Annotated in this window: 40 protein-coding genes, 2 tRNA genes and 1 pseudogene; 21 read left to right on the top strand and 22 right to left on the bottom strand. The window is 54.1% G+C overall.

What is annotated here, in order from left to right; genetic code table 11:
* The first annotated feature begins 14 nt into the window (after positions 1–14).
* A tRNA-Met gene (locus ACRZ96_RS20655) sits at positions 15–91 on the top strand.
* On the opposite strand, the gene ACRZ96_RS20650 is transcribed toward ACRZ96_RS20655, so the two are convergent.
* From ACRZ96_RS20650 to ACRZ96_RS20625, 6 genes are all read right to left on the bottom strand, one after another.
* Positions 48–1,688, bottom strand: a complete 1,641-nt coding sequence (locus tag ACRZ96_RS20650) for a recombinase family protein (RefSeq protein ID WP_480815051.1) — start codon at positions 1,686–1,688, stop codon at positions 48–50. The two genes, ACRZ96_RS20655 and ACRZ96_RS20650, sit on opposite strands and share 44 nt — an antisense overlap.
* 157 nt (positions 1,689–1,845) lie before the next feature.
* Complete coding sequence (locus ACRZ96_RS20645; protein WP_480815050.1) at positions 1,846–2,904, bottom strand: tyrosine-type recombinase/integrase; 1,059 nt, start codon at positions 2,902–2,904, stop codon at positions 1,846–1,848.
* Positions 2,897–4,576 (bottom strand): site-specific integrase, encoded by a 1,680-nt coding sequence (locus ACRZ96_RS20640; RefSeq protein ID WP_480815049.1) that lies wholly within the window; start codon positions 4,574–4,576, stop codon positions 2,897–2,899. The genes ACRZ96_RS20645 and ACRZ96_RS20640 overlap by 8 nt, the downstream gene beginning before the upstream one ends.
* Positions 4,577–4,744: 168 nt before the next feature.
* On the bottom strand, positions 4,745–4,957 hold the full coding sequence (locus ACRZ96_RS20635; protein ID WP_480815048.1) for a helix-turn-helix domain-containing protein: 213 nt from the start codon (positions 4,955–4,957) through the stop codon (positions 4,745–4,747).
* Positions 4,950–5,105 (bottom strand): hypothetical protein, encoded by a 156-nt coding sequence (locus ACRZ96_RS20630; protein WP_480815047.1) that lies wholly within the window; start codon positions 5,103–5,105, stop codon positions 4,950–4,952. Before ACRZ96_RS20630 ends, ACRZ96_RS20635 begins: the two co-directional genes overlap by 8 nt.
* A gap of 486 nt (positions 5,106–5,591) precedes the next feature.
* Positions 5,592–6,320, bottom strand: a complete 729-nt coding sequence (locus ACRZ96_RS20625) for a hypothetical protein (protein ID WP_480815052.1) — start codon at positions 6,318–6,320, stop codon at positions 5,592–5,594.
* Here ACRZ96_RS20625 and ACRZ96_RS20620 point away from each other — a divergent pair.
* Both ACRZ96_RS20620 and ACRZ96_RS20615 read left to right on the top strand, forming a co-directional pair.
* A complete protein-coding gene (locus ACRZ96_RS20620; RefSeq protein WP_480815046.1) occupies positions 6,262–6,498 on the top strand; it encodes a helix-turn-helix domain-containing protein in 237 nt (78 codons plus the stop codon). The genes ACRZ96_RS20625 and ACRZ96_RS20620 overlap by 59 nt on opposite strands.
* 157 nt (positions 6,499–6,655) lie before the next feature.
* On the top strand, positions 6,656–8,302 hold the full coding sequence (locus tag ACRZ96_RS20615) for a DNA cytosine methyltransferase (protein WP_480815045.1): 1,647 nt from the start codon (positions 6,656–6,658) through the stop codon (positions 8,300–8,302).
* Here ACRZ96_RS20615 and ACRZ96_RS20610 read toward each other — a convergent pair.
* The 3 genes from ACRZ96_RS20610 to ACRZ96_RS20600 are packed head-to-tail and all read right to left on the bottom strand — an operon-like array spanning position 8,299 to position 10,753.
* Positions 8,299–10,149, bottom strand: coding sequence for a DEAD/DEAH box helicase family protein (locus ACRZ96_RS20610; protein ID WP_480815044.1), 1,851 nt, complete (start codon positions 10,147–10,149; stop codon positions 8,299–8,301). The genes ACRZ96_RS20615 and ACRZ96_RS20610 overlap by 4 nt on opposite strands.
* Positions 10,146–10,421, bottom strand: coding sequence for a helix-turn-helix domain-containing protein (locus ACRZ96_RS20605; protein ID WP_480815043.1), 276 nt, complete (start codon positions 10,419–10,421; stop codon positions 10,146–10,148). Before ACRZ96_RS20605 ends, ACRZ96_RS20610 begins: the two co-directional genes overlap by 4 nt.
* Positions 10,394–10,753, bottom strand: coding sequence for a hypothetical protein (locus ACRZ96_RS20600; RefSeq protein ID WP_480815042.1), 360 nt, complete (start codon positions 10,751–10,753; stop codon positions 10,394–10,396). Before ACRZ96_RS20600 ends, ACRZ96_RS20605 begins: the two co-directional genes overlap by 28 nt.
* A gap of 1,321 nt (positions 10,754–12,074) precedes the next feature.
* On the opposite strand from ACRZ96_RS20600, the gene ACRZ96_RS20595 reads away from it, so the two are divergent.
* The 3 genes and pseudogenes from ACRZ96_RS20595 to ACRZ96_RS20585 form a co-directional block, all read left to right on the top strand.
* Entirely contained in the window at positions 12,075–15,203 is a 3,129-nt protein-coding gene (locus tag ACRZ96_RS20595) for an adenylate/guanylate cyclase domain-containing protein (protein WP_480815041.1), read from the top strand.
* Between the two features lie 154 nt (positions 15,204–15,357).
* Complete coding sequence (locus ACRZ96_RS20590) at positions 15,358–16,308, top strand: hypothetical protein (RefSeq protein WP_480815040.1); 951 nt, start codon at positions 15,358–15,360, stop codon at positions 16,306–16,308.
* A gap of 384 nt (positions 16,309–16,692) precedes the next feature.
* Positions 16,693–17,082 (top strand): annotated as a pseudogene (locus ACRZ96_RS20585) (transposase); the annotation flags it as partial.
* 143 nt (positions 17,083–17,225) lie between these two features.
* On the opposite strand, the gene ACRZ96_RS20580 reads toward ACRZ96_RS20585, so the two are convergent.
* Both ACRZ96_RS20580 and ACRZ96_RS20575 read right to left on the bottom strand, forming a co-directional pair.
* Positions 17,226–18,239: a hypothetical protein gene (locus tag ACRZ96_RS20580; RefSeq protein ID WP_170515268.1), complete on the bottom strand. Its 1,014-nt coding sequence runs from the start codon at positions 18,237–18,239 to the stop codon at positions 17,226–17,228.
* A 445-nt stretch (positions 18,240–18,684) separates the two neighbouring features.
* A complete protein-coding gene (locus ACRZ96_RS20575; RefSeq protein WP_480572382.1) occupies positions 18,685–18,825 on the bottom strand; it encodes a hypothetical protein in 141 nt (46 codons plus the stop codon).
* A gap of 1,077 nt (positions 18,826–19,902) precedes the next feature.
* Here ACRZ96_RS20575 and pcaF point away from each other — a divergent pair.
* From pcaF to ACRZ96_RS20540, 7 genes are read left to right on the top strand one after another with little or no spacing between them, the layout of a single operon-like run.
* A complete protein-coding gene (gene pcaF / locus ACRZ96_RS20570; RefSeq protein WP_480815039.1) occupies positions 19,903–21,105 on the top strand; it encodes a 3-oxoadipyl-CoA thiolase in 1,203 nt (400 codons plus the stop codon).
* Between the two features lie 15 nt (positions 21,106–21,120).
* Positions 21,121–22,113 (top strand): 1,2-phenylacetyl-CoA epoxidase subunit PaaA, encoded by a 993-nt coding sequence (gene paaA / locus ACRZ96_RS20565; RefSeq protein ID WP_170397736.1) that lies wholly within the window; start codon positions 21,121–21,123, stop codon positions 22,111–22,113.
* Positions 22,114–22,136: 23 nt separating this feature from the next.
* Positions 22,137–22,421 carry a 1,2-phenylacetyl-CoA epoxidase subunit PaaB gene (gene paaB / locus ACRZ96_RS20560; RefSeq protein WP_170404692.1) on the top strand — a complete coding sequence of 95 codons (285 nt, stop codon included), beginning with the start codon at positions 22,137–22,139 and terminating at the stop codon, positions 22,419–22,421.
* Positions 22,421–23,188 (top strand): 1,2-phenylacetyl-CoA epoxidase subunit PaaC, encoded by a 768-nt coding sequence (gene paaC, locus ACRZ96_RS20555; RefSeq protein WP_170734231.1) that lies wholly within the window; start codon positions 22,421–22,423, stop codon positions 23,186–23,188. The genes paaB and paaC overlap by 1 nt, the downstream gene beginning before the upstream one ends.
* A 6-nt stretch (positions 23,189–23,194) precedes the next feature.
* The gene (paaD, locus tag ACRZ96_RS20550) at positions 23,195–23,653 is read left to right on the top strand and encodes a 1,2-phenylacetyl-CoA epoxidase subunit PaaD (RefSeq protein WP_170511230.1); all 459 of its coding nucleotides are present in this window, start codon (positions 23,195–23,197) and stop codon (positions 23,651–23,653) included.
* A gap of 14 nt (positions 23,654–23,667) precedes the next feature.
* Positions 23,668–24,741: a 1,2-phenylacetyl-CoA epoxidase subunit PaaE gene (gene paaE / locus ACRZ96_RS20545; protein ID WP_170424496.1), complete on the top strand. Its 1,074-nt coding sequence runs from the start codon at positions 23,668–23,670 to the stop codon at positions 24,739–24,741.
* 12 nt (positions 24,742–24,753) lie between these two features.
* Positions 24,754–25,512: a Phenylacetic acid catabolic protein gene (locus ACRZ96_RS20540; protein WP_170397722.1), complete on the top strand. Its 759-nt coding sequence runs from the start codon at positions 24,754–24,756 to the stop codon at positions 25,510–25,512.
* Between the two features lie 3 nt (positions 25,513–25,515).
* Here the strand turns inward: ACRZ96_RS20540 and ACRZ96_RS20535 are convergent, their stop codons facing one another.
* From ACRZ96_RS20535 to paaG, 5 genes are all read right to left on the bottom strand, one after another.
* Positions 25,516–25,731, bottom strand: coding sequence for a hypothetical protein (locus ACRZ96_RS20535; protein ID WP_170397719.1), 216 nt, complete (start codon positions 25,729–25,731; stop codon positions 25,516–25,518).
* A 69-nt stretch (positions 25,732–25,800) separates the two neighbouring features.
* Entirely contained in the window at positions 25,801–26,397 is a 597-nt protein-coding gene (locus tag ACRZ96_RS20530) for a TetR/AcrR family transcriptional regulator (RefSeq protein WP_170397716.1), read from the bottom strand.
* Between the two features lie 22 nt (positions 26,398–26,419).
* Positions 26,420–27,727 carry a phenylacetate--CoA ligase PaaK gene (paaK, locus tag ACRZ96_RS20525; RefSeq protein ID WP_480815038.1) on the bottom strand — a complete coding sequence of 436 codons (1,308 nt, stop codon included), beginning with the start codon at positions 27,725–27,727 and terminating at the stop codon, positions 26,420–26,422.
* A gap of 15 nt (positions 27,728–27,742) precedes the next feature.
* A complete protein-coding gene (paaI, locus tag ACRZ96_RS20520) occupies positions 27,743–28,171 on the bottom strand; it encodes a hydroxyphenylacetyl-CoA thioesterase PaaI (RefSeq protein ID WP_170397710.1) in 429 nt (142 codons plus the stop codon).
* A 1-nt stretch (position 28,172) separates the two neighbouring features.
* The gene (gene paaG / locus ACRZ96_RS20515) at positions 28,173–28,958 is read right to left on the bottom strand and encodes a 2-(1,2-epoxy-1,2-dihydrophenyl)acetyl-CoA isomerase PaaG (RefSeq protein ID WP_170424494.1); all 786 of its coding nucleotides are present in this window, start codon (positions 28,956–28,958) and stop codon (positions 28,173–28,175) included.
* A 200-nt stretch (positions 28,959–29,158) separates the two neighbouring features.
* Here paaG and ACRZ96_RS20510 point away from each other — a divergent pair, with 200 nt between their 5' ends.
* The 7 genes from ACRZ96_RS20510 (at position 29,159) to ACRZ96_RS20480 (ending at position 36,329) form a co-directional block, all read left to right on the top strand.
* Positions 29,159–30,178 (top strand): TRAP transporter substrate-binding protein, encoded by a 1,020-nt coding sequence (locus tag ACRZ96_RS20510; protein WP_170397704.1) that lies wholly within the window; start codon positions 29,159–29,161, stop codon positions 30,176–30,178.
* A 54-nt stretch (positions 30,179–30,232) separates the two neighbouring features.
* Positions 30,233–30,736: a TRAP transporter small permease gene (locus tag ACRZ96_RS20505; protein ID WP_170397701.1), complete on the top strand. Its 504-nt coding sequence runs from the start codon at positions 30,233–30,235 to the stop codon at positions 30,734–30,736.
* Positions 30,736–32,088 carry a TRAP transporter large permease gene (locus ACRZ96_RS20500; protein WP_170397698.1) on the top strand — a complete coding sequence of 451 codons (1,353 nt, stop codon included), beginning with the start codon at positions 30,736–30,738 and terminating at the stop codon, positions 32,086–32,088. Before ACRZ96_RS20505 ends, ACRZ96_RS20500 begins: the two co-directional genes overlap by 1 nt.
* Before the next feature lie 27 nt (positions 32,089–32,115).
* On the top strand, positions 32,116–34,140 hold the full coding sequence (gene paaZ, locus ACRZ96_RS20495) for a phenylacetic acid degradation bifunctional protein PaaZ (RefSeq protein ID WP_480815037.1): 2,025 nt from the start codon (positions 32,116–32,118) through the stop codon (positions 34,138–34,140).
* 52 nt (positions 34,141–34,192) lie between these two features.
* Positions 34,193–34,996 (top strand): PaaX family transcriptional regulator C-terminal domain-containing protein, encoded by an 804-nt coding sequence (locus tag ACRZ96_RS20490; RefSeq protein WP_170511240.1) that lies wholly within the window; start codon positions 34,193–34,195, stop codon positions 34,994–34,996.
* Positions 34,997–35,198: 202 nt separating this feature from the next.
* Entirely contained in the window at positions 35,199–36,170 is a 972-nt protein-coding gene (locus ACRZ96_RS20485) for an alpha/beta fold hydrolase (RefSeq protein WP_480815036.1), read from the top strand.
* 82 nt (positions 36,171–36,252) lie between these two features.
* Positions 36,253–36,329: transfer RNA gene (locus tag ACRZ96_RS20480), tRNA-Met, on the top strand.
* Positions 36,330–36,609: 280 nt separating this feature from the next.
* Here ACRZ96_RS20480 and ACRZ96_RS20475 read toward each other — a convergent pair.
* From ACRZ96_RS20475 to ACRZ96_RS20450, 6 genes are all read right to left on the bottom strand, one after another.
* A complete protein-coding gene (locus ACRZ96_RS20475) occupies positions 36,610–37,242 on the bottom strand; it encodes a JAB domain-containing protein (RefSeq protein ID WP_480815035.1) in 633 nt (210 codons plus the stop codon).
* 996 nt (positions 37,243–38,238) lie between these two features.
* On the bottom strand, positions 38,239–38,430 hold the full coding sequence (locus tag ACRZ96_RS20470; protein ID WP_170799676.1) for a hypothetical protein: 192 nt from the start codon (positions 38,428–38,430) through the stop codon (positions 38,239–38,241).
* Positions 38,431–39,020: 590 nt separating this feature from the next.
* The gene (locus tag ACRZ96_RS20465; protein WP_480815034.1) at positions 39,021–39,272 is read right to left on the bottom strand and encodes an EF-hand domain-containing protein; all 252 of its coding nucleotides are present in this window, start codon (positions 39,270–39,272) and stop codon (positions 39,021–39,023) included.
* A gap of 603 nt (positions 39,273–39,875) precedes the next feature.
* The gene (locus ACRZ96_RS20460; RefSeq protein ID WP_480705695.1) at positions 39,876–41,147 is read right to left on the bottom strand and encodes a pyridoxal phosphate-dependent decarboxylase family protein; all 1,272 of its coding nucleotides are present in this window, start codon (positions 41,145–41,147) and stop codon (positions 39,876–39,878) included.
* A 588-nt stretch (positions 41,148–41,735) separates the two neighbouring features.
* Positions 41,736–42,275, bottom strand: a complete 540-nt coding sequence (locus tag ACRZ96_RS20455) for a GNAT family N-acetyltransferase (protein ID WP_170799680.1) — start codon at positions 42,273–42,275, stop codon at positions 41,736–41,738.
* Between the two features lie 199 nt (positions 42,276–42,474).
* Positions 42,475–43,263: a WD40 repeat domain-containing protein gene (locus ACRZ96_RS20450; RefSeq protein WP_480815033.1), complete on the bottom strand. Its 789-nt coding sequence runs from the start codon at positions 43,261–43,263 to the stop codon at positions 42,475–42,477.
* Positions 43,264–43,524: 261 nt separating this feature from the next.
* Here ACRZ96_RS20450 and ACRZ96_RS20445 point away from each other — a divergent pair, with 261 nt between their 5' ends.
* Entirely contained in the window at positions 43,525–43,845 is a 321-nt protein-coding gene (locus ACRZ96_RS20445; RefSeq protein ID WP_480815032.1) for a CAP domain-containing protein, read from the top strand.
* Positions 43,846–43,893: the final 48 nt, after the last annotated feature.

The raw sequence follows: 43,893 nt of genomic DNA, 5'->3' as shown, positions 1-43,893 counted from the left end.
GTCACTTAAAGTGTCGCGGGATGGAGCAGCCCGGTAGCTCGTCAGGCTCATAACCTGAAGGTCGCAGGTTCAAATCCTGCTCCCGCAACCAGCGTCGCAGAACCGCCCGTAGCACCAACGCTGCGGGCGTTCTGCTTTGTACCGAGCGCCAAAAGACCCGCCAACTCTCCAACAAGTTCTATGGTAAGCCGTCCGTCATTGGGTGAAAGCCGAATCTCCGATAGCAACCCACGAATGATTGACGTCGCTTCAGTCTTCGTAGCCGGGCTGTTCAACGCATCGCTCAAGTCGGCCACCTTTTCTTTGTAAAGATCAGCGAGACCGGGATGCAAAAGAACGGGTTGCTTCCGAAACGAAGCGGACAGTTCTGCTTCCAACTCTTTCTTGCGAACTTCGAGATTATCCATCTTCGCCTTCAAACTGGGATGGAACATACCTTCTGCAATAGCATCAACGATCTTTTCGATTTGCTTGGTGGTCTTGGCCAGTTCTTGTTCGGTATTAGTTTTGCTTTTTGAAATCTCGGCAGTCAGACGATTGAACTCCGTTTGGTACGCTGACACAAACTCAGAGATCAGGTCCGGATGCAGCAGTTGGTCCTTGAGACCCGTGAGCACACGGGTTTCCAAATCTTCCCGCTTTATAGTCAGCCGGTTGTTGCAAGTGCCTTTGTTGCGAGAGTTGGCGCAGCCAAAATGGGACTTGCCAACAATGGTGTATCCCCCGCCACATGCGCCACACTTCAAGAGACCTGAAAACAGATGTTTGGCGCGGTGCGCGCGTTCTGGGCGGTTGACGCCATTGCTGATGACAGCACTGCGGGTAGCTGTCTGACGGTCTTTGACTTGGGACCACAGGTTGTCTGAGATAATGCGAAGATCAGGTACTTCTTCAATGACCCATTCTTCGGGAGGGTTCGGTCGCGCTTGTCGCTTGCCGGTGTCGGGGTCTTTCACAAAGCGTTGGCGGTTCCAGACGAGACGACCAATGTAGAGTTCGTTATTGAGAATGCCGGTGCCCCGCCGCCAGTTCCCGTAGATTGTGGACGCGCCCCAGCCTGCACTCCGAGGGCCAGAAACACCCTCGTTGTTCAACGCTCCTGCTATGGCGCGAGGACTGCGTCCATTCGCGTACTCCGCAAATACGCGGCGAACAATGGTAGCTTCCTCTTCATTGATGGCTCGCTCGCCAGTGGACATCTGTCCGTCTGGGTTGAAATTACGTACGACATCGTAGCCGTAGGTGATCCCACCGGCTGATTTGCCTTTGCGCACACGCCCCTCAAGTCCGCGATGGGTCTTCTGAGCCAGGTCTTTCAAGAACAGGCTGCTCATGGTGCCTTTGAGACCGATATGGAGTTCGGAAATCTCTCCTTCAGCCACAGTAACAATCGGGATGCCCTGAAACCGCATCTGCTTGAAGAAGGCGGCGATATGTTCCTGATCCCGGCTAATGCGGTCGAGACCTTCAGCCACAACGACGTCGAACACATTGGACCGCGCGTCTTCCAGCAATCGCTGGTAGCCGGGGCGGAGATGCGACGCTCCGCTCAGCCCCCGGTCGGAATAGGTCTTCGCCTCCTGCCAGTCATTGCCATTGATCAAGCGTAGACACAGCCGATGTTGGTCCTCAATGGAGGCGTCACTTTGAAGATCGGTGGAGTAGCGGGCGTAGATTGCGGCGCGCATGGATCGGGCCTTTCGGACTTAGAAACTGGTTGGCCCATCCCATTATAGGCATGGATTGGGCGGTGTCTTCCACTTTCGATTGCAACCCGTTGCAATGAAAAATGCCTTGATCATAGGTATTTGACCGAACCTAAGATCGACGGGTGGGCGCGAAAGCCTACCGTTTGCGACCCAAGGACTTCATCTTTGCCTGCAAGAGAGATTGGTAGTCGTCACAGGCAGACAGTCCGGTGGCACGGTTGTAGTGCTTCTGGGACATGTCCAACGTGGCATGCCCGAGGATGTCCCGGATGATGTTGACATATTCCGGGTCCGTCTCGGCGATGCTGGTCGCTGCAATGTGCCGAAACTTGTGTGTGCGCAATTCTATCCCAAGCAGACGTTTGACGACCTTGGGCAACTCACGCGACAGGCCATCGGGCGTGATCGGGTCGCCATACTGATTGATCCAGAGCGCATTGGATGACTTAGGTCCGAGAAGGACCGGACGATGAATATCCAGATAGGATACCATCGGTTGCACCAGAACTTTGGGCAGAGGAAACCACCGCGCTTTTTTGTCCTTAGTGTTTTCCGCCGAAAGATGAACTTCGAACCCTTCGGAGGTTTTGCGCAGATGCTGATCCGATGTCAGCGCCAGCAACGTGCGGCGACGCACAGGACGCGAGATCAGAAAGGCGATCATCAAACCTGCGCGAAAGTGAATTGCTCGCTTCAGATCACTAAGGGACGGATCATCGTCCACATCTTCAAGCCGCTGCAAACTTTTGTTCAGAACGTCACCTGCAATTACCGGAACCGGCTTCGGCAGGCTTTTGCGGTCCGCCAGATGTACCAGGCGATTGGACAGTTTGTTCAACCAGTCCCAATCTCCCGACGGGTCCATGGACTTTGCAAGAACATAGAGATCGCAGATCATGTTCTTGAGAGTCATTGCGTTCACACGCGCCTTTGCTTCTTCCAGAAATCCACGCACGGCATCTTTGGCAATGCGATCCGTCGGGGATTGATCAAAATGGGCAGGCTGATGACGTGTGACCCACGACAGCCAGTATCCATAGCTTTGGCGTCGTTTGATGCGGCTGCCTTCGGACCAGCTCGCACAGGGGCCTGTACCGTCAAAGATGTCACCTTCCGCGAACAGTGCCTCCCAGGCGGTTTTGTCCGCCTGGGGCCAGTCTTGATAAAGAAGAACAAGCGGAATGGGATTAGTCATTGGACGTCCCCCGGATCTTCGAAAGTACCACCTCGTCATAGTGATCATGCGCCCACTGGTTACTAAGCGAGGCATAAAAATCCATCGTCGTCTGAAGCCGTTTATGTTTGAGCAGGCGGCGGACGGTCTCGAAGTCACCGGGGCGTTCTTCGAGATAGAGCTTGGCCGCGATGTGCCGGAACAGATGCGGGTTAACCTTCAGGCCGGTCTCTCGTAAGACACGCTGGGTGAGTTCACCACCAAAGTTGCTGGGCGCACGAGGCTTTCCATCGCTGCTGCGTGGGAACAGGGCACGCCCACCCGCCTGCGACACCTGCGGACGGAATTGCATGATATAGCGGTGCAGAAGTTTGGAACTGCGAGTGTTCAGTTTGACCTCAATAGGCTCCCCATTCTTAACCTCGATCCCTTCGATACGGATGGAATAATAGGTGTGCGTCCCCGAGCGGGCAGGGATCAAATGTTTGTCCAAGTCAAGGTCCGCGAGGTTTTTGACACGCATGGGACAACTCAAGAGGATGGTCAGTGCCGCAGCGTGCATCGCCACCAATGCGCTGTCGCGCCGGGTCGGATTGTCATCCGCCCGTGCCATCAGCGTATCTGGAAGGCTCAACAACAAGGCCACGTTCTCCCAATCGTTGAACTGGGCGAGGCGTTCCGCGTTTTTGGGGCTCATACCGCGCGGGTTTACGGCGATCCGCTTGTGAATGTCTTTGAGCGCCTTAAGGACGTCTTCGGGTACGTTCAGGTGATGCCGTGCAATGGCGATACACGTTGCTGCAACATTGCTCAGCCCGGACGGCGGACCATCGGTCCCACGCCGGTCGATGATGGTTAGGAATGCCGTTTTGAGATTAGGCACCGTGACCAGTTCCGACAGGCTAACGAAGTGTTCCGGGCTCTGTCCGGCAGATACCAGCGCGTCGAGCATCTGCCGCAGATGGGCTTCGGTGTTGCGCAGGCTGGTCTGACGCAGCGGTTTGTCGGGCCCGTCATCGCTGAACAGATCACGTTGCGCCAAGCGGTCGATATAGGCTTTGATCTCTGCTTGCAGGCTTTCCGGGTAGTCCGTCAGCGGGCGGGCCACATAGCGGTCCGACGACAAGCGGTCCAGCCGGGGAAGATCGAGACCGTGTTTGTCAATCACGTGATTCCATGTATCGATCATGGACTGAATGTACTTGGCCGGTTCATTCTTCAGCAGCACTGTGTCGAGGGCCGTCAGAAACGCCTGAACCACTTCGCCACCAATGTCCTTGGGCGAGATCGACCGGGCACTGCAATAGCGTGCAAACCGCATCAAGCCCCAAACCTGATGGGTGGATTGCACAGTCGTCAAAAACGCGCCCCACTCGGGGGTCGGTTTAGATTTGGCTTCAAAATCCTGCAACACCCCGACCGCACGCAGGGCACTGGCCAGATCGCTTTTGGTGGTGCTGAGGGTGTTGGGCTTCACCCCGCAGGCGGCGGGATGCAACGATGCCAGCAGTTTGCGCAGTTGCGGGATATCTGTCGGGATGTCTGATGGAGGGCGGTTCATGTAAGTACTGATGCGCGAGATCGCGGACAGCTTGGAACGTTGACGTTTCTTGTCGGGGTCTGGATTGGACTTCAGAACGTCCAGAACCTCGGCCAGCGTTGCTGGTAGCTGGATCTCTCGGTGATGTGTCATGATAAACCTCTTCGGTTTTGAAATTGGGGACAAAAGGGGACATTTGAGGACAGGCAGACCCATGGCGGCCCTCTTGCGGACATTCGGGAAACCAAAGGCGTGAATTTAAACCCGAAATCCATGACCCCGTTTTCCCGACCACCGGAAAAGCCGATGAGTATGAGGGATTTAGAGAACATGGGCCGCAGCCTGATTGCCGCATTGCTTGGCAAGGGCGTACAGATCAATGCGGGCAACGCGCCAATCGCGACCCAATCGGGTGGCAGGCAGGTCACCAGATTTGATCCAACGGCGAACGGTCTTGGTGCTGACGCGGAACAGCGCCGCGACATCGCGCACGCTGAGATAGGCGGCATCCTCTGTGACCGGCAGATCAACCATGATCCACCTCTCGATCTTCGTCGTTGCAACGGGTTGCAAAATCCGACCGAGCCGCTTCGCGCGCCAGAAGGCGTACGAGCGCAATCAGAGGTTCGGGGATATCAAGAATGGGCGGTTTACCCGAGGGAGCAGAAGACGAACACGTCATCGATACGTTCCTTTTAAAGGAACCGCTCGAAGCAATGGTCGCGATGTTTTGGTTCAGGAGTGCATTCCAGACGACAAAACACTGACCTCAAACGAGATCAGGATCATTGCCATCGAGTGCGTCGAGGACGAAGTGCCGTCCTGTCCAATCCCAATATTGGCGGCCCAGCCATCACGGCTGGTAAGTTGAAAGTCCTTGAAGCGTAAGGGCAGTTGCTTGCCTGTCAAGGACGCACGGTGTGGTTACCTCACGGTTACCAATACTGAGATCAGGTCCGACTTCTACATGTGTAACACAATGAAATTGTTAAATTTTATCGGTTTTGACTTTGGATGGTTATCCGGACGTGATAGTCTCAAGCGCAAGGGTGCCGGGTGAGTGCCCGGATACCTCCTCTCTCTGACAAGCGACGAGGCCACTCCAGTCGGCAGACGCCGATATGTGTCATCCCGGCACCCGAACTCTTCAGTACAACTGACAACAAGTTCAGTCCCAGCCCCGCTTGACGGCTCCAGACAGCATCACGGTGATCTTCTCCCCTATCGTTTGATCGGGATTGCGTTTGAACATGAACACCTTGCTGAACCCGCGCCGTGTACCTTGGCCCCGACTGTGCTGGATACGATAGCCTTGGCTAACGCGTTCGCGGACCTCTTTTACCAATTCGTGGTCATTGATCTTCAAATCCCGGATCGCGTCTTCTTTCAACCGACGTTCACCTAGCCGACCATCCAAGCTGGTGGGGCGACGGAAATACTCCGAAACCTGAAGCAGTATTTGGTTCGCGCGTGGCCGCAAATGAGAAGGCAGGAGACCAACGCAGTGCAGGTACGCAGCCCGGTCCCGAATGTCATCGCGCAACTTTTGGCAATTGCCCAAATCGCTGACGAACCTCCCGTAGAGTTGAGGCTTGTCCACCGGTGGTGTCCGTTTCCGGGGAACAAAATCGAAGGGCGGTTTTGGGGCGCGCGGGTCAAATGTCATATCAGCCTCCGTTCGAGCGACATCGCAAAATAATTGCGAATAATCATGGGTGTAGTACACATCATGCACTTTGAATGTTTCGACATTACACGGGGTAAAGTCGCTGTCCACAGAAAAATGAGACTTATAAGTCGTGGTCGTATAGGACTCATTAGTCGATCCATCGAACCCGATGGATGTACGCAAACGCATAGGCTGGAACTTGAGAAGAATGCGGAAGGAAAAACGCATTACTCAAGAGGACTTTGCAACAGACAGCGGGTTTGATCGTGGGTACATCAGTGGTGTTGAAAGAGGTGTACGAAATCCTTCGGCGCTAGTTTTGGAACGACTCGCGCAAGCCCTTAATGTGGACGTGGCAGAGTTCTTCGATCTTCGAAAGGCGGAAGACTTCAAGCAATCGGTTTAGGCCCAATTGAGCCAAACCAATGTCTATTAGCGTCTGAAACGGGTCCCCATGGCCTCCTCGCAAAGCAATTTTATTCGGAGACTCTGGTTGCGCCACAAACCAGTAGATCTTTACTTCTCGGCGCTGTAGTGTCATGTCAATTTCGGAGGTGCAGCGCATGCGGGCAATAGACTTGTATAGTGGTATAGGCGGATGGTCTTGCGGTCTGCAGTTGTGTGGCATCCAAATTGTAAAGTCCTACGAACTTGACAAGTTTGCCATCAAAACTAATCGGCTGAATTCAAGACATGACTGCGTTCAGTGTGATATTCTGCAGTTGCAGTTGGGCGATCTACCAGAAAACATTGATTTAGTTGTCGGCAGCCCTCCGTGTACTCAATTTTCGTTTTCAAATCGTGGTGGGCAAGGAGATCTTCAGAAGGGTCTCGAGCATATCAGGAAATTCTTGGAAGTAGTCGACTACCTCAAACCGCGTTGGTGGGTGATGGAGAATGTGCCTCGAACCATCAAAATCGTGAAAGAATGTTTTGAGGAGGGCGGTGCATTTCATGATTACGCTCACTTGCAGCCTAAGTTCTTTGTGGCAAAAGCCGAACTTTTTGGCACACCTCAACGCCGTAGGCGAGCATTAATAGGAAATCTCGACTTCGCTTCCTTGGTGAATCTAGAGCGCCAAACGGTCACCACACTCGGTGACGTAATCGATGCGATTTCGGGAGGCCAAAAAACCATTCAGGATCCCGTCTATGGCATCAAGATTTGCCGATCAGATGTTTCCGATTTAAGGCTCGAAGAGTGTTTGGACGCCGAAGAAGAACGGATCAATCGGTCCCTTAAAACGTCGCACCATATTTACAACAAAATGAGCTTTCCGGACGACGAGACAGTACCTTCCCGTACTTTGACAGCGACTTGTACTCGCGTTTCTCGAGAAAGTATTATCGTACGTGATCGAAGCGACAGTAAGCGCTTTCGTCGACTATCAGTTAGAGAGCGAGCATGTTTGCAGGGCTTCCCAATAACCTATGAGTTTTGTGCGAACTCCTATGCTGGAAAAATAAAGCAAATCGGAAATGCTATTCCGCCAACTTTGAGTTTTTCCATTGGTTGTCTGGTAACTGACACGAATACAGACTTAGAAGGTCTGAGCCAAGACAGCAATTTCTTGGACTCAATTGCCAGCGAACAGCGCCCGAGTGAGTATGAATTTGATCGTAAGCGCATTTACCCACCCCATCGACATTATCGCTTTGCAATAGATGAATTTAATTTTGGCAGTGGGGTGCGCTTCGAGTTAACAAACAGAGGCACAGACACTCCGGGCGAACTATGGAAGTGCAATTTCTGGTTCGGTACCGCTAAGCGAATTCTTGAGCTTCCGCTTGATCAGAATCTGGTTTCCCATCTGGATGAAGCACTAGGTGAAGTCGACCGTTCCCCTGTATTGGCGTTAGAGAGAGATTTGAAGAACCTTGATGGAGCGTCCCTACAGCGCGTTTGGGCGCATCGCGGCCCCGCAGAGCTACATCCGTTTCAACTCTCTGACAACTTAATGAAGATTGGGATGCGAATGCAGCACGCGATAGAAAACTCAAGCGTGCGTAAACTGGACCTGCTTGAAGGAATCTTACAAGGATTCGGACCCGATCCAGATTACTCCATCAACACAGCGGGAAAGCTCGCAAAAAATGCGAGCAAACTGCTTGGTGCATTTTTTATTTTTGGTAAGTTTAACGTTTTGACCGTGCCATCTTCAAAACACCAAAACGAAAACCAAAGAATGAAAACGCTTTTGAGACCCTAATCGTCTTCTTGGAACATTTTCTTGAACAAACCAAAACTCTCTTCAGGAATCTGCTTCATAATTCGGACTAGCTTTGCATCGCCTGTATTCTTCACTCGCTCTCTGACTTTGCCAGCCATTTGTTCTCCTTCAATTACGTCTTCTTCATCGATGTCTAGGCCACGAACAATAGCGCCAGTCCGCAACGCGTCATCCAATGTCAGGACAAACGAAGTCTCAAAGGTCTCACCGCAATGCTGACATTCGCGGGCACTTAGGCGATTTAGTCCACCACAACTTGCACAGGGTTTGAATTTTGCGATCGCTTGAGGAAACTCATGGCCACAAACTTCACAAAACTTGTCCCCCAAAGCGCATTCTGTGGTGCAAGACGGGCATTTTTTCGTTTTGACCTTTCCCGTATCGACACGTTTGCCGGGCGACATTTCCTCTTCTATTCGCCGGGCATATTCTTCAAAAACGTTGAAAGAAGGCATAACGACATAGGCACGAGTATCATCGTCCGCTCCATTGCTACGAACCACTCGACCGATTGCTTGCCTAAATGACAGTTCCGTCATTGCCTTTGGTAGGTAGATCAATACCCTCAATCGGGTGATGTCGACTCCCTCTGCAATCATGCCGACCGACACGATCCAACGCTTATCAGTGTGACGGAATGCCTCGATCTTGTTTTCGGCATTGGGAACTTGAGAATGAACTAGGATCGGAGTCTCCCCCTCAACAAGTTCGATTAGCTTCATCATGTATTCCGCCATCGGGATGGACGGAGCAATGACCAAGCCACCGGCGTTAGGCATCCTATAGCGCAGGTCCGACAACTTTGAACTCGCCCAATCGAGCATAGTGCCTTGGTAACCATCCGCACGAGGTGTGACGTCGTCTTCATCATACTGCGGGGCGCACGCAAGGCGATAGAAGTCCAGAGCCCTTTGAAGGCCCGGAATACGTTTCATAGTCGGGGTCAGTTCTGCTGGCGTTTGGCTCGTAACGCTAACTTGCTCTCCATCTTCAAGGTCAACGGTGAAGATGCCTTCGTGCCGATGGAAGGTCGCAGGACGGCAATACTCCAAATCCACCGCTTCGCCATATGATAGCGTGTAAGAACCTTCTTCTGGATGATCTATTGCTCCCTGATCGTCATATGCCATCCAGACAGAACCTTTAGCATCAGAGCGGATAGGTGTGCCTGTTAGGACCAATACAAAACGAGCAGCAGCGAACGCTGAGTCTGCACTATCGCCCCAGGCTGCCGATACCGCTGCGTGATGGTGTTCGTCACAAATGACCAACACTCTGGAATTTTGACACACGGTTTGGAAGGCGTCTTGCAGACCTTGAATGGCCCCCCATGTCGCGCAAACATCCATCTCGATGTCGGAATCTGCGCCAGTGACTTTGGCCATGAACCGACCGGTGATCTGGCGAAAATCCTTGCCCCATTGATTTACGACTTCAACCCTCGGGGCGATCACTATTACTCGGTCGATTTCACCGAGTTCGAACAGTTTCTGAGCAATTGCGCAAGCGGCCTTGGTCTTGCCGGCTCCTGGTGCAGCATTTATCAAGAAATGCTTGTCTTCTCTCGTTTCGAGAAGCCACTTTAAGCACTTCTGCAACGCCTGCTCTTGCCAATCCCGTAGTCGAAGCAACTTATTCCCTTTCTTCAAATTACACTTGGGGCAAAGCGCTTGCCCATTAATTACAGTGGTTTTTCCCCCTTTAGAGTAGGGGATTACGTGATCCGCATGGAAGTCATTGCCTAACCTGACGCCACAATTTCTGCATCTCCCTCCAGCCAGAAGTTTCAGTATGAACCGTTGTCTTGCACTGAAGTGACGTCTCACTTGCTAACCCGGTACTCCGTTAGCTTTATTTCTCTAATGGGGAGATTTTTGGGGGGCTTGAAAACAGCGAATTCGTTTACCCTAACCATAGCGGTTGCATATGGTATCGGTTTTGAGTCCACGACCCAGCCTTGTTTTCTCATCTCGTAGACGAGTTCTGGCAGGTTCGAAACGCCAAATAGAATCAGTGCTTCTAGCCTAGTCAGCGGCTTGCCTTCAAGAAGGTGATCTTTAGCGGCTTGGTTTAAGCCCGAACTAGTTGATGCGGCCATTGCTCCCCCAAGTATTTCTTTACAGCACGTTCGACGCTCAACCTTTTCTCTTTGGTTTCGTTGGCAAATGCGTCGGCGAACTCCATTTCAAAAAACAAAACAGCCCATCCTCCATCTTTCATCGCTTTGTCGACGGGCATGCTTTCAATTGTCGGTCTAAACCTAGGGGTTCCGAACCGACCGTCTTTTTCCTCAGGTTCTTGATTGTAGGTTCTGAAGATGACATGCGCCAGGCGTATCAAATCTGCGGCCGGAACATCCGGACCAGCAGCCCTACGCAGTTCTTTAAAAATCACGCGGATTTTGTCGCTCTTACGAGCAGGAACGGACATCTACAACCTTCAAATCAAATCACTAAACCCATTCCTCTAACGTGTGCGCTACAACTGGAAATTGCAACAACCTCTTGTAAAAGTTTCGCAATAATCTCCATCCCGATTGATACGAAAACCTCTGATCAAGGCTGCCGCACTCGGCTTTTGCTACAACTGTCCTTCTCAGAAAGTACCGGCCATCTAGTACAAAGGCAAAGTTCTCGTCGACCTGATTGATGAAGGAGATAAATCGAGCCGGTCAGCGGGTTTTGAGGCAGAGAATGTCAAACTCACGCCTAAACCAAACACCTCAATTTCGTTCGGCAACGGTGGTTGCGTACTCCCGCAACCATTACAGTCGAACGCAGTGTCAGACGAGCCGCCTCAGGGCGGCTTTGTTCGTTCTGAGATGCTCCCAACGCAAGCAAACCTGCCAACTCTCCAACAAGTTCAATCGCATACTTTCCATCATCTGGGATCAACCTGATCTCCGATAGACAGCTGCGAATGATGGATGTCGTTTTCGCTTGAGATGACGGATCGCGCAAACGAGATCAGGATCATTGCCATCGAGTGTGTCAAGGACGATGAGTCGTCCTATTTCCTCCCAATGATTGCGGCCCAGCCATCACGGCTGGTGGGTTGATAGTACTCTTAACCTGTGAGCCGTTGCTTGCCTGTCAAGGGCAGCACGGCGTGGTTACCTCACGGTTACCACTACTGAGATCAGGCCCGACTTCTACACGTTTAACTCAATGAAGTTATTTAAATTTTGTCTGTTTTGACTTTGGGTGGTTATCCGGACGTGATAGTCTCAAGCGCAAGGGTGCCGGGTGAGTGCCTGGATACCTCCTCTCTCTGACAAGCGACGAGGCCACTCCGGTCGGTTAACGCCGATACGTGTCAACCCGGCCCCGATCTCTTCTGCGCAACTGACAACAGGTTCAGTCCCAGCCCCGCTTGACCGCACCGGACAGCATTACGGTGATCTTCTCTCTTATCGTTTGATCGGGATTGCGTTTGAACATGAAGATCTTGCTGAATCCGCACCGTGTTCAAAGACCGCGACTGTGCTGGATACGGTAGCCATGGCTCACGCGTTCGCGGACTTCTTTTACCATGTCGTGGTCGTTGATCTTCAAATCCCGGATCGCGTCTTCTTTCAACCGACGTCTAACCCGTTCGGCAACTGCGCCTTCAAGTAGTAGTTGTGCTTCCGGCACAAACAGCGCACATCCTTTGACATTTGGCGCGAGTTCTTGTTGGCTTCATTAATCCGGGATTGGCTTCGCGTTAACCGGCCTGCCAGAACCGTAGAGAATTGAAGGGCCCGTTGCCGATGCTTACATTAAAGTCATGGCTCGAATCTCTGAAGTTGGAAAAATACCTCGACGTGATGGAAGCCAATTCCATTGATTTAGACGTCATCGGAGAGCTTTCTGAGCAGGATTTCGCAAGCCTTGGCATCGCGCTTGGCGATAGCAAACGACTTCTCAAAGCGATGAGGGCGCTGCCGGAGGAGAGGGAAGACCCCGACGTTGCCGGTTTTCAGGAATCCGCCTCCGCCTTCGAAATCGCGACAGAACGGCCGCGAAGGTCCATCGGCGAGTTGCGTCAGATGACGATCATGTTCGTTGATTTGGTCAACTCGACAGGGCTCGTGCAGGAACTGGGGATCGAGCAGTATCGAGACTCGCTCAAGGCCTTTCAGAACCTCTGTGCCGAAGCGATCAAAGAGAATTTCGGCTATGTCGCTCAATTCGTCGGTGACGGGGTGGTTGCCTACTTCGGTCACCCGGTAGCCAACGAAGATGATGCAGAGCGCGCAGTGCTCACGGCACTTGCAATCATCGAAAAAGTGAGCGTGATCCCTGTTCCCCCGCTAGAAAAACTGTCCGTGCGCATTGGCATAGCGACCGGCGATGTTCTGCTCGAAGACATTATGCACGGCACACAACAGGTCGACAGTTTCGTGCTGGGGGATATCCCCAACCTCGCCGCCCGCCTTCAGGCGCTGGCCGATCCTGGGCAAATTGCCATATCTGGGCGGACGCGGCGGCTTTTGGGGTACAACTTCCGCTGCACTTCGATCGGCAAACACCAACTGAAAGGATTTTCGCGCCCTGTAAGTGTTTGGCTGGTCAAAGAATCTCGAAAGACAGAGCTACGCTTCGAGAAGCGGATGCACGGCGCGCTAACCCCCCTGATTGGACGTGAAGGCGAATTCAACTTGCTGCGCAGACGCTGGAACGCCGCCTGCCGTGGCGAAGGACAGGCAATATTTCTCTCTGGCGAGGCGGGGCTCGGAAAGTCGCGTCTAGCAGAGGAAATACAGCAAACGCTCGTTCTCCCCATGGGCCAGAGGCTCAGCTTCCAGTGCTCACCCTACCATGAAAACAGCTCGTTCTTTCCAATAAAGTCACATATCATCAATGCTGTCGGCCTTAAGGAAAACGACACTCTCAAAGAGCGTGAATCCAAACTGAAAACGTTTCTGGAAGAGCGCGGCAACGCCTCCGACGAAGTGACCTCACTGTTTTCCAACCTGCTTTCTTTCGGTGCGCCGGAGCAACGCCCGCCTGTGGCGCCCGAAGAGATTAAAACGCGCACTTTTGAGATCCTGCAAAACTACGTCGAACGCGCCTCGCTCAAAAAACCTGTCTTTATCCTCTTCGAAGACCTGCAATGGATCGATCCCTCTTCCGAAGAGTTGCTCAACAACCTGCTGGAGCGAATCGGCAATCTGCGGGTCATGGTACTGGGCACCTACCGCCCTGAATACACACCAAGGTGGTCGAACCTGCCCAAGGTCACCACATTGTCGTTGCCCAGTTTGGGCACGCGCGAAACAGCACAGCTACTCGAAGCACTGATGAGCGACGGAATGGCACTGAACGGGCTTATGGAAACCATCATCACCCGCTCGGAAGGCGTACCGCTCTTTGTTGAGGAAATGGTGAGTATGCTGGCCCGCTCCGCGGGTTCAATCCGGCCGGACGGCCATTTGAAACAAGAAACACTATTCCCGTCGAACTTGAAGGACCTGCTCCGGGTCCGGCTCGACCATCTGAGCGTCGCACCGGACACGATTTCAATTTGTGCCGCTCTGGGGCAGGGCTTTACGAGTGATCTCGTCGCCGCCGTTGCTGGGCGACCGGTCGATGAAATCCTGTCAGAGCTTCAAAACCTCGCACGCGCACAGACCATGGTGGAGAAATTTGAAGGAGGCGAAAGCAGTTTTTCTTTCCGCCATGCCCTGATCAGCGATGTCGCCTACGAGGCGATCTTACCACAACAGGCAAGGAGTCTTCACCTCCGCATTGCCGAAACCATGGTAGCGCGTTTTGCGAACCTTTGCGCACGTCAGCCCGAAATTCTGGCGCTACACTACAAAAAGGCGGAACAATTCGACGCTGCGCGGGATCGGTGGCACGAAGCTGCCAAGCTGAGCCTGCGCAACTATGCCAGCAACGAAGCAATTGCCCAGATGAGCGCCGCGATCGAGGCGCACGACAGGCTTGAGCACCACGAAACGTCCGACCAGATCGAGATCAAATTGCGCCAGTCTCTCGCCGTCGCCCTTGAAATGCGCAGCTGGGGCTCGCCCGACATCACAAGAAATCTGGAAAAGCTGATCGCGCTTAACGAGAAAAGTGGCGATCACGAAGTGGCTTTTACCAACCTCCACCAGCTCATAGGTGAACACTTGATCGGTGGCCGCCCCGATGCCGCCTGGCCGTATTGCGAACAAATGACTGACATGCTGGCCGATGACCCCAATGCCGCTTTGCACACTTTAAGCGAACACAATAGCGGCTTGGCTTCGCTGCTTAGGGGCGAATTCGACCAGGCGATTTCTCATCTGGACCGTGCAATTGAACATCGCGCCCAGTGCGACTTGAGCGAAATCAACCGATTCTATCCAGCGGATACGGAAATTGTCGATATGGTGATGCGCTGCTGGGCACGTACTCTGCAGGACCCTGAAGATGACAAGGTGCGCTCGGAACTGGAGCAGGCGATAGCCAAAACCCGCGCCGAACGCAGCGAATTCTCTCGCTGTTACGCGTTGAGCATTATCGCGTCCATTTACTGTACCTACGGTGAGCCCGCACCCTGTCTAGAATTTGCCAAGGAAGCGTACGAAACCAGCAAAAGAAAGAAATTCAAGTATTGGGAACACTGGTCCGCCGTACTTGTGGGATGGGCCGAGACCAGATGTGGCGAAGCAACGGGTGTCAAGACCCTACGGGACGGGCTTGAAAAATATGTGGAGACAGGATCGGGTCAGATCGTTGCCTTCTCGCACAGCCTGCTTGCGGATGCCTTGCTCCATCAGGGCGATCCGGAAGAAGCCACCGTGGAAATGTCCAAAGCCCGTGAGATTCTTGCGGTCTCCTCCATCAGGTTCCATGAACGGTTGACCGATACAATCGAAAAGAAGATTAAGGCCCATCCCGCCGTTTGACCACGCTGCACCCTGCACCCCGAAATCCCGTTCACAGTCCACATTTTCCCGCAAACCGGGGGAATTCTTAGATTTTTTAAACCGAACGTGCTACGGTTCCGGCATTACTCGAATTTTGTTGTCGGAGTAAATTATGAAAAGACCCAGTATAAGTATGTTGCTGTTAACTTGCATTGTCGCTCTTTTTGCCGGTTGTTCCTATGTAGTGGAAGACGAGAAGGGATCATCATTCAACACGATCAACCTGCCCGACCAGAAGGTGGTAGCGGGCGTAGTATCTCGCAGCAAGGATCAGGGAGCCCGGCCCAAGGAAGTGAAAGAGTTCACGGATGCGGAATTCACAGCGCTTTTGGAAGAGCTCAGCCAGCCTCCTTGCGAACCGCACGAGATTTGTCCAGCCCTAAACGAAGCGTCGCTTGTTCGTGATTACGGCGGGTTTTCCGGGGTCGCAACCGAACCGGTTGTCAGGGTTGCGAACAACAAAAACCTGTTCGGCACAAGGACACTATCGGTCAAGGGGCAGATATTGGACAAATGTCTGCATGATCCCACGTTAAGCGGGTATTATTATTCGGTCGGCGCAGATGGGCCGCCTTCGAAGCCAAGCGGTAACCTTCGTCTCTGTGTCTTGATGCGAACTGCAGTCTCGCGCACTGGAAGGCTAACGCCAGCAGTTCGTTACCAGTACTTCCACGTCGAGGCCAAGAACGCCAGATGGGAAGTAAAAAAACCTGAGGACAAGGAAAAAGGCGTATTTCATGAAGCTTTTGATGCGACAGAACTGAAGGTCAGCGCCGATATGGCGAAGCCGTTTGAATACAAGCTTTATGCCGCGAAAAAGGACATCAAAATCGTTACCTACTGGGAAGCGAACTGGGAGTTTGGCAAGGGCCGCGCGAAATGGGAGGACAAGGATCCAAGTAAGTTTGCGCCTGGCAATCAGAGACGTATTTCACTGATCTTCGCGAAAAACGAAACCGCCTGTATCGACATGATGTTCAAGAAAGAAACAGGCGTACCAATGACGCTAAAACCCGATGCCGCGGCTGGTGTCCACTATTGCCTCGGTCGTTGTTCAAAACCGCCCATCGTGAACACGCGCTGACAGAGCGGTGAGTTTGGCGACCCTGTCGCGCGTTGCGTGTTTCAGCCGGCGCCGTTTTTTCTACTTCGCGAACGTTGCATTTGCCCATTTAGGCGAGCCGGCATGAACTTCCATGTCGAAGGCTCCACCAGCGATGTCCCGTAGAAAGCTGGATATAACTACGCACGTGAAGGGTCCTGTGCGGGGCTTTTCTCGCTTGGTCGTCCTTCATCTGGCTTTGAAATGCACGCAACGCAGAGGCGTCTGTGAACCCATGCCGGACTTCAAGAAACTGGGAGCCGGTGTAGCAGATCCGCAGGCGATCATTCTGATCGAAGGAAAGAACGCGAGTAGGAAGGTCCAGACCTGCTCGCATGTTCTCTTTCAGAATGGGCGTGTGACCCACACCTGCTCGAAAACGCACACGGCCTGCATATGAGGACCGATATCACACCGGGTTGGACATCTGATTATCGTGGTTTCGATTTGGTAAAGGTAGACAATCTGCCTTAGCCGCGCGTGTTGATAGCTGATCGCGGCTATGATGCTGACAAAACACGTAGACAGATGAATAATCGAGATGTGATGACCCAGATACCGATGCTGAAAATCATATAGATGCGCGTTGGTGTCGACCGTTCACTCCACCGGCCGCGAAATCGGGTCTCGCGCTGCTTTTACAGGCTCAAAAACGCTCGACGTGTTGCGACCCGCTACCACAAGACCGCAGAGAGCTTCCTCGGATTCATAGACATTGAGTCCAACCGACTTTGGCGTCGCCATTTGTCAACATGAACTAGTCGCCAGTTCTCTTGATTTACGGCGTAAGTCGCGATCACTACCGCAGGTCACAAAGCCCAAAGCGCCATTCGCTGCGCTCACATAAGCGCATCTCGTTTTTATCGATGCCTCAATTTTGGCGTGCGAGAAGAATTGACCTATCGCGTCGCATCCAAACCCGGTGGAACGCCCTTGCAATAGCCGCCCGCACAAAACACACCTGCGTTTGGCAGCGACGCCGGCACGGAAATGTCAAAACCATTAACCTTATCCACGAACCAAATGTCGATACAGGCATTCCCTACAATCAGGTATGCAGGGTTGTTGGGCGGCAGCGCCGTGCCGTCAATTTGCATAAGTACAAGCTGAATTCCCGTTCCTCTTGCAATAAATCGCTGCTGATACGAACCACCATTGGGCGGCGGGTTTGAAAAGCCGCCTGATTCTTCGACTTTCAGGCTTTGGCCATTCACATTGAATACCCACCGCACATTGATTGGGATGCCCTCTATGTCGTTCGTAAGTAGATTACGACATAGGACAAACTTGGTGGTTCTTATGTCGAATTGGCCACGACCAAGGCCCTCGTTCGCGTCTTGATCAAAAGCGTACTGGACGGCAGTCATGGAACTGCGACCCAAAATAGCCGTTTTGTAGATTTCCCATTTGTTATTTGGATTGCCCAGATCTGGTGGGGCAGGCGGAAGCGCCTTACACTTTTCTGCGCCGATGTCAGAAACTGTTAGCATTTCTATCGCTGCCGCGGCTTGCACTCCACCACCGTTCAGTTCTTCATCTTCAAAATACCCGAGTGAGTCACCAAGTGCTTCCAACCCAGGGTTATCACTTTGTCTCAGAGCATTGATAAAAGCATCTTCGTTCAATGATCTATAACCATCCTCCTCCGAAGCATTTATCGCAAGTGCGGACTCGGAGCTTAGGCCCAACTCGCTTATTTGGTCGGAAAGCTCTTTTAGGTCAAAAAACTTCTTTATGTGGTTACCTTCAGAATCTTTTTCCTCGGACAGATAGCTGTAGAAAACACTTGGCACCGTCACGATTTCGTTGTCCTGACCGCGAACATCCGTCGCAATGGACAATGAAACCAATAAACACATCGGAGTTCCGTAACGAGCCTTGCTAAAAAAGGCTGCGCAAAGACTACTGATCATAAAACCCTCCCGGAAAAACTTAACGACAAAAAAGCAAAGACTTAAAAACAACAGCTATCAGCTGAGTGCGCTTGAACGGCAAAACGTTCACGCAATGAGCAAACCGCTATAGCGGTGTAAGGTTAGCACAATTCAGCATTCGCTGCACTGGATTTGTAGCAGTGCGACGTACAGTTGCCGCTTGGGCACTTTGTTTTCGCCGGAAGCTTCATTCTTAGCAACTAAACCAAGTAAACTGCCAAACACAGCATCAGATGTAAAAATTATGGTGATTTATTCGGCAATAACGCGAAGCTCAGCCTCGTCTCGTGCCGCTAGGCCGAGAACTATGATTTTGGGCTAGACCATGCGTGGTGTGTTGAGCTTTCCAAATTGCTTGGTCTCGTGTGCCAAACAAATGCGCAGAGCTAGGCCCATAGTGTGCTTCGTCAAGTGATAGAAGCGGTCACATCACCGACAAGAGCACGATCGCTTTGAAAGCATTTAAAAGCGTCCAGCCTCTTTGCTCTAAGAATTGATTGGGTTCAGCGGCATCATAGCCGCCACGCAAGATGCGCGCAAAATGCAGCGTCCGCTGCGGTTTCATTCGCCCCCGTGCCGTTATCGTATCTGACCTGAAAACCCCGAACAATTTCGCGTTTCAAATCGTTCCATCCTTTCGGTCTGGAGTTGGGAAGGCTGGCAATGGTGACCCTCCCGGGCCGCTCCTCTTGCAGGCTTTAATTCAGTACAGTCGCTCAGAATCTTCTCGAAGAGACTCCGGACTTTTTTGTATGCCTCTAACTTGACGTTTCCAGACACTTTTTTAACTGCCGGTAAAGCTCTACCGCTTCTACGAATAGGTTGTTAACTTCCGTGTCATTGTTTTGTGCTCGCACTTGGAATGCTGAAATGCAAAAAAGCAACCGCCAGCAAAACGGTTCAACGCACGTGTTGCGACGATCCGTTGTAATCACCGCCTATACCTGGCATTTCAGTTGCGTTCGGCATCGGTGGTTGCGCCCTCCCGCAAGCAATTGGGTCGAACAAAGCACCGAACAGACCGCCGCAGGGCGGCTTTGTTCGTTTTGAATCTCAACCAACGCAAATACACCGACAGTTCCTCGACAAGTTTAATCGCATACTTCCGTTCTAACGGGATCAACTTGATCTCCGATAGACAGCTGCGAATGATGGATGTCGTCTCGGCTTCTGTGCATTGAGCATTCAACGCTTCTTTTCAAAGTTAACTTGATGATTGTCGATGACTGAAGGCGGCTTTTGCGACGAAAGTTGTTAAGTGTCATTCATTAAACGCTATAGGTCGCAACCAGACAATCTGGTGCGATGTCTGCATCAGATACAAACGTTTACCGGAACTCCAATCTCAGAATGGCAACATTTCAAACTGCCTATTCGAAGCGGTCTAAGTACGTTTTCGATTTGTCAAATTTTGTGTTGAAGGAACCCTTATCAAAGGTCTGAGACGGCATCGGCGCAGATGGTAAGCCGGCAAAGACTACGTTTCACACGACCAAGTTACTCGCAGCGAGTCAATGCGTTACGGAAAAATCAAGAAAACGTAGTTGAAGTAACATAATGCTTGCTGCGAATCGATGAGAGGCTTATTAACCGACCTATCGGTCACTTAATGATGTGAATTCAAATTCGGAGTAATCGACCTATGGACGCCTTTATCTGCGACGCCCAGCGCACCCCGATCGGACGATATGGTGGTGGACTAAGCCAGGTGCGCACAGATGATCTTGCCGCCCTGCCAATCGCTTCGCTTGTCGCGCGTAACCCACAGGTGGATTGGTCCAGTCTGGACGACGTGATTTATGGCGATGCGAACCAAGCCGGTGAAAGCAACCGCAATGTGGCGCGGATGGCGGCATTGCTGGCAGGGCTGCCGGTGGATGTACCGGGAACGACAATCAATCGGCTCTGCGCGTCTGGCATGGATGCGGTGGGCATGGCTGCGCGCGCCATCAAGGCTGGGGATTATGACATGGCGATCGCGGGTGGGGTCGAAAGCATGTCGCGTGCGCCATTTGTGATGCCCAAGGCAACATCCGCCTTTGCTCGTGCCAATGCCGTTTACGACACCACGATCGGCTGGCGCTTTGTGAACCCGAAAATGGAAAAGGAATTTGGTATCGACTCGATGCCCGAAACAGCGGATAACGTAGCGGAAGCTTATGGTATCAGTCGCTCCGATCAGGACGCGTTTGCCGAACGCAGCCAGGCCCGCTGGGCCGCGGCGCACCAGACCGGGGTGTTTCAGGAGGAGATCACCCCGGTCACAATCCCACAGCGCAAAGGTGACCCGGTGGTGGTCGACACGGACGAGCATCCGCGACCGGGGACTACAGCAGAGAAACTGTCTGGCCTAAAGGGCATCAACGGGGTGGACAAGACTGTGACCGCTGGAAACGCCTCGGGTGTTAACGACGGCGCGGCGGCGATCCTGATGGCAAATGAAACTGCTGCGGCAAAGAACGACCTGACCCCGATTGCCCGTGTGGTTGGCATGTCCGTTGCCGGGGTGGAACCGCGCGTGATGGGCATCGGCCCGGTTCCAGCCAGCCGAAAGGTGCTTGCACGGGCTGGGCTCAGCATCGATCAGATGGATGTGATAGAGTTGAACGAGGCGTTTGCCTCGCAGGGCCTTGCCACGCTGCGCGAACTCGGGGTGCCCGATGATGCGCCGCATGTGAACCCAAATGGCGGGGCAATCGCCATTGGCCACCCGCTTGGAATGAGCGGTGCGCGGCTAGTGATGACTGCTGCCTATCAACTGCGCCGCACCGGAGGCCGCTACGCGCTCTGCACCATGTGTGTCGGGGTAGGGCAGGGTGCCGCACTTATTCTTGAACGTGTGTAAGGGAGGAGACCTCACATGTACGCTCAGATGATTAAAACAGCCGGATCCGGCGTGAAATCCCGCGAGGAGATGACCGAGCAGGAGCGCGCGTTTCAGGACAAGATCGACGCCGATATCAAGATCGAGCCCAAGGATTGGATGCCCGACGACTATCGCGCGACACTGATCCGTCAAATTGGCCAGCACGCACATTCTGAAATCGTAGGCCAGCTGCCCGAAGGAAACTGGATCACCCGAGCGCCAACGCTGGAGCGCAAGGCGATCCTGCTGGCCAAGGTGCAGGATGAGGCCGGGCATGGGCTGTATCTCTATTGCGCGGCAGAAACGCTGGGTGTCAGCCGGGATGAGATCACCGAGATGCTGCTGGACGGGCGCATGAAATACTCGTCGATCTTCAACTACCCGACCCTGAACTGGGCCGATATCGGCGCGGTCGGATGGTTGGTCGATGGTGCCGCGATCATGAACCAGGTTCCGCTGCAGCGGACGTCCTTCGGACCATACTCGCGCGCAATGATCCGCATCTGCAAAGAAGAGAGCTTTCACCAGCGCCAGGGCTATGATGCGATCCGCAAGATGGCAGAGGGTACGCCAGAACAGCGTAAGATGGCGCAGGATGCAATAAATCGACTGTGGTACCCGTCGCTGATGATGTTCGGGCCGTCGGACAAGGAAAGCGTGCATTCGGCGCAATCCATGGCGTGGAAGATCAAGATCAACACCAATGACGAGCTGCGCCAGAAATTCGTGGATCAGACCGTGCCTCAGGCCGAATATCTGGGTCTGAGTATCCCTGACCCGGACCTGAAATGGAACGAAGAACGGGGCCATTATGATTACACCGACCCGGACTGGTCCGAGTTTTTCGATGTGATCAAGGGCAACGGCCCCTGCAATGTCGACCGGCTGGCCGCGCGTAACAAGGCGTGGGACGACGGTAAATGGGTTCGCGACGGGCTGCTGGCTCATGCCCGCAAGAAACGCGCTGCAAATCTGGCTGCAGAATAAGACTGCCCTGAGGAGGATACCAAATGAACAATGAATGGCCCCTGTGGGAAATCTTCATCCGCGGACAACATGGCATGAGTCACCGCCATGTTGGATCGTTACACGCCCCGGACGCGGAAATGGCGATCAAGAACGCGCGCGATGTCTACACGCGCCGCAACGAAGGCGTTTCGATCTGGGTGGTTGAGGCCAACAACATCTCGGCCTCATCGCCCAGCGACAAAGGTCCGCTGTACGAGCCCAGCGAAAGCAAAGTGTACCGCCATCCAACCTTCTTCGATATTCCCGAAGAAGTGGGGGCGATGTAATGAGTGTTCCGGTTTCCAATGACGCTTTGCTGCAGTTTCTGCTTCGGATGGGGGACAATACCCTGATCCTCGGCCATCGCGTCAGCGAATGGTGCGGTCATGCGCCTGTGCTGGAGGAAGACATCGCGCTGGCCAATACCGCGCTGGACCTGATCGGTCAGACTCAGATGTGGCTGGGTCTTGCGGGAGAGATCGACGGCGGCAAATCCGCCGATGATCTGGCCTTTCTGCGCGACGCCTGGGATTTCCGCAATGTGCTGCTGGTCGAAGTGCCGAACGGCGACTTCGGCCGCACGCTGATGCGTCAGTTCCTGTTTGATGCTTGGCATTCGATCATGCTGGGGCATCTGATGAAATCCTCTGACGAACGTGTCGCGGCGATCGCCGCCAAGGCCAGCAAAGAAGTTAGCTATCACCTCGAACGTTCGGGCGATACGGTTGTGGGCCTCGGCGACGGGACCGAGGAAAGTCATGCCCGCATGCAAGAGGCGCTGGACTATCTCTGGCCATATGTCGGCGAGATGTTTGCCAGTGACGATGTTGATGCAGAAATGGTTGCGGCGAGGATTGCCCCGAACCCGGCAGATCTGCGCGCAGAATATGACGCTCTGATCGAGCGTGTGCTGTCCGAGGCGACACTAACCATTCCCGAAAGCCGCTTTGCCCATAAGGGCGGGCGCGACGGTCGCATGCATACCGAGCATCTAGGACATCTTCTGACACAGATGCAGTGGCTGCAGCGCGCATATCCCGGCGCGAAGTGGTAAGGATCAATGCGGGCTTCAACGGATCAGGTGTGGGAATGGCTGGACGCTGTACCAGACCCTGAGATTCCGGTGATCTCGGTCGTCGATCTGGGCATTGTACGCGATGTGCGATGGGATGATGACACTCTGACGGTTACCGTCACGCCGACCTATTCAGGCTGCCCGGCGACCTCGGTCATCAGCATGGATATCGAAACTGCACTGCGTGATCATGGAATCGACGATCTGCGGATCGAGACAAGTATCGCACCGGCTTGGACCACCGATTGGCTCAGCGACAAGGGCCGTGCTCGGCTCGAGGATTACGGCATCGCCCCGCCGCAGCCTGCAGGTGGACCTGAACGCTGCCCACATTGCGGTAGCAAGGCGGTTGAAAAGGTCAGCCAGTTTGGCTCGACCCCTTGCAAGGCCCATTGGCGCTGCACCGACTGCCTGGAACCTTTTGACTATTTCAAGTGCATCTGAGGGAGGATCACCGGATGGCACGCTTTCATGATCTGGAAGTTACCGATGTTCACAAAACCATCCGCGATGCGGTGGTCGTGACGTTGAAACCTGTAAACGGTTCAGCCGATGAATTCGACTTTACCCAAGGCCAGTACCTGACCTTCCGCCGCGATTTCGACGGGGAAGAACTGCGCCGGTCCTATTCGATCTGCGCGGGCAAGGATGAGGGCATTCTGCAGGTGGGGATCAAGCGCGTGGATGGCGGCGCATTCTCGACCTGGGCCAACTCCGATCTAAAGGTGGGCGATACGGTGCAGGCGATGCCGCCGATGGGCAGCTTTTACACCGCAATCGATCCCTCCGCCGAAAAGCATTATCTGGGCTTTGCGGGTGGGTCGGGCATCACGCCGGTTCTCTCGATCCTGAAGACGACGCTTGCCCGAGAACCACATTCGCGGTTCACATTGGTATATGCCAACAAGGGCGTGAACACGATCATGTTCCGAGAAGAGCTTGAGGACCTCAAGAACCTCTATATGGGGCGTCTGAACGTGATCCATATTCTGGAAACAGACGCGCAGGAAATCGAGCTTTTTACCGGTCTGGTCACGCAAGACAAATGTGCCGAACTTTTTGAACACTGGATCGATATTCAGAACGTCGACACGGCTTTTATCTGCGGCCCCGAGCCGATGATGCTGGGCATTGCCTCAGCCCTGCGGGCGCATGGGCTGAACGACGGGCAGATCAAGTTTGAACTCTTCGCCAGCGCTCAACCCGGTCGGGTCAAGCGCAAAGTGAGCGGGGCGGACACGGCGTCTCAGGACAACCAGACCAAAACATCAATCACCATGGACGGGGCAACGCAAACGATCACCATGTCGAAGGATCAATCGATTCTCGATGCCGCGTTGGAGAATGCGATGGACGCGCCTTACGCCTGTAAGGCCGGGGTCTGTTCAACCTGCCGCTGCCGAGTGCTTGAAGGCGAGGTCGAGATGGTCGCCAATCACGCATTGGAAGACTACGAAGTCGAGAAAGGATACGTCCTGAGCTGTCAGGCCTATCCGATGACCGACACCGTTGTCGTGGACTACGATCAGTAGACGGAGGGAATGATGGCTGAAGACATGACAATCGAGAGCTATTTGGCAGCGGGTGGTGTCCTGAGTAATCCAACCAACGTGCCTCCGCGCTATCGTGCAGAGCTCATGAAACTGATGGCGACCTTCGTGGACAGCGAACTGGCCGGCGCAGCGGGCTTTGCCGACATCATAAATCTGGGCCCGGGCATCAAGGAACGCATCGCGGCGGCCAAGATTGTGCTGGAAAAGACCGACAACGCAGATCGTGTCCTGAAAATCATGGGCGAGTTCGGAGCCAACACTGACCGCTATGCAAATCACCATCCCTGGACCACACGTCTGGATCGTGATGCGGATATCGGGGCTACGCGGTCCGAACACGACATGCGCCTTGCTGTATTCAACTATCCGATCGAAGGATGGGAAGATGCCGTGGTTATGAACCTGCTGATGAGCCAGGCGGTTGACGTCCAACTCGCCCAGTTTTCGCAGATATCCTATCAGCCTCTGGCCGAGGCCTTCCGCGAGATTTCCCCGATCGAGGCGCGCCATGGGGAGCTTGCGCTTGAGGGTGCGGGCAAGCTGATCGAACAGGGAAAGGCTGCAGAAATGCAAGCGTCGGTCGACTATTGGTGGCCCCGGGTCGCGGCAAGTTTTGGGGCGGGCACAGCCGAGAAAACCGAAACGCTCCGCAAGCTGGGGCTGCGGCAATTAACCGGGATTGAGATGAAAGATCAGTGGACAGTAAAAGCGACCGAACAGGTCGAAAAGCTGGGACTTGAAGTACCCTAGCTTTCAAGGTTGGCGTTTGCGGCTCAGCAACCCATACTTCACGGCCAAACCGCGAAGCGTGCGACGCTTTCGCCGATCTTTCTTCAATGACTGCCGGGCTTTAGCACCACATTTCCGATTGAACTCAAAAACGTCAATCACCCGCTCGGCGCAGCCACAGGCTTCGCCCAGACCTACTTTGGCGAAATAGAATTTATCGAAACGATCAGGGCGTTGCATGGGTAACATCCGCCCTTATTGAACCTCATCCTGACCGCAGAGCCAAATCAACTCTGTGCCAACAAGGGTTCAAAGGCCATCAACACCTGATAATGTCAGATTGCTTACCAACGCGGCGTAATCGCTGCGCGCGTTGGCATCCGCCCCGGCATTCCACATGTAGAACCAGTTCAACATTCCGAAAACGGACATGGTCGTGGCCCGAAGCTTGGCCGCATCATCCTTGAAAGTTGCAGGCGAGATGCTGGCGATGATGTCACTGACGAACACCACCAGATCCCGCTGATAGCCACGCAGCAGATTCTGCTGCTCTTCGGGCAATGCGGACATGCCGCTGGTTTGCACGCGATGCTCATCATCCACGCCTTGATAGGCCAGTAGGATTTCCCGCACCACCCGTTTCAAGCGATCCGCGGGTTCCATCCCGTCAAGGTCCAAGCCGCAAACCTGGTCACGCAATTGCAGCAGGTAACTGTCGAGAATATCAAACAGAATGGCGTCCTTGCTGTCGTAGTAGTGATAGATATTGGCCTTGGATATCCCGCACTCCCGCGCCAGCTGAGACATTGACGCCCGATCAAATCCTTCCTGCGCGAAGACGCGGGCGGCGCATTTCAGGATGCGTGTTCGTTTATGGTCGTGGTCTTTTGCTATCGTGCGCGCCAAATCCTGACCCTCCGTCTGTCGCTTAGCTGTCCCGATTGTCAATCACGCGCCGGGCCTTGCCCTGTGAGCGTTCAACCTCGCCCGGCTCGCCTATATCGATCTCGGTCGAGATGCCAACCACCTCTTTAATCCGGCGAGATAGCATCCGAGCAGCGGCGGTTTTGCTCAGCTCATCGGCTGCATCCGGCGTTGCTTCGACATGCACGCGCATCGCGTCCATCCGGCCAGCTTTATAAAGTTCGATCTGGTAGTAGGGCGCCAGACCGCCGGTTGCCAGAACCTGCTCCTCGATCTGACTGGGGAAGACGTTGACACCCCGCAGAATGATCATGTCATCCGAGCGGCCCGTGATCTTTTCCATCCGACGCATCGACCGCGCCGTGCCGGGCAAAAGCCGCGTCAGGTCACGGGTGCGATAGCGGATCATCGGAAGACCTTCTTTGGTCAGCGTGGTAAAGACCAGTTCACCAATCTCACCATCAGGCATGACCTCGCCGGTCTGCGGGTCGATGATTTCGGGGTAGAAGTGGTCTTCCCAGATCACGGGCCCGTCTTTGGTTTCGACGCACTCATTGGCGACGCCCGGTCCCATGATCTCGGACAGACCGTAGATATCGACGGCATGCATATCGAATGCTTGTTCAACCTCGGAGCGCATCGAATCCGTCCAAGGTTCAGCGCCAAAGACGCCGACAGCCAAGGAACTTTCGCGCGGATCGAGTCCAATCTTGTGATACTGCTCAAGAATGTTCAGCATATAGGATGGTGTTACCATAATCCCGTCAGGTTTGAAGTCAGTGATCAGGTCGACCTGCTTGCCGGTCTGCCCACCGCTCATCGGGACGACCGTGGCCCCCAGACGTTCGATTCCATAATGCGCGCCCAGGCCGCCGGTGAACAGGCCATAGCCATAGGCGTTGTGCACCATGTCGCCCCGGCGCAAACCGCTGGCACGCAACGACCGCGCCACCAGATCCGCCCAATTATCGATATCGCCTTGCGTATACCCCACGACGGTTGGCTTGCCCGTGGTTCCCGACGAGGCATGAACACGAATGATCTGCTCACGCGGGACTGCAAACAGACTAAAGGGATAGTTTTCCCTCAGATCGTTTTTGTAGGTAAACGGAAACCGTGCCAGATCACTGAGGGACTGAAGGTCGTCAGGATGCACACCGGCCTCATCAAACCGCTGCCGGTACATAGGCACGTTGTCATAAGCATGGCGCAGCGACCATTTCAGCCGATCCAACTGTAGGTTGCGGATTTCATCAATCGAGGCGATCTCGATCGGATCAAGATCCGCCTTGTTCGGAGTAAGATCCTTCATGCCATCCCCCTCATCTCAGGTCTCGTCAAACACCGGGCCTTTGACCGCGCGGGAAAAGCCCCGAAATTCTGCGATCTTTTGTCCGGCTTGGTTGGTTATGGATACGTCATAGATGCCGCTGCGCCCTGTCAGGCTCAGTTCCGTTGCGCGGGCCGTCAGCAGATCACCGGATCGCGCGGGCGCGACGTAGCTGATCACATTGTGCTGGGCGACTGTGGACTGGTTGCGACTATTGCAGGCAAAGGCAAAGGCGCTGTCGGCCAACATGAATGTCACGCCGCCATGGCAGATCCCGTGCCCGTTGCAGTGATGGTCAGCCACCTGCAACGCCAGCGTCGCAGCGCCTTCATCCATCTCCACCAGTTCCATGCCTGCCCATTTCGAGGCATTGTCCCGCCCCCACATGGCAGCAGCGGCTTTCTGGGCGCGTTCCTTCGGCGTCATCTCATTCTCCCCGAAATACTGGCGCACGCTTTTCCAGAAACGCAGTAACGCCCTCGGCATAGTCGACGCTTTCGCCGCAGGTTTTCATTGCGTCCGCCTCAATCTCGAGATGATCGGTCAGGGTATTCGTGGCAGCCGCCTGTATCGTCTGTTTCGTCAGGCCAAGTCCCAGCGTTGGACCATTGGCGAACTGTTCCGTTAGCGCGCGCGCCTCGGTCATTAGTTCAGCGTCTGGAATTGCTTTCCAGATCAGCCCCCAATCCGCAGCCTGCTTTGCTGGCAGGGGTTGCCCAGTCAGGGCCAGCCCTTTGGCTCGGGCTTCACCCAGCAAACGTGGCAGATGCCAACTGCCGCCGGTATCAGGGATCAGGCCCACTTTGGAAAATGATTGGATAAACTTGGCGGAGTCAGCGGCAAGTACCACATCACAAGCCAAGGCGAGATTCGCACCCGCCCCGGCGGCAACGCCATTGACGGCGCAGACAACAGGTAATTCCAAGGACCTGATCAGGCGGACCAAAGGCGCGTAGAAGGTGCGAACCGTATAGCCCAAATCCGGCGGACCCTCCATCGTGGCAGGGTTTCGATCGCCCAAATCCTGCCCTGCGCAGAACCCGCGCCCCGCGCCGGTTAACAGCACCGCTCGTGCACCACCGTCACGCGCGGCCTCAAGTGCAGCGCGCAGGGCATAGTGCATCTCATCCGTGAAACTGTTCAGGCGATCAGGGCGATTGAGTGTAATTTCAACCCATTGACCCATATTCTGCGAAATAATCGTGTCGGACATGCCCGGTTCGCTTTTCATAAGTTACAACAAACTTCTTGCATAAACCGAACGGTTGGTCAATAAATTCTATAGCCGTTTGTGACTCGGCGATCGGAAATGCCATTTGGCCAGCGGGCGGAACAGCATTTCTCGTCGTTGATAGTTACAAAACGTACCATTAACACATTCACGACTTGCGATTTTGAGGAGGAGACCCGGTCATGAAATTCACCAAGCTCACCACATTGTTGGCGTCTGCAACCTTGGCGGTGTCCGGCACCATTGCTTTTGCGGCTGACTACACCCTGACAATTTCCAGCTGGGCCCCACCCACCCACGGCATCAACGCAAAGATGTGGCCCAAATTCGTCGAAATGGTAGAGGAGGCCACTGACGGGCAGGTCACCGCAGAGCTTAAGCTGGGTATCGCTCCACCGCCTGCGCAGATGGACCTGATTATGGATGGCGCGGCCGATGCCTCGATTATCTTTCATGGCTATCAACCGGGACGCTTCGTCACCACCAAGCTGATCGAACTGCCTGGTTACGAAGGCTCGGCCGAGGACGCTTCGGTTGCCTACTGGCGCGCCTACGACAAGTACTTGAAAGCTGCTGACGAGCATCGTGGTGTCAAAGTCATCGCCTTGCACACGCATGGACCCGCGCAGCTGCATTCCAGCGCGCCAGTAACCACTCTGGATGAGGTTTCGGGCCTGAAAGTACGTATCCCGGGTGGCGTTGGCGGAGACGTTGGTGCGGCGCTTGGTGCGACCGGCATTCAGGTGCCTGCTCCGAAAGTCTATGAAACACTGGCGTCGAAAGCGGCGGACGGTGTCGTCATGCCGCTGGAATCGCGCAAGGGTTTCAAGCTGACAGAGGTTGCGCAGAATGTGTATGAGATGCCCGGTGGTCTTTATCGCGGTTCGTTTGCCTTCATCATGAACGAAGACACCTTCGCAGATCTGCCACCCGAGCTGCAGACGGCGCTGGAAGAAAACGTGTTCGGCGAACCGCTGAGCCGTGAGATCGGCAAAATCTGGGATGAGATCGACGCCACTGGACGTGAGGCAACCGAGGCGGCAGAAGGCAATGCCATCAACGCTGCCACAGATGCGGATATGGAGAAGTTCTCGGCGATCGCCGAAGACATCCGCGGCAAGGTCATCGCCGAGGTTGACGCAACAGGTGTCGACGCTCAGGCCGCATATGACATGATCAAATCGGAAATGTCCTCGAACTGATCCGACTGCAGGGCGGCTCTTGCGCCGCCCTGACTTACCCTGCGCGAGTTTCCCATGACCCCTATTATTCAGCTTGTGCGCCGTGCCAGCGCCCTTCCCGTGATCGTGGCCTGCATTGCACTGTTTATCCTGATGGTAATGACCTTTTGCGACGTGATCCTGCGTTCGGTCTTCAATGCGCCCATTGAGGCCGCCACCGAGCTGACGCGCATTCTGATGGCAATTCTGGTGTTTTCTGTCCTCCCGATCGTCTCCACCACCAATGGCCATATCGCGGTCGATCTGACAGACGGGTTCTTCCACCGTCTGCATCTGTCGCGTGCGCGGGACGTTGTGATCTATGTGGTCAGCGGCATCATGCTGTTCTGGCCGGTCCAGCGCGTTTGGGTCCTGGCCGAGCGAGCGCGGGATTATGGGGATGTAACCGAATATCTTTCAATCCCCACCTACCTGATCGGCTGGTTCATTACCCTGTCTGTTGCCATCACTGCACTGGTGATGATCGCCACTGGGCTGCTAAAGGCCTTCGCCCCAAATACACTGTCGGAGCCTATGTAATGACCGCAGCGCTAATCGGATTTGCGATTGTATTGATCTTGGTGCTGGTGCGCCTTCCTATCGTTTTTGCCATGGGTCTGGTCGGCACATTGGGCTTTGCCTATGAGCGTGGCGGCTCGATCTTTGATGAGCGCGGGATGAAGGCTGCCATGTCCATGGTGGGCCGACAGATCACCGACACTGCGCAGGACTATGGTCTGTCGGTTGTACCGCTGTTCATCCTGATGGGCCTGTTCGTGAACAAGGGCGGCATGGCGCGCGAGCTTTACGCGGTGTCCAACGCCTTTCTTGGCCACATGCGCGGTGGTATTGCCATGGCAACGGTTGCGGCCTGTGGCGGATTTTCGGCTATCTGCGGATCGTCGCTGGCAACCGCCGCCACGATGTCAAAGGTCGCGATGCCGCAGATGCGGCGTTACGGCTATTCCGATGAACTCTCGACCGCCTCGATTGCCGCCGGTGGTACGCTTGGCATTCTGATCCCTCCATCGGTCATTCTGGTCATCTACGGGTTGCTGACCGAGACCTCGATCGGGAAACTGTTCATGGCGGGCATCATCCCTGGCATCCTCGGCATTCTGTTCTACCTCTTCGCCGTGCGCTGGACCGTCTGGCGCAACCCCGAGGCCGGCCCAGCCGGAGAGCGTGCCACATGGTCCGAACGCATCCGTGCGCTGGGTTCGGTTTGGGCGGTGCTGTTGTTGTTCTTCCTAGTGATTGGCGGGCTTTATGGAGCCTTCGATTTTGAGCCCCTAAACCTGACATTCTCACCCACCGAGGCCGCAGGTATGGGGGCCGCTGGGGCCTTTCTGATTGCACTCTTTCGTGGGGGCCTCACGGTTGGCTCGACATTCGAGGTGCTGAAAGAGACCTGCTTTACCGCGTCTGCCCTGTTTGCGGTGTTGATTGGTGCGCAGATATTCTCAAATTTCATCAATCTGGCCGGTTTGCCCGAAGCCCTGATCGCGATGGTGACCGCCTATGATGTGGCTCCGTTTGTCGTGATCCTGATGATCCTTGGTATCTACATCATTCTGGGTTGCGTCTTCGAATCCCTCTCGATGCTGTTGCTGACGGTTCCGATCTTCTTCCCGTTGGTCACGTCTCTGGGCTATGACCCAATCTGGTTTGGCATCGTCGTCGTGGTTGTCACCGAAATCTCGCTGATCACGCCACCCGTTGGCCTGAACGTCTTCATCCTGAAAGGCGTGGTGGGTGACGTCTCGACCGGCACCATATTTCGTGGCGTCACTCCGTTCTGGATCGCCGATATCTTCCGCCTCGCGCTGATCGTGCTGGTGCCCATCGTGGTGCTGTATCTGCCGCAGCAAATGGGCGCTTTGGGACACTAGTCCCACCGCATCAAACAGGAGAACACCATGTCCCTGCATCAGATTTCCAGCTTCGCCGCTGGTACTTGGGTCGCGCCTGGAGAAGGCGCACGCACCATCGCATCCGCCATCACCGGCGCACCGTTTGCCAGCGCTGGCAATGCCGCGCTCGACGTGCAGGCGATGCTTGACTATGCGCGCAATACCGGTGGCCCCGCGCTGCGCAAGTTAACGTTCCACGACCGTGCTCGGATGCTCAAGGCGCTGGCGCAAGAGCTTTCGGCGCATAAACAAGCCCTTTACGGCTTGAGTTTCGAAACCGGAGCTACGCAGAAGGACCACCTGATCGATATCGATGGTGGCATCGGCACGATGTTTGTCTTTGCCTCAAAAGGCCGGCGCGAGATGCCGGATGCGCAGGTTTATCTGGACGGCGAAATCGAGCAGTTGTCACGCAATGGCACCTTTTTGGGGCAGCATATCTGCACGCCCCTGCAAGGGGTCGCGGTTCATATCAACGCCTTCAACTTCCCGGTCTGGGGGATGCTGGAAAAGCTGGCCCCGACGCTGCTGGCTGGCGTGCCTGCAATCGTCAAGCCGGCTACCAACAGTTGCTACGTCACCGAACTGGCAGTGCGGATCATGCTGGATAGCGGCATCCTGCCTGCCGGTGCGCTACAGCTGGTCTCGGGCGGGTTGGGCGACATGCTCGATCACTTGGATTGTCAGGATGTGGTCAGCTTCACAGGCTCGGCGAACACCGCGTTGAAGCTGCGGCAGACGCCTGCGATCTTGCAGAACTCGGTCCGGTTTGTGGCCGAGCAGGACAGCTTGAACGCTTCCATCCTCGGGCCCGATGCCACGCCCGGCACGCCCGAATTTGACCTGTTCGTCAAGGAAGTCTCGCGCGAGATGACCACAAAGGCGGGCCAGAAATGCACTGCGATCCGACGCATCATCGCGCCCCAGCTGCAGGTCGACGCCATAATTGCCGCGCTGTCTGACCGATTGGCAAATATCACCATCGGCGACCCCCGTTCCGACACCACTCACATGGGCGCGCTGGTGTCGAACGGGCAGAAAGCCGACGTTCTGGAAAAGGCAGCTCTGATCGGGCAAGAGGCTGAACGGGTTTATGGCAACCCCGACGCGTTCGACCTGCACGGCCCTGAAACCGGCGCATTCGTTCCCCCGATGCTGTTTTACTGTGCTGACCCCGACAAAGCGCAGCGCGTGCACGATACCGAGGCCTTCGGCCCAGTTTCGACCCTCATGGGCTACCGCGATCTGGATCATGCGGTGGCACTTGCCAATCGCGGGCAGGGGTCTCTGGTCACGTCGCTGATCACTCACGACACAAAGGTCGCGCACAACGTAGTGATGGGGGCCGCAGCCTATAACGGGCGGATTTACATCAACGACCGCGACTCGATGGCTGAATCGACCGGCCACGGATCTCCGCTGCCCCATATGGTGCATGGTGGGCCGGGCCGTGCGGGCGGCGGTGAGGAAATGGGCGGCGTGCGCGGTGTGAAACACTATATGCAGCGCACGGCCATTCAGGGCTCCCCGCGCATGCTCAGTGGTATCAGCACCAAATGGGTGCCCGGAGCGCCCGAAATCCAAGGTCCGGCCCATCCGTTCACCCGTAAATTTGGTGAGTTGCAGGTCGGAGAGACGCTGCACACAGCCCCGCGCACTGTCACGCTGGAGGATATCGAACACTTCGCCAATTTCACCGGCGATACCTTTTATGCGCATATGGACGAGGACGCGGCGGCGCGAAATCCGTTCTTCCCCGGTCGGGTAGCGCATGGCTATCTGTTGCTCAGTTTTGCGGCGGGCCTATTTGTTGAACCGAACGAGGGGCCGGTGCTGGCCAATACCGGACTGGATGGGCTGCGGTTCATGAAGCCCGTTGTTGCTGGCGACAGCATCAAGGTGCGCCTGACGGTAAAGCAGAAAACCCCACGCAATGACGATTATGGCGAGGTTCGCTGGCACGTGTCCCTGACCAATCAAGATGACGAACCGGTCGCAGAATACGAGCTTCTGACCATGAACGCCCGCTGACCCGCTGTACTACCTGTTTTTCTTATTGGGCCTAATGGGTTAAACTGGGTCCATGACCGAAAAGACCTCGTGGTTCGAAACGGCTGTGGCCGAACTGGCGGACCCGCAAGACCAGCGGGTCTGGTCGATTATCGTCTCGCTGTTTGGTGACATGGCACAAGAGCCCGGCGCGCAAATCTCGGGCGGTGTTCTGACCCGGATAATTGAGCCGATGGGCATCAAACCCGAAGCGATCCGCGTCGCTCTGCACCGGCTGCGCAAGGACGGCTGGATTGAAAGTGACCGGATTGGACGCGTTTCGCGCCATGTCCTCTCGGAATTCGGCCGGACGCAATCCGCCGCCGTCACGCCGCGCATATATGCGCGCGGTCCTTCGCCCATTGAAAATTGGCATCTTCTGATCGCCGAGGATGGATCGGGCACACAAGTGCTTGAAGACGTGATGCTCAGCGACGACTATATCCCTATTGGGCGCAACGTAGCGATGGGTGCGGGGCCTGTGTCCGATCAGTCAGACGGTTTGCTGGCCTTGGACATCTCTCCGCACGCAGCTCCCAAATGGGTGCAGGATCGGTTGTGTCCACCCGAATTGCGCGCCTCTTGCAAGGCTCTTCTGGGCGCGGTCGAACGCGCCGCGAAGTCCCGTCCCGAAGGCTGGGCGCCAACCCCCTTGCAGAGCGCAACACTGCGCACCCTGCTGGTGCATCGGTGGCGGCGCGTCGTGCTACGCCAGCCGGACTTACCTTTGGCTTTTTATCCTGTTGATTGGGCTGGCCCTGCTTGTCGCGATAGCGTGTTCGGGCTGCTTGATTTGCTGCCACGACCGTCAGCTGATGTGTTGAGCGGAAGTGGTTGAACGCTGAGCGGTCTGTTCAACCATATTATCAGTGCGGCGCACATACCGGGTGCTGGGAGCTTTTCTGACCAAGTCATACCAATTTACAAACCAATAATTAGGTTGCGGTTATCTGCCTGCCAATTCAGCCGTTCAGAAAACGCATGGTGCAATCGGGCCCCGGGCAATACCATCGCCTGAGCAAACCTACCGGAGATCCGTGATGTCGATTTTGCTAACGATTGTCTTGTTGCTGATGTCCCTTTTGCTGGGGATGCACATCTGGACTCGTCGCCTAACGCGGCAGGGCACCGAAATGGTGCCGCAACTGGGGCGGATCGTGCCCGTTCACGGTGGCAGCATTCACTATGTCGAAAAAGGCGACCCTTCCAACCCGACAATTGTCATGATCCATGGCCTATCAGGCCAATTGCAGCATTTTACGTATGCATTGGTGGATGATCTTGCTCGGGATTATCACGTTCTCGCGGTTGACCGTCCGGGCTGTGGCTATTCCACGCGCGATGCTGCCCAGTTGGCGGAATTGCCCGAACAAGCCCGCATGATCCACGAGTTTCTGGAAATAAAGAACGTCGATCAAGCCACACTGGTCGGTCATTCTCTAGGTGGCGCCGTGTCTCTTGCGATGGCACTGGATTATCCCGACAACACGGCGGCGTTGGCGCTTCTGGCCCCCTTGACGCAACAAATGCCGGAACCGCCCGCCGTTTTCAAACCACTTGAAATCCGTACCGAGTGGCTGCGCAACCTTATTGGCAATACAATCGCCGTCCCGATGGCCCGAAAAACCGCACCCCTCGTGCTGAAAGACGTCTTCGCACCCGAGCCCGCGCCCTCAGACTTCCTGAACCGTGCTGGGGGTGCCCTTGGTCTTCGCCCCTCGGCCTTTATCACCGCCTCACAGGATGTTGTTGGGGTAGAGGCCAGCATGGGTGCCCTGACTTCACGCTATAACGATCTGCGCGTGCCCGGAGGCATCCTGTTCGGCACAGAGGACCCGATCCTGTCCGCCGAGCTACACGGTGCTACAATGACGAAATTCGGCCTGACCTTTGAGGTCCTGGAACACCGGGGTCACATGATACTCATCACAGAACCCGAAATCTGCGCGCGTTTCATCCGCCAGATCGCCGAGAATTCCCGCACCCGGCTGGCAGAGCAGGATGCGCATTGAACAACGCAATAAAGAATCTCGGCAGGCACGCTTTTCCCTCTTGACCCTCCCCGGCCCCTCGCTTAAATCGCCTCACACTCGTGGCGGAGTAGCTCAGTTGGTTAGAGCAGCGGAATCATAATCCGCGTGTCGGGGGTTCAAGTCCCTCCTCCGCTACCAAATCACCAACATAAAACATTGAAAAAATGTAAAAAATATTATTCTTGAGTTTCTACCATCACCCTTACCACTATTTGTCCGATATTCAGCAGCATTTGATCAGTGGAGCTCGAGATTCTCATCTGGCTAGTAAGATTCGAAAACCGCTATAGGACTTCCCCAGAGAGTGGCGGTCGCTAGCTGTCCAGCTTGAACTATATGCCCCTATCCGATTAGAGGTTTTCTGGATACGACCGATGGAATTCAGCTACGCTGAAAAGTCACAAATAACTATGTCCGACTAATCCGCTTTGTCCAAAACCCATCTTCCGTTTGGCTTCAAAATTGCATTGGTGTTTTGCAGAGCACTTGATAGCTGTTGACGATCGCAACTCCTTTTCATTTTCTCGGATACCCTTATCCTCAAAAGGTCGAAACTGCACCCGCCTTCGGCCTCCTCTACAGCCTCCTCCAATGTCTCTTTCAATGCCGCCGGAAGTGATGTTCTTCTATCGTCGTTCCAATGCGAAAGATAGACATTCCGCCCACTGCTTACTCGAAGCTCCGAGGAAAGTGAGAGCAAGCTAAACAAAGCCTCCGGATCCATCGTGGGGAGCCCGGGTAGGTATTTATCAATTTCAGATATGTGTATTCCATGATTCAAGGAATTAAGAGTATTGCAGGCATAACTAGCTAACCGCGGTTGGTCGTTTCTCTGTGCCTGTGCCATCCTATACCCGACAGCTTCTATAACGCGCAGATGGTAGTGAACCCGGTCACTAGCCACATCTAACTTGAGAATTCGGTGCTTTGAGGCTGCAATGACCCCATTCAGGTCGCCGAACTCAGCCAGCAGACGTTTTGCCAATGGCTTAATGTCGATCCTCGGAATTGCTTTGAAAAGTAGCAGCTCTGAAAGCTCATATTCCGGCATTGGATCGTGACCGCCTTTGAGAAAGCGTTGCCGCAGTCGCTCGCGATGCCCCCAATTGTGAGGCCGGTTAGCCCCGTCGTCGTCTTTAATCAGGCCACCACCAGCAGCATTCTTTCGTGAAAGTCGGTCTCGATACACGTATGACGGCGGGTGTGCAGGTTCGGTTATGGCGTTAGGTGGTGGGCTGCGTGCGTACAACTCATCCAATCCCTTCAATTCTTCCTCTGAAAATCCGTTGTGATCGTCATACTTGACCAGCTTGCCGAACCTTTTTCTATCTCAGCCTATTACCTCTTTTAAATTGTCCAGTATTGCCGACTTTTTCATGGTTACCGCTTGATGCACCAGCCCATGGCCCATGCCCACAAGTTGGTTAACGAGTGGTAAAAGCTTATTATTTGTTGCGAACACGTGGTTGAATTCATCATGTTCGTTCGAACTGATGCAGCCAGACTTAGGTGAAGATAAACTCGTCCGTCAAAAGGAGTGTCTTTGTGTAGTGCCGACCGCGAGGCTCAAGTGCTGAAGGGCGCGTAGGAGTGTTAGCGGCTCGGTCAGCAAATCCGATGTGGAGTTTGCGGCGCTTAGGTCTACTGAGCAAGAAAAACACTGCGGCACGCGTGCCGACAAGGTCACTAGGTATCGCGACCAGTTCAGTTCTTGTCCGAGAATGCTGAGCCATTCTCTACTCCAATTGTCTGAGCATGCAGGACAATAACTCAATCGGTATTCGGTCGCAGCAAAATTTCCTGTTGCTAAAAGAAACGGCAAATTGGTGCTCAATGAGTGCATCTCAAAAACCTCCTTTGAGTCTTATTTGTTCCCTTCTTGTTCTTTCTTTTTTGGGTATTATGACACCTCAATGGCATCGATATAGGGGCAGAACATGGAAGCGCACACGAAACAATTCAGAAGTCAGAACAGAGGGCGAATGTACGTTTAGCAATATGGAAAAAGCACACTTTAGAAAGCAAAGGCCCCGCCTAAGCGGGGCCGTTACAGATAGGTCGAGAACAACACAGCAAGCCGCTCTTTGTTGCGTTGAGACGTAAACGGCGTCCTCTGCATGGCTTCGTGAATTTGCGCCACAAAGCTTAGGTCCAATCTGCCGATGATACCGCCTCGATTGAGTGCATCGTCGATTTCGAGCTCGTCGATTTCGCTCAAGGTAAGGCGGGGTCCGCTCATGGCCGAGAGTCGTGCAGCGTGGGTTTCATTCGACGAAAGAAGCGTTTAGCCTCCTCTATATGAAAAAAATTGTCCAACTGGCTTTGGTCTCATTCGCTGTGGCCACGGGCACCGGTGCAAAATCCGGGTGTCTGAGAACGAACCCAGTTTATGTGGCGTTTCTATCTTTGCATTGAAAGTGGTGGGTTTCCATTGCTTCACGTCTTCCTGGAACCAGTGCGGTACAAGCCGCCAGTGGGCCGTAGAGCTAATAAGTCGGTCGTCATGGATGGAACGCTATATCCAACATTTAAGTTGGCTTGAGTTTCAGCTCATGGACAGGTCTTGGGCGTTTGGATCGCGCTCAGTTGGGATAGGAACGCCGTTCACGTTCCAGTTCTGCAGGGCATAGAGTTCCGCCCATGTCATTTCAGGTCTGCCGAAGCGTCCACACATTCGGATAGCATAGCGGAGCGGAGAAACACTTAGTAAACATTTTTGTTAATTCAAGCCAAGAAACTAGTTTGGCGAGTCCTCACGCTATTCCACCAAGCTTTGCGTGGAAATCAAACAGAATGGCGACCCCGGGAGGATTGGGCCACCATTCTCACTCAGCAGGATAGCCGTTTCTGGGGGGGCAAGACCCCTGCCTCTTCTGCAACCTGAATCTCGTTTTGATCCAGTGTACCATCGCCATTGGCGTCCATGGCAGAAAAAGTCTCTGCATCAACGTTCGGGGCAACAGCCTGCACCTCTTCGATGGTCAGTACACCATCTCCGTTAGCGTCTGCAGATTGTGCGGTGACCAAAGTGGGTAATGCAAAGGCGACTGCTGCAAGAACTGCGACTTGTTTGGTTTTCATTGTATTCGCTCCTAAGCAAGAATTGAGCATTTCTGTCCTGACACGGACTAGAAATATGCTTGTGCACGCAGCGTCGACCGTCATACGTGAATCGTAAGTGTATGCGCCAATCTCCGCGTGTTTTCTTGAGTCGCTCGCACAAAGATCTGCGGGGCAAAAAATCCCCTAATATGGCTAGGTAATTAATGCCCGAGCTGAACCGTGTAACATGGCAATGCTCCGCTCAAAGCCTCTGACATGTTTGGTTTCGCGAGTGGTGGTCTTCAATAATGCTGAAAACCATCAGGAATGTTGAGATCGAATATCATTTAGTGGACAAAGCGGCCTTTGACTGCTGCTGTGCCAAAAGCCGCATCCATGATACGTTTACTGTTTTCCTCCTATTAGAACGCGCGACTTAGTTTCTCCAGCATGTTGTCAGCTATTTGATCAAACAAACTTAGTTTCTAGGGCGCGGGGCAATGGAAAGATGTCGTGAAAAATGAACTGGAAAATGTCCTTCCAAAGTTCAGATATTGAACGACGTACTTTTGAGTTAATTGCCCAGGTTCCTTGCAAAAAGAACATGATTGGTTGCTCAGACCCGATTGCCTGCGTCAAGCACTATTTGTGACGTCTGACCGCGCGTTCAACGGCTTGGATTGATTGACGAATATCCTCGGATGTTGTGCGGTGATTGACCAAGGCTGCACGTAGACACGCCTTGCCTTTGATGACGGTTGTTGAGAATACGGCATCACCAGAAAGCTGAAGCTCGGCTGCGATTTTGTTCACGTCTCCATAGGCAATGTAGAAACAGCAAATATTAGAAGTGACGGGAAACGAAAGGTCCAAAACATCAGATGCCTCGACCAGCTCAGCCATCAATGCAGTCTGCTTGCAGTTGTTCGTAATGGACGCAGAGAAGGCCTGTGTTCCGATCGATTTAATCGCGGCCCAGACCTTAAGGGCGCGAAATCCGCGCGAAAGCTCCAGCCCATAGTCGCAGAACCACAGATCGCCTCCTCCAAGCCCTTCATTTTGTTGTTCAAGGTAGCTAGGGCGTGACGTAAACGTGTCGAAATGCAGGGAGCGATCGTAGATCATGCAGGCTCCGCAGTCATAAGGAACGGACATCCATTTGTGAAAATCACATGAGATCGAATTTGCCCGTTCCATCCCGTCAACAAGCTGTGCCCAAGGATGATCCGCGAGTCGTGTCCAAAATCCAAAGGCGGCATCCACATGAAGCCAGATATTTTGGTCTACACAAAAATCCGCAATCTCGTTTAAACTATCAAACGAACCTGTGTTGACCGAACCCGCTGTGCCAATCACGGCCAAAGGAACGCGATCAATGGACTTGTCTTTTGCAACAGCGCGTTTCAATGATGCAATATCCATCCTCATGTCATCGTCTGTGTCGACAACATGAATTGCATCTGTCCCGTAGCCCATCGATTCAAGCGCCTTACCGATACACGAGTGCGTACCGCGGCGCACGTAGACAGCTACGCTTGGCAGCGCTCGAATACCGGTCTTTCTAACGTCATGACCAAATTGCTTGTTTCGCGCCGCCGTCAGCGCTAAGATCGTCGCTTGCGACGTACCAGTCGTTAGAATGGCAGATGCACTCTCGGGCAATCCAGAAACGCCAAGCAGCCAATCCAGCGTGACCCGCTCGACTTCGATGGCCCCGTGATCGCGGCCGCCGCAGTTGCTGTTCATCGTGGCTGCAACCAATTCTGCCCCAACGGAAACCGGCAGTCCGGCCCCATGCACCCAACCGAAGAACCGTGGATGCGTGTTGCCGGTCGCGTAGGGCATGATGTCATCAGCCAACTGAGCGAACGTTTGCTTAATACCAACACCAACGGCCTCTCGCGTCAGGGACAAGCGACCGGCAAACCCGTCAGGCTTAGGTTGCCAAGGCAAGTCCCTCGCGCATTTCATTCGAGCTATGCATTGATCCATTAACTTGTGCAAATGATGGCTAAAATCATCCCAGTCTTTCGGATCCAAATGGTTGCCTTCAGAAGTCATAGCAAAGCCTTTTTTGATGGGCGATTGTCGATAGCATTAGAACATCGCAGATCTGCGATACAAGCCGCGTTAGGTTTGCGGTCTTCAGATGGGGCGGGTCAATTGAGACCTGCCGCCGATCTTACTGAGATTATCCGCTTTGCTATGAGGCGCAGAGCTAACGAAAGCCGACTTTGGTTCAGTCTGTAGGAACAGTAACTCTGGGCTCAAACCAGCCATCTGACATATTAGGTTGGAAATTAACGCGGTTCTAACGGTTTGATGCCTGCCTCGCGGACAAGCCATCGTTTCGCTACGCCTGCTCAAAGGCCCACTTCATTAAAATGCGCCAGCGCTAGAAAGTCGTTTCTGCCAGTGAGTGAAGGCAACGGGTATGTCTATACTACAAAGAGAAGGAACCCCAGTTCTTGAGCAGGAAGCCTTCATTTACCGACTCACGCACTACCAGTGGTTTGGATTATCTAGTGGACCAACGCATCGAGAAGTGCCTTTGAGTGGGGTGAATTGATCTGCTGTCAGGGATTGACCAAGCCATCCCTCCGGATACTGGAGTGGCAAAGGCGGCTGAGCATCGGCTTCTGTAATGTGAGCGAAGCCCACCTTCGAATAGAAGTTGTTTTCCCCGTAGGTCAAAGCAACATCAACCCCACTGTCTCTTAGAGCTTGAAGCGCGTGACCAATCAGGCGTTGTCCAAGCCCTTTACCCTGCCGATCGGTTGAGACCGCGACTGGCGCCAGAATGAATACCGTTCGATCATCTTCCGGATATGTCATCCGTGTGAAGATGATGCTGGCCAAGACGTCCCCGTTCTCAACCGCAGAGAACACGAGCATGTCGTTAGTGGTCAGCGAAGACAGCATTTCGGTGACCAACGCCTTTATCAGTCCGCCAGCTTTGGGTCCTTCCGATGCGGAGAATGTGTCCAAAAACATCGAGATAATGTCATCAGTTATTTCATTGTATTCAGTTGTGATTTCCATGGTCTTTCACTGCGGATCAGTTTATCTTTGGTTGAACCCCAGTCCAGTCCGACAATGGAACGAATGTCGGGTATGCGGGACAAAGCTGCCTTTTGCTGGTGCAGCGTCATTTGCCTTATTGAAGCGAGATTGCCAATGACAGTCTTCACAGCGCCGGAGTATCACTGCGCAAGCCTGCATCAATAAATCGTGAATAGAGTCACTGCGATCTAAGGCTGGCGCAGACATCATCGCGTGCCGCTCCCAGATATTGCTCGTGTTGTTGCGTCCCTAAAACGCCATCGCTCAGGTTGCATGCTGCCTTGGTGCTCAGAACATCCCAAATACGCACTATTCCGTCTTCACCGGAACTTGCAAACTGCTGCCCATCTGGATGATTTGCTAGACGCCAGATGGCTCCTGCATGTGCATTTGGAATGCGGCCAATCAATTTTCCAAAGCTCAGGTCCCAGACATGTTGCCCACCGCTTCTGTCGGATGCTACTAGGCTGGCGCCATCGTGCAAAAAAAGGAGGTCCGTGGCTCCGCGGGCATGGCCTGTGAAGTTCTGCAGTCGCATTCCATCTTCCAGACGCCAGACTGACACTGTTTCGTCGCTGTCCGCAGCGGCCAGCAGTGATCCATCGGGGTTGAAGGCCACTGACCAAACGAGATTATCCGATACCTTCAAAGTCAGGGGCATTGCAGTCTGGTCAGTTGGCCAAACGAGCACTTCACCCATGCTTGTGGAAACCGCTATTCTAGATGAATCAGCGTGCATGGTTGCTCTGGTAACACTACCGTAGTCGAGCGCAAAGCGACGCAGTGTTTCAGCGGTTGAAACATCAATCAGATGCGCACCACCTTCCGCACCAGCTAGAAGGCTACTTCCATTTGATGTGAAAGATAGCGACCAGATTGCTTCGCCGAGCGCAGGAAATCTAATTTGAGCGCCCAAAAAGTCAGGCGACGAAATTACGATCTGCCCTTTGCGGTCCGCGGTCGCCAACTGCCTGTAGACCCCTTATTTTCTTATCTCAGACACAATTCAAACACGCTGCACCGATACAAGCAGGTGAGGCGCGTCGTGATGGGATTAGCGATTTCAATGAGGGGGTACGAGTTTGACGCGTCGTAACTCCAGCCTGTGGGGCTACCCTCTAGGAAATTGAATCTTTGGTGCGATAGCTTAAGATCGTCAAGAAGTGCGAGAAATCACATGCTCTCAATTAACCCGCGTGGGCCATTATAGACAGAACTTGGTGGAAAAATGCTGACGCGTTTGTTGTTGATTCTGGCGATTCTTTTGCCCGCGCCACTCGCTGCAAATCCTATAGCAGCGGACGAACTAAACACGTTTCGCAAAAGCCAAGGGCTTCAAGGGTTAGTCTATAGTCGGAAGTTGGAGAAAGCCGCCAAGTCTCATGCTGAGGACATGGTGAAGAAGGGGTTCTTTTCGCATACCGGCTCCAATGGGTCTGACGTGGACCAAAGGGTGCGCAAGGCAGGCTACGAATGGTGTTTTGTGGCTGAGAACATCGCCAAGGGTGTGAATCGGCATGCAAAATTGACCCACTTAGGTGGGTTATGAGCGAATAAAATTGACCCACCTGTTTTCGTTAAGATCCGCACAAAAGTG

It is taken from the genome of Ruegeria sp. CF1 (assembly GCF_056537445.1).
Note: the sequence above shows the minus strand (reverse complement) of the source record. Positions and strands in the feature narration are given on the sequence as shown.

Bases quoted from the DNA above. Each gene is read 5' to 3' on its own strand.
- paaG (WP_170424494.1), bottom strand. From the start codon at position 28,958: ATGTCCGACACGATTATTTCGCAGAATATGGGTCAATGGGTTGAAATT.
- ACRZ96_RS20615 (WP_480815045.1), top strand. From the start codon at position 6,656: ATGCGGGCAATAGACTTGTATAGTGGTATAGGCGGATGGTCTTGCGGT.
- ACRZ96_RS20605 (WP_480815043.1), bottom strand. From the start codon at position 10,421: ATGGCCGCATCAACTAGTTCGGGCTTAAACCAAGCCGCTAAAGATCAC.
- paaK (WP_480815038.1), bottom strand. From the start codon at position 27,727: ATGAAGGATCTTACTCCGAACAAGGCGGATCTTGATCCGATCGAGATC.
- ACRZ96_RS20640 (WP_480815049.1), bottom strand. From the start codon at position 4,576: ATGACACATCACCGAGAGATCCAGCTACCAGCAACGCTGGCCGAGGTT.
- ACRZ96_RS20500 (WP_170397698.1), top strand. From the start codon at position 30,736: ATGACCGCAGCGCTAATCGGATTTGCGATTGTATTGATCTTGGTGCTG.
- paaZ (WP_480815037.1), top strand. From the start codon at position 32,116: ATGTCCCTGCATCAGATTTCCAGCTTCGCCGCTGGTACTTGGGTCGCG.
- ACRZ96_RS20575 (WP_480572382.1), bottom strand. From the start codon at position 18,825: ATGAAACCGCAGCGGACGCTGCATTTTGCGCGCATCTTGCGTGGCGGC.
- paaA (WP_170397736.1), top strand. From the start codon at position 21,121: ATGTACGCTCAGATGATTAAAACAGCCGGATCCGGCGTGAAATCCCGC.
- paaE (WP_170424496.1), top strand. From the start codon at position 23,668: ATGGCACGCTTTCATGATCTGGAAGTTACCGATGTTCACAAAACCATC.
- ACRZ96_RS20475 (WP_480815035.1), bottom strand. From the start codon at position 37,242: ATGCCGGAATATGAGCTTTCAGAGCTGCTACTTTTCAAAGCAATTCCG.
- ACRZ96_RS20490 (WP_170511240.1), top strand. From the start codon at position 34,193: ATGACCGAAAAGACCTCGTGGTTCGAAACGGCTGTGGCCGAACTGGCG.
- ACRZ96_RS20635 (WP_480815048.1), bottom strand. From the start codon at position 4,957: ATGGTTGATCTGCCGGTCACAGAGGATGCCGCCTATCTCAGCGTGCGC.
- ACRZ96_RS20455 (WP_170799680.1), bottom strand. From the start codon at position 42,275: ATGGAAATCACAACTGAATACAATGAAATAACTGATGACATTATCTCG.
- ACRZ96_RS20590 (WP_480815040.1), top strand. From the start codon at position 15,358: ATGTTGCTGTTAACTTGCATTGTCGCTCTTTTTGCCGGTTGTTCCTAT.
- paaB (WP_170404692.1), top strand. From the start codon at position 22,137: ATGAACAATGAATGGCCCCTGTGGGAAATCTTCATCCGCGGACAACAT.
- ACRZ96_RS20595 (WP_480815041.1), top strand. From the start codon at position 12,075: ATGCTTACATTAAAGTCATGGCTCGAATCTCTGAAGTTGGAAAAATAC.
- ACRZ96_RS20540 (WP_170397722.1), top strand. From the start codon at position 24,754: ATGGCTGAAGACATGACAATCGAGAGCTATTTGGCAGCGGGTGGTGTC.
- ACRZ96_RS20650 (WP_480815051.1), bottom strand. From the start codon at position 1,688: ATGCGCGCCGCAATCTACGCCCGCTACTCCACCGATCTTCAAAGTGAC.
- ACRZ96_RS20445 (WP_480815032.1), top strand. From the start codon at position 43,525: ATGCTGACGCGTTTGTTGTTGATTCTGGCGATTCTTTTGCCCGCGCCA.
- ACRZ96_RS20630 (WP_480815047.1), bottom strand. From the start codon at position 5,105: ATGACGTGTTCGTCTTCTGCTCCCTCGGGTAAACCGCCCATTCTTGAT.
- ACRZ96_RS20600 (WP_480815042.1), bottom strand. From the start codon at position 10,753: ATGTCCGTTCCTGCTCGTAAGAGCGACAAAATCCGCGTGATTTTTAAA.
- paaI (WP_170397710.1), bottom strand. From the start codon at position 28,171: ATGACGCCGAAGGAACGCGCCCAGAAAGCCGCTGCTGCCATGTGGGGG.
- ACRZ96_RS20470 (WP_170799676.1), bottom strand. From the start codon at position 38,430: ATGAGCGGACCCCGCCTTACCTTGAGCGAAATCGACGAGCTCGAAATC.
- ACRZ96_RS20465 (WP_480815034.1), bottom strand. From the start codon at position 39,272: ATGAAAACCAAACAAGTCGCAGTTCTTGCAGCAGTCGCCTTTGCATTA.
- ACRZ96_RS20645 (WP_480815050.1), bottom strand. From the start codon at position 2,904: ATGACTAATCCCATTCCGCTTGTTCTTCTTTATCAAGACTGGCCCCAG.
- pcaF (WP_480815039.1), top strand. From the start codon at position 19,903: ATGGACGCCTTTATCTGCGACGCCCAGCGCACCCCGATCGGACGATAT.
- paaC (WP_170734231.1), top strand. From the start codon at position 22,421: ATGAGTGTTCCGGTTTCCAATGACGCTTTGCTGCAGTTTCTGCTTCGG.
- ACRZ96_RS20625 (WP_480815052.1), bottom strand. From the start codon at position 6,320: ATGCGTTTTTCCTTCCGCATTCTTCTCAAGTTCCAGCCTATGCGTTTG.
- ACRZ96_RS20620 (WP_480815046.1), top strand. From the start codon at position 6,262: ATGGATGTACGCAAACGCATAGGCTGGAACTTGAGAAGAATGCGGAAG.
- ACRZ96_RS20485 (WP_480815036.1), top strand. From the start codon at position 35,199: ATGTCGATTTTGCTAACGATTGTCTTGTTGCTGATGTCCCTTTTGCTG.
- ACRZ96_RS20510 (WP_170397704.1), top strand. From the start codon at position 29,159: ATGAAATTCACCAAGCTCACCACATTGTTGGCGTCTGCAACCTTGGCG.
- ACRZ96_RS20535 (WP_170397719.1), bottom strand. From the start codon at position 25,731: ATGCAACGCCCTGATCGTTTCGATAAATTCTATTTCGCCAAAGTAGGT.
- ACRZ96_RS20505 (WP_170397701.1), top strand. From the start codon at position 30,233: ATGACCCCTATTATTCAGCTTGTGCGCCGTGCCAGCGCCCTTCCCGTG.
- paaD (WP_170511230.1), top strand. From the start codon at position 23,195: ATGCGGGCTTCAACGGATCAGGTGTGGGAATGGCTGGACGCTGTACCA.
- ACRZ96_RS20580 (WP_170515268.1), bottom strand. From the start codon at position 18,239: ATGATCAGTAGTCTTTGCGCAGCCTTTTTTAGCAAGGCTCGTTACGGA.